The sequence below is a fragment of the Klebsiella sp. 18074 genome (assembly GCF_902705905.1).
Lineage (GTDB): Bacteria > Pseudomonadota > Gammaproteobacteria > Enterobacterales > Enterobacteriaceae > Klebsiella > Klebsiella terrigena.
The window spans coordinates 109125-165447 of record NZ_CACSIS010000004.1 but is presented as its reverse complement, the minus strand read 5'-3'; the positions used below and the strand labels follow the sequence as shown (position 1 = coordinate 165447).

Here is a 56323-nt window from a genome sequence, read left to right as displayed (position 1 = left end):
ACCCGCCGTTTGCTTGTGGCTTGCGGTATACAGCAGCGCCCGCTCAAGCGAGATCTCCCGCGGCTGGGCGAACAAACTCTCTTTTAAGCGTTGAGTACGATTCGTCATGACAAACTCCATGTTAGTCCGGCGGAGCGCCAGGGCGCTCCGCTCTGTTCAGGCTTTCTGTGCAAGATGGCCGTCGATTTTTTGCATGATGGCCTCCGCGCGTTTCACCGCATCGCTGATATTGACGCGGACGATGGTTTTGCCGGAAAAACGCTCTTCAAACTTGATGCCGATATCCCTGGTCAGGATCACGATATCGGCGCGGGCGACATCCTCCGCCGTCAGTTCGTTTTCGATCCCGATAGAGCCCTGGGTCTCGACTTTGATCTGCCAGCCTTTAGCTTTGGCGGCGCCCTCCAGCGATTCGGCGGCCATATAGGTATGCGCGACTCCCGACGGGCAGGCGGTGACGGCAATAATGTGGGTCATAGACTTATCCTCTCTGCTTCTCAGTTAATTTCGAAATCAAGATCCAGCTCGTCATCGGCTTTAGCGGCCGGCGTTTTCTTTTTTGTCAGCGCCTTAAGAGTGATGACGCAGGCGGCGGTGACGCATGCGCCGACCAGCAGGCCAGCGATAAATCCGCCCTTACCCTGCACGACCGGCAGCACGATTAGCCCGCCCCAGCCGGCATAGCACTGCGCGCCGAGCAGGGCGGTAGTGACGCAACCGCTGGCGGCGCCAATCATAATTGAGGGGATCACCCGCAGCGGGTCGGCGGCGGCAAAGGGGATGGCGCCTTCGGAGACGCCAACGCAGCCCATTACCAGCGCGGCTTTGCCGGTTTCACGCTCTTCGGCGCTGAAATATTTGCGGCCGACAAGCGTTGCCAGCCCCATGCCCAGCGGCGGAATGGCGATACCGACGGCGGCGATGGCCACGACGCTGTAAATGCCCTGGGAGACGCAAATCAGCATAAAGGCATAAGCCACTTTATTCACCGGGCCGCCCATGTCGAAGGCCAGCATCAGGCCCATGATGATGGCGAGCAGGACAATACTGCCCTCGCGCATTCCCTGGAGCCATCCGGTCAGGCTGGCGGTCAGCGCGCCGACCGGCTCGCCTAAACCCCACATCATGATCCCAGCGGTTATAAAGGTGCCGACGATCGGGATGACAAAAATGGGCATCACCGAGCGCAGCACTTTGTGGACCGGGATCTTCTTGAGGTAATAGACCACCAGACCGCCGATCATCCCGGCGATCAGCGCGCCAAAGAAGCCGGCACCAAAGCTGTTGCCTACCCACGCCCCGATGGCGCAGGGCGCCAGCGCCGCGCGGTCGGCAATGGAGTAGCCGATATAGGCCGCCAGAAAGGGCACCATCAGCGTTAAACCGGCGACGCCAATATCAAACAGCTTTTTCAGATTCGGATCGGTTGCGACGTCCGGGACCGCACCCTTGCCGTACAGCATCACGGAAATGGCGAGCAGGATGCCGCCGGAGACCACGAAGGGGATCATATGTGAAACGCCGGTCATGAGATGCTGGCGTGTATTTTTTAGTATTTGCACCAGTTCGTTCATTGCTTGCTCCTGAGCGTGCTCTTCGCTCGTGACGGTATGGATGTTTCAACAGTAGGAAAATGGCGGTACAGAAAATAGAAGAGAAAAAGTGCATTTACTGGATATTTGTAAGGTGAGAATAAAATTGCGATCCACCTCAAATCTTAGCGTTGGCGGGTATGGATCCATTTTAAACGCCGCATTTGTGACCGCGAGCATGAAAAAGAATGCTGTGTACAATAGTCCAGTAATTAAGAGTTATTTCGCGTAGTGCCGTCGGGGTTCTTTCTTTACCTTTTGGGTAACTAACGTATTGCTCAGGAGAGAGGCGATGGCTCAGGTCCTTAAATTCATATGCGATTTGTCGAATGGCGTTCACGCCCGCCCGGCCAGTCTGGTCGAAACGCGCTGTAATACCTTTTCGTCCACCGTTGAGTGGCTGAATACGCGCAGCACAAGGCGCGGGAATGCGAAAAGCGCGCTGGCGATCATCGGTACCGATACCATTAAGGGGGATGAGTGTCAGTTAATCATCAGCGGCGATGACGAGCAGCAGGCGCTTGCCGCGCTGTCGACGTTTATTGTGGAGGAGTTTCCGCACTGCGATGCGCCGCTGGTAATGGTAAACCGCGTGGACGTGCAGCCGATTCCTGAATCGCTTTCCCGTCTGAATCCGACGCTATTTCGCGGCCAGCCCGTCTGTGGAGGGAGTGCGGGAGGTCGGCTCAGTCATCTGAAGTCCCTTGAGCTTAGCGACCTCGGCCCGCTGCCCGCTGCCGGCAGTATCGAAGAGGAGCAGGCGCTGCTGGATAAGGGATTGCTGCTGCTGGTCAGGAATATCGAACTCCGCCTGCAGGACAACGACGGTACCGCCGGCGCCATCCTTGAAGCGCATCGTTCTCTGGCGACCGATGCTTCCTTGCGCCAGCATCTGCTCGACGGGCTGCTTGGCGGATTGAGCTGCGCGCAGGCGGTTGTCGCCAGCGGCGAGCACTTTTGCTCCCGTTTTCGCGAATCCGCGAATAGCTACCTGCAGGAACGGGTGCTCGACGTCCGCGATATCTGCTTTCAGCTGCTGCAGCATATCTACGGCGAGGCCCGTTTTTCGGCACCGGGTCAGCTGAACGCGCCGTCTGTTTGTCTGGCAGAAGAGCTAACGCCCGGCCAGTTTCTTGAACTGGACAAGACCCTGCTCAAAGGCCTGCTGCTGCGCAGCGGTGGGACCACTTCGCATACCGTGATTCTGGCGCGTTCGTTTAATATTCCCACGCTGGTTGGCGTCGATATGGACGCGCTGCTCCCCTGGGTCGGTCAGGTGGTGCATATCGACGGCAACGCCGGGCTGGTGGTGGTCAATCCCGATGAGGCGGTGGCGCGCTATTATCAGCAGGAGGCCTGGGTTCAGGCGCAGGTGCATAGCCAGCAGCAGGCGTGGCTGAATAAGGAAGGGCAGACCAAAGACGGCCTGCGTCTGGAGGTGGCGGCAAATATCGCCCACTCCGTTGAAGCCGCTGCGGCATTCAATAACGGGGCGCAATCGGTAGGTTTGTTCCGCACCGAAATGCTGTATATGGACCGGCCCGGCGCGCCGTCCGAGTCCGAGCTCTATAATATTTTCTGCCAGGCGCTGGAACCGGCCGGTGGGCGCAGCATTATCATCCGCACGATGGATATCGGCGGCGATAAGCCGGTGCCCTATCTGAATATTCCGGCTGAAAACAATCCGTTCCTCGGCTACCGCGCGGTGCGGATTTATGAAGAGTATCAGGCGCTGTTTCATACCCAGCTCAGGGCCATTCTGCGCGCCTCCGCGCACGGTTCGCTGAAAATCATGATCCCGATGATTTCGTCGATGGAGGAGATTCTGTGGGTGAAAGATCGGCTGGCGGAAGCCAGGCAATCGCTGCGCGACGAGCATATCCCGTTTGATGAGAAGATCCCGCTCGGCATCATGCTGGAAGTGCCGTCGGTGATGTTTATCATCGATCAGTGCTGCGAAGAGGTCGATTTCTTTAGTATCGGGAGTAATGACCTGACGCAATATTTGCTGGCGGTAGACCGCGATAACGCGAAAGTGACGCGCCACTATAACAGCCTCAACCCCGCTTTTTTACGCGCGCTGGACTATGCGGTTCAGGCCGTGCATCGCCAGGGAAAATGGATTGGTCTTTGCGGCGAGCTGGGCGCGAAGGGCTCCGTTTTGCCGCTGCTGGTCGGCCTCGGAATGGATGAGCTGAGCATGAGCTCGCCGTCAATTCCGGCAGCTAAATCGCGCCTGGCGCAGCTCGACAGCCGGGCGTGTCGCCAGCTGCTGAACCAGGCGATGCAGTGCCGAACCTCGCTGGAAGTGGAGCATCTGCTGGCCCAGTTCCGTATGACCCAGCAGGACGCCCCGCTGATCGCCAGCCAATGCATCACCCTGAACAGCGACTGGCGCAGCAAAGAGGAGGTGATTAAAGGCATGACTGACAACCTTCTGCTGGCGGGCCGCTGCCGCTATCCGCGCAAGCTGGAGGCCGATCTCTGGGCGCGGGAGGCGGTGTTCTCCACCGGGTTGGGCTTCAGTTTCGCCATTCCGCACAGCAAGTCGGAACATATCGAACAATCCACCATCAGCGTTGCCCGCCTGGCTGAGCCGGTGGCGTGGGGAGAGGACGAGGTACAGTTTGTCATTATGCTGACGCTGAATAAGCACGCCGCCGGCGACCAGCATATGCGAATTTTCTCCCGTCTGGCGCGGCGCATTATGCATGAAGCGTTCAGAAACTCGCTGGTCACGGCGCAGAGCAGCGAAGCGATTGCTGAACTGCTACATCGCGAACTCGAACTGTAAAGCGCTACTGACTCTGCGGACCTGAGTAGGGAGCGGAAAAAAGCAGATACCAGAGCCCGGCGTTTTCGAGAGTCAGGCCGCGTCAGCGACGCGGCATCTATTCGATCTGCGGCCCTCAGCGCAGAATGGCCTGACAAATCGCCTCGCTGACCTGCTGAGTTGAGGCCGCGCCCTGCATGTCCGGCGTTTTCGGCCCGCTGGCAATCACCTGCTCGATGGCTGCCAGAATACCGCTGTGCGCCGCTTCGTAGCGCGCGTCGCCGGCGCCGAGGAAATCAAGCATCATCGCCCCGGCCCAGATGGTCGCTATCGGGTTGGCGATATTTTTACCGTAAATATCCGGCGCCGAGCCGTGGACCGGTTCAAACAGCGACGGGAAGGTGCGCTCGGGGTTGAGGTTTGCCGAAGGGGCGATACCGATGGTGCCGGTACAGGCCGGGCCGAGATCGGAGAGAATATCGCCGAACAGGTTCGAGGCCACCACCACGTCAAAGCGCTCGGGCTGCAGCACGAAGCGGGCGCAGAGAATATCGATATGCTGCTTGTCCCAGCGGATCTCCGGGTAGCCCTGCGCCATCGCCTCAACCCGCTCGTCCCAGTAAGGCATGCTGATGGCCAGACCGTTGGACTTGGTCGCCGAGGTCAGGGTTCTGCGCGGCCGGCTCTGCGCCAGCTCAAAGGCGTAGCGCAGAATGCGATCGACGCCGCGGCGGGTGAACACCGACTCCTGGATCACCACCTCGTGCTCGGTGCCCGGGTTCACGCGTCCGCCGAGGGACGAATACTCGCCTTCGGTATTCTCACGCACCACGTAGAAGTCGATATCACCGGCCTTTTTCCCCGCCAGCGGGCAGGGGACGCCGGCGAACAGGCGCACCGGGCGCAGGTTAACGTACTGATCGAACTCGCGGCGAAACTTCAGCAGCGATCCCCACAGGGAGACGTGGTCCGGCACGGCGTCGGGCCAGCCGACGGCGCCGAAATAGATGGCGTCGAATTTTTTGAGTTGAGCATGCCAGTCGTCCGGCATCATTTTGCCGTGGCGGGCGTAGTAGTCGCAGCTCGCCCAGTCAATCTGCTCAAAGGTGAGCGCCAGGTCCCAGCGCTCGGCCGCGGCCTGCAAGACGCGAATACCTTCGGGCAGAACTTCTTTACCAATACCGTCGCCGGGGATGGCGGCAATGCGCCAGGTTTTCTTCATACGGGTTCTCATTTGTTGGCCTGCGAAATTGACTTCCCCTCTATCCTATAATTGACTGGTTCATAATTAATCATGCCAACTGGTGAAACATAAAACACACTTTATGAATAATCTGCCGCTGCTTAACGATCTCCGGGTGTTTATGCTGGTCGCCCGCCGCGCCGGTTTTGCCGCCGCCGCCGAAGAGCTGGGTGTCTCACCGGCCTACGTCAGCAAGCGGATCGCCCTGCTTGAGCAGGCCCTGAACGTGGTGCTTTTGCATCGCACCACCCGGCGCGTCGCCATTACCGAAGAGGGCGAGCGCATCTACGAATGGGCGCAGCGCATTTTGCAGGATGTGGATCAGATGCTGGACGAGCTCTCCGACGTCCGTCAGGTCCCGCAGGGGACGCTACGGATTATCAGCAGCTTTGGTTTCGGCCGGCGGGTGGTGGCGCCCGCGCTGTCGGCGCTGGCTTCGCAGTACCCCCAGCTGGAGCTGCGCTTCGATGTTGAGGACCGGCTGGTGGATCTGGTCAGCGAAGGGGTGGATTTAGATATTCGCGTCGGGGACGATATTGCCCCGAACCTGATTGCCCGCAAGCTGGCGACCAATCAGCGCATTCTCTGCGCCTCGCCGGCCTTCCTCGCGCGCTATCCGCAGCCTAAGCAGCTTAGCGATCTGGCGACCCTGCCGTGCCTGGTGATTAAAGAGCGCGATCGGCCCTTCGGCGTATGGCAGCTGCAGGGCAAAGAGGGCGAGAGGGCGATTAAGGTCGGCGGGCCGCTGTCGTCGAACCACGGCGAAATTGTGCATCAGTGGTGTCTTGACGGTCAGGGGATTGCTTTACGCTCCCGGTGGGACGTCAGTGAAAATATCGCCAGCGGCCATCTGGTTCACGTGCTGCCGGACTATTACCAGCCCGCCAACGTCTGGGCGGTATACGTGTCGCGGCTGGCGACCTCAGCTAAAATTCGCGCTACCGTGGAGTTTTTGCGCCACTATTTTCAGCAGCACTATCCCCAGCATTATCTGCAGCAGAGCGTGGTCAGCGGCGAGGTGAAATAGCCGGCGGCGCTGGCCGCCGGCCGAGGGCGGAGGCTTACACCCCGAGGCGATCGCGCAGGCTGTAGTAGGCGGCGCCCATCGCGGTGAACGGAATGCGCAGGCTGCGCCCGCCGGGGAACGGATAGTGCGGCAGTTTGGCAAAGGCGTCGAAGCGCTCGGCGTCGCCGCGCAGGAGCTCGGAAATCAGCCTGCCGGCGAGGTGCGTACAGGTCACGCCGTGGCCGCTGTAGCCCTGCATGTAGTAAATGTTCTTATCGAGACGGCCGAACTGCGGCATCCGCGACAGGGTCAGCAGGAAGTTGCCGGTCCAGCGATAGTCGATCTTCACGCCCTTCAACTGGGGGAAGGTTTTCAGCAGCTTGGGCATAATCAGGCGCTCGACGTCGTCCGGATCCCGGGCGCCGTAGACCACGCCGCCGCCGTAGAGCAGGCGGTTATCGCCGGTTAAGCGGTAGTAATCCAGCAGGTAGTTGCAGTCCTCCACGCAGTAGTTCTGCGGGATCAGCGAACGCGCGACCTCATCAGAGAGCGGCTCGGTGGTGACCACCTGGGTGCCGCAGGGCATGCTGCGCTTCGCCAGCTCCGGCTCGACCTTATCGCCAAGATAGGCGTTACCGGCGACGATAACGTAGCGCGCGGTGACCTGGCCGCGGGCGGTGCTGACCACCGCCGGGCTGGTGTGCTGAATCTGCGTGACCGGCGACCGTTCGTACACCCGGCCGCCGTTGAGGCGGATGGCATCCGCTTCGCCGATAGCCAGATTCAGGGGATGAATATGGCCACCGCTGCGGTCGAGCAGCGCGCCGGTGTAGCGATCGCTGTTGACTTCGCGACGGATAGCGCTGGCGTCCAGCAGCTCCAGCTGGCTATTGCCGTAGCGCTCCCAGTTCTCTTTTTGCTCTTCCAGCGTCTCCATCTGCTTAGGGTTCATCGCCACAAACAGGCCGCCAGGACGGTAGTCGCAGGCAATCTGATAGCGCTTGATGCGCTCGCGGATAATTTCCCCGCCCTCAAACATCATGCTGCCCAGCATTTTTGCCGCATCCGGGCCGTAGGTGCGTTCAATCACGTCGATATCGCGGCTGTAGGAATTAACCAGCTGGCCGCCGTTGCGCCCGCTGGCGCCGAAGCCGATGCGCGCGCCTTCCAGCAGCACCACGTCATAGCCCATCTCCGCAAGATGCAGGGCCGAAGAGAGGCCGGTATAGCCGCCACCGACGACGCAGACGTCGCAGCTGATGGATTCATCCAGCGTCGGGAACGGCTCATAGGCGTTGGCGCTGGCGGCGTAATAGCTGGTGGTATGTTCGGTCATGATTAGGACTCCAGAGCAATCCAGATGGTTTTCAGTTCGGTGAATTTTTCCAGCGCATGCAGGGACTTATCGCGTCCGTTTCCGCTCTGCTTGTAGCCGCCGAAAGGTACGGTCATATCACCATCGTTATAGTTGTTGACGAAGACCGAGCCGGCCTTCAGGCGGCGGCTCAGGCGGTGGGCGCGGGAGAGATCGCGGGTCCACACCGCGGCGCCGAGGCCGTAGCGGCTGTCGTTGGCCAGCTGCAGCGCCTGTTCCTCCGTTTTGAAGCGGGTCACCACCAGCACCGGGCCGAAGATCTCTTCCTGGCTGATGGTTGAGGTGGGATCGACGTCGACAAAAATGGTCGGCCCAATCGCCGCCGGCCACGGGTTTTTGCGTCCGTCGAGCAGTAGGGTGCTTTTGCTCTCTCCGGCGCGAATAAAGCTGTGAACGCTATCGGCGTGGGTGTTGTCGATAAGCATCCCCATGGTGGTGTTCGGATCGAGCGGATTGCCCGGCTGCCAGAGGCTCGCCTGCTCCTGCAGACGCGCGAGAAACTCGTCGGCGATACTCTCTTCCACCAGCAGGCGGGTGCCGGCAATGCACACCTGGCCCTGGTTATAGAAGATGCCGCCGGCGGTGGCGTTCACCGCTTTTTGCAGATCGGGGCAGTCGGCGAAGACGATGTTGGCGCTTTTGCCGCCGGCCTCCAGCCACACGCGCTTCATATTGCTGTCGCCGGCATCTTTTAGCAGCTGCTTGCCGGTGCGGGTCGAGCCGGTAAAGGTGATGACTTCAACGTCCGGGTGCAGGGAGAGGGCCTGGCCCGCTTCGTGGCCGAAGCCGCTGATGACGTTGAGCACGCCGTCCGGCAGCCCGGCCTCTTTTGCCAGCCCGGCAAGGCGCAGCGCGCTGAGCGGCGATTTTTCTGACGGCTTAAGGATCACGCTATTGCCGGCCGCCAGCGCCGGGCCCAGCTTCCAGCAGGCCAGCAGCAGGGGGAAGTTCCACGGCACTACCGCGGCGACGACGCCAATCGGCTCGCGGACGATCATTGCCAGCTCGTTCACGCCGGTCGGGGCAACTTCGCCATAGACTTTATCGATAGCCTCGGCGTACCAGCGGATCGCGCGGGCCGCGCCGGGAATATCATCGCGCAGGCTGTGGCGAATCGGTTTGCCGGTGTCGAGAGTTTCCAGCAGGGCCAGCTCTTCGCGATGGGATTCCATCAGGTCGGCAAATTTATGCAGCACCGCTTTACGTCGGGTCGGCGAGGCCTGGGACCAGTCGCCGCGATCGAAGACGCTGCGCGCTGCCTGAACGGCAAGCTCGACGTCGGCTTTTTTACCGCGCGCCACGTGGGCCAGCGTTTGCTGAGCGGCGGGGTCGATGGTTTCAAAGGTGCTATTATCGGCGGCGGCGCAATATTCACCATTAATAAATAAACGGGTTTCCGGTTGCAGGCTGTTTGCTTTTTCCTGCCAGTAGTTTAGATGCTGAAAATCCATATATAGACTCCATCATAATATAAGCGGGTAAGAGTATTCATAAAGTAATCGGATAATAATGTTCGGTATTTCCAGACAGCGCGGGGCGGCTTCGGCCAGAGCGCAAGCCGATGCGTTGGGATACGGATGTTCCCCGGAGTCAGATACCGTTCAGCGCTATTTATTGGCGCATTTTATTGAGGCCGGCGGAGAGTGATATTACCGCGCTGCGCAAATAGATTATTTGCGTACTCTTCGCGCCGGCGGAAATATTTCATCCGCCGGCGCGGGCCTGAAGAAAACCTGAAACCAGCTCAGGCTAAAAATTAGAACGTGGTGGGGGTATGGGCACTGATAATTCGGCAAATACCGGCCGAAGTGTTGCTGAAGCTGTGCGGTATGCCGGTATTAATGGCATAGCTTTGCCCGGCAACCAGGTGATACGACTGACCGTTAACAATCAGCACGACTTCACCTTCCAGTACGGTGCCTATCTCCTCACCCTGATGTTTGATCCTCTCCCCGGTAGTGGTTCCAGGCTGGTAAGTTTCAAAAATCATCGCCAGCGTACGGTTCGGATTTCCGTTGTGAACCAGCTTCATCGAAACGCCCTGACTGCCCATTTCGATAAGGTCATCCTGATTAATAACCACCTGCGGTTCATCAGGTTTTTCTGGTTCAGAAAAGAATTCCGAGAGCGACAGCCCATAGACTTTCAGCAGCTTTTGCAGCGTGCTGATGGCAGGACTGACTTTATCCTGCTCTATGGTACTGATGGCACTATGTGTTAACCCAGACAGTTCGGCGGCACGGCGTTGTGAGAGACCCAGCTGTTGCCGGATCGCTGACAGACGTTTCCCTGGCGCCAGTCCGTCATCGCTCATATTTGCATTTCCTTAACTGTAGTGGTCAGAGCCGCTGCTTTTCAGCAACGTGGTTCTGACAGGCGGTGATAAAACCTTCAAACAACATACGCGACAGGGCGTATTCGCTACTGTTCCATTCAGGATGCCACTGTACGCCCAGCGCGAAAGGGTGGTCGTTAACGCTGACCGCTTCCGCCAGCCCGTCCGAAGAGCGGGCCTCCACGCGCAGACGTGGGCCTAATGTTTTTGCTCCCTGCCCGTGTAGCGAGTTTACCCAAAACGTGTTGCAGCCCGGTATTAACTGAGAAAGTAATCCTCCTTCCTGCACCTGAACCTCGTGAGAGGGAGCGTACTGCTCCTCTACCGGAAGCTCGGGGTCTTCGCGATGTTCAAGCAGTTCCGGCTGCTCGAAAAGACGACGATACAGAGTCCCGCCGGTGGCGACAACCAGTTCCTGCAACCCACGGCAGATGGCGAAAATGGGGATGCGCCTTTCGAGTGCGGCGGCAATTAATGCCATGCTCAGAAGATCACGCCCGGGATCGGCGTCAGGCTCATCGCCGTTTTCACCATAAAGGTGCGGCTGGACGTTGCTGGGGCTGCCTGGCAGGTAGATTCCGTCCAGCCTGGGTAACAGAGCGGCAAGCATTTCCGGTTCGGCCAGGGCGTGCGGCAGGGCAATCGGCAGCCCGCCGGCGTGAATAATCGCATTCAGGTACTTCTCCTGCAGGGTCTGGGTCTGGTGACCCTTAAGCCTGTTCCTGCACATCACGACGCCAATAACTGGCTTGTACATTATATTTTCCATGATCGCCCTCACAAAGTGGACTAAATTATGACCATTTAGGGTGTTAAAAGGCCATATCGTTCAATATTTTCTCAATCTAGCAGCGCAAATAGCCGTTTGCAAACTTAATTTAACATTTGACAAACATTTTGTTTGCATACACATTCGAATGGTGGACATTATATTTAACGGCAAGCAGGCCGAAGTCCGAAACCAACACAACGGCGGTGAATGATGGAAACCAATATCGTAGAAGTTGAGAATTTTGTTCAGCAGTCAGAAGAGAGACGGGGCAGCGCATTTACTTCTGAAGTAAAGCGCTACCTTGAACGCTACCCTGATACCCAGTACGTCGACGTGCTGTTAACCGACCTGAACGGCTGCTTCCGCGGCAAGCGCATCCCGGTTTCCAGCCTCAGCAAGCTGGAGAAAGGCTGCTACTTCCCGGCTTCGGTTTTTGCGATGGATATTTTGGGTAACGTGGTTGAAGAGGCGGGCCTTGGCCAGGATATGGGCGAGCCGGACTGCACCTGCGTCCCGGTGCCGGGCACCTTAACGCCTTCCGCCGCCGATCCGCAGTACGTCGGCCAGGTGCTGCTGACCATGATTGATGAAGATGGCGCTCCCTTTGACGTTGAGCCGCGGAACGTACTTAACCGCCTCTGGCAGCAGCTGCGCCAGCGCGGGCTGTTCCCCGTGGTAGCGGTAGAGCTGGAGTTCTATTTACTCGATCGCAAGCGCGATGCCGAAGGCTATCTCCAGCCGCCCTGCGCGCCGGGCACCGACGTGCGCAACACCCAAAGCCAGGTTTACTCCGTGGATAACCTCAACCACTTCGCCGACGTGCTGAATGATATCGACGAGCTGGCCCAGCTGCAGCTGATCCCGGCCGACGGCGCGGTAGCGGAAGCCTCGCCGGGGCAGTTTGAAATCAACCTTTACCACACCGATAACGTGCTCGACGCCTGCGATGATGCGCTGGCGTTAAAACGCCTCGTGCGTTTAATGGCGGAGAAGCATAAGATGCACGCCACTTTTATGGCCAAGCCTTATGAAGAGCACGCCGGTAGCGGGATGCACATCCATATCAGCATGCAGAACAATAAGGGTGAAAACGTGCTGGCGGACGCGCAGGGCGAAGACTCCGCGCTGCTCAAGCGCGCGCTGGCCGGAATGATTGACCTGATGCCGGCGTCGATGGCGCTGCTGGCGCCGAACGTGAACTCGTACCGTCGCTTCCAGCCGGGAATGTACGTCCCGACCCAGGCATCGTGGGGACACAACAACCGCACCGTGGCGCTGCGCATTCCCTGCGGCGATCGCCATAACCACCGCGTCGAGTATCGGGTGGCGGGAGCGGATGCCAACCCGTATCTGGTGATGGCGGCCATCTTCGCCGGGATTTTACACGGTCTGGACAATACGCTGCCGCTGCAGGAAGAGGTGGAGGGTAACGGGCTCGAGCAGGAGGGGCTGCCATTCCCGATTCGCCAAAGCGATGCGCTGTGGGAGTTTATGCAAAACGACTCCCTGAGAGAGCTGCTCGGCGAGCGCTTCTGCCACGTTTACCATGCCTGTAAGCATGATGAGCTGCTGCAGTTTGAGCGCCTGATCACCGAAACAGAGATTGAGTGGATGTTGAAAAACGCCTGATCGCCGCCCCGCAAGGGGCCAACGGGTGAGAGCTATCGGTAGCATCATACGGCCTGAGCGGAGCCTGGCCGAATATTTTTGCTGGGGATCCAGCCGTTTCCCGGATGTCGCGTTAAGGAGCGCAGGCGACAGCGGGGCTTCAGTTAACGACACAGTGTGTGACGAGGTAGGAGATGATGCAGATGTTCAAATATCCGCAGGGAGAAGGGGGCCATGAGGGCCGCTATGAATGTGAACCCGCCGCCGTTCGCCGGTACGTTTTGCCCAGCTATTTACGATTAACCCCCTTGCTAAGCAGGTTTGTAACCCGGTCGATGTACCCACAAACCCGTGCCTGCCTGGGGGAGAGCGTCTATGGCTGCTAATACTTCTCTTAACCTCCCGGCCGAGGCGGCAAAGCCCCGGCTGCGCAAGTCGCTCAAGCTCTGGCAGGTGGTGATGATGGGCCTCGCCTACCTGACGCCGATGACGGTGTTTGATACCTTCGGTATTGTCTCCGGTATCAGCAACGGCCACGTCCCCGCCTCCTACCTGCTGGCGCTGGCGGGGGTGCTGTTTACCGCCATCAGCTACGGGAAGCTGGTGCGTCAGTTCCCGGAAGCGGGGTCGGCGTATACCTACGCGCAAAAATCAATCAGCCCCCACGTCGGCTTTATGGTCGGCTGGTCGTCGCTGCTGGACTATCTGTTCCTGCCGATGATCAACGTTCTGCTGGCTAAAATCTATCTCTCCGCCCTGTTCCCTGAGGTTCCGCCGTGGGTGTGGGTGGTGTCGTTTGTGGCGATCCTCACCGCTGCCAACCTGAAGAGCGTGAGCCTGGTCGCCAACTTCAACACCCTGTTTGTGCTGGTGCAGATTTCGATCATAGTGGTCTTTATCGTGCTGGTGGTGCAGGGGCTGCATAAAGGTGAAGGCGTGGGGACCGTCTGGTCGCTGCAGCCGTTTATCAGCCAGAACGCGCATCTGATCCCGATAATTACCGGGGCGACGATCGTCTGCTTCTCGTTCCTCGGCTTCGATGCGGTGACCACGCTGTCGGAGGAGACGCCGGACGCCGCGCGGGTGATCCCGAAGGCCATCTTCCTCACCGCCATGTACGGTGGCGTTATCTTTATCGCCGCCTCGTTCTTTATGCAGCTCTTTTTCCCCGATATCAGCCGCTTTAAGGACCCTGACGCGGCGCTGCCGGAGATTGCGCTTTACGTTGGCGGCAAGCTGTTCCAGTCAATTTTCCTCTGCACCACCTTCGTCAATACCCTGGCGTCGGGGCTGGCTTCGCACGCCAGCGTCTCGCGTCTGCTGTACGTGATGGGGCGCGACAACGTCTTCCCGGAGCGCGTTTTCGGCTATATCCACCCGAAATGGCGGACGCCGGCGCTGAACGTGATTATGGTCGGCATTGTCGCCCTGTCGGCGCTGTTCTTTGACCTGGTCACCGCCACGGCGCTGATCAACTTCGGTGCGCTGGTGGCCTTTACCTTTGTCAACCTGTCGGTGTTCAACCACTTCTGGCGGCGCAAGGGCTATAACAAAACCTGGAAGGATCGCTTTCACTATCTGCTGCTGCCGCTGATTGGCGCGGTGACGGTAGGCGTGCTGTGGGTGAACCTGGAGGCGACGTCCCTGACGCTGGGCCTGGTGTGGGCCGCGGTCGGTCTGCTGTACCTGACCTGGCTGACCCGGCGCTTTCGCAAGCCGCCGCCGCAGTTTGACGGCGCCAGGACGGAGCAGGCCTGGGAGTCGTAGCGCAAAGGTGGACGCTGAATAAAGAAAAGCAGGCATAGCCTGCTTTTCTTTTGTCGCTATCGCGGAACGGGGGTTATTTTTTCTTCTTGTGGAAAGGCAGCTGGCTGGCGCGACGCTCTTTGACGTATGACACCAGACTGTAAAGCGCAACCCCCAGCAAAATGACCGCGGCGAGAAGGAGAATAATACCGGACATACACAATCCTGGGTCCTGGTTGAAAACGATGCACTCTATAAATACGCGGCCAGGATAGCATCGGGATATGTCTGAAATATGACTCTTCCATCGGTAAAACCTAACAACCGCCGCAGAGTAAACCTGTTGTTTTGTCGGGCGGGGTAACACTCCGTTAAGCGATTTTACAGACGCGCGGTCTTCAGGCTGCTACTCTGCACGCGAGTACGAATTGTCTGAGAATAATATTGAATGCGTAATAAACATGCCGTCAGCCTGTCAGGGGTGGCACTTATCCTGGTCTCGTTTGCTTCACAGGCGGAGACCGAACGTCAGCAAACCCGGGAACGGATCGTCGATCAGGTGCTCAAGCCCTGTGAAGGCAAGAAGGCCGGAGACAAAGTGGTGATGGTCGATCGCCGCGGCGGAGAGCATGAGGCTATCTGCACCCTGACGGCGGTGCCGCTGCCGGAGTAGCCTCTACCGCCGCCGGGGAGATTAGAGATTTCCCGTGCCGCCATCCACCAGCAGCTCGCTTCCCACCACGTAGCTGGACTCGTCCGAGGCGAGATACAGCGCGGCCTTCGCCAGCTCCTGCGGCGTGCCCATTCGTCCGAGCGGGACCAGATTTTTAATCTCCTCCTGCAGGGCGCCGAGCGCCTGCGCGCTGAGGCCGAGCTTATCTAACGCCGGCGTGCGCACCGGGCCCGGGCTCAGGCCGTTAACGCGAACGCCGCGCGGCAGCAGCTCCGCCGACAGGGTGCGGGCCAGCGACAGCAGTCCGGCCTTGCTGGCGGCGTAGGCGCTGCTGGTCGGCAGGCCAATATGGGCGCTCACCGAGCCGCAGAGGATCACCGACGCCGGGTTCGCCAACAGCGGCAGCAGAGCCTGTAGCAGAAAGAACGGTCCTTTGAGATTGGTATTCATCAACCGATCCCAGCTCTCTTCACGCCAGTCGCCAATATTCGCGTGGCTGACGTCGCCGGCGTTAATGAACACCGCATCGAGGCGCTCCCAGCGGCCAGCAAGAGTTTGCGCGAGCCGGCGCTGGTCTGCGACGTCGCCCGCATCGGCGGCGATAGCCCATCCCCGATCCCCCAATAGCGCCTGCGCCCGTTCCAGCGCCTCAGGGCTGCGGCCGGTGACCGCAACCTGGGCGCCCTCGGCGATAAACTCCTGCGCCGTCGCGAGGCCGATACCGCTGGTTCCTCCGGTAATTAAGGTCAATTTTCCTGCTAAACGTCCCATCGTGGTGCTCCCGTTCGCTTACTGGAAATCCCACTATAAAAGCATTAGTATCCAAAAGGTACCAGGTACCAATTGGATACTAATGAGGGAAGAGGTGTGCTATGGCGAAAACAGCGGCGCAGGCTGCGGAAAATAATTTTGTCCCCCCGGTTTGCCCGATGACCAGCTTCGTTAACCTGATCGCCGGGAAGTGGGCGATCCCGGTGCTCTATCGGCTGATTGTGCTGAATGCGCCGCTGCGCTTCGGCGAACTGCTGCGCGCCATCGCCCCGATTACGCAAAAAGAGCTGACCCGTCAGCTGCGGCTGTTTGAGCAGCGCGGGCTGGTGTCGCGCCGCGTCTATCCGGAGATCCCGCCGCGGGTTGAGTACCAGATAACCGAGCTCGGGCTGTCGATGCGCGAAGCGCTGCAGCCGCTGGCGGAGTGGATGAACCACAACAGCCATCGTCTTAAGCGCTAAAAGAATGCCCGCGGCCTCAGTTTGCGCGCTGTCGTCTGGCAAAATGTCATAAATTTGTCACAATCAGGACGATGCTAATCACTGACTGAGGGTTAAGGGATGAGAAAAAGTCTACTCGCCGGTGCGATTGCCGCTGGCGTTTTGCTGTCCGCGGGCGTCCAGGCGCAGGATCAAGCGGCCCCGCAGGGCTATCAGCTCCAGCAGGTGCTGATCATGAGCCGCCACAACCTGCGCGCGCCGCTGGCGAATAACGGCAGCGTGCTGGAGCAGTCAACGCCGAAATCCTGGCCGGAGTGGGACGTTCCGGGCGGACAGCTGACCACCAAGGGCGGGGTGCTGGAAGTCTATATGGGGCACTATATGCGGGAGTGGCTGGCGCAGCAGAAGCTGGTGACCAGCGGCGAGTGCCCGTCGGACAACGCGGTGTATGCCTATGCTAATAGCCTGCAGCGCACCGTCGCTACCGCCCAATTCTTTATCACCGGCGCCTTTCCCGGCTGCGGCGTAACCGTCCATCACCAGCCGCAAATGGGCACCATGGACCCGACCTTTAACCCGGTTATCACCGATGACTCCGCGGCGTTTGGCGAGAAGGCGGTGCAGGCAATGGAGGCAGAGCGGAAAAAAATGCAGCTCACCGAGAGCTACAAACTGCTCGAAGAGATGACCGACTATCGCAATTCGCCCTCCTGTAAAGAGAAGCAGCAGTGCTCGCTGAGCGACGGGAAAGACACCTTTAGTGCCAAATATCAACAGGAGCCGGGCGTATCCGGGCCGCTGAAGGTCGGTAATTCGTTGGTGGACGCGTTCACCCTGCAGTATTACGAAGGCTTCCCGCAGGACCAGGTGGCGTGGGGCGAAATCAAAACCGATAAGCAGTGGCAGGTGCTGTCGAAGCTGAAAAACGGCTATCAGGATAGCCTGTTTACCTCAACGGAAGTGGCGCGCAACGTCGCGAAGCCGCTGGTGAAGTATATCGACAAGGCGCTGGTGGGCGACGCGGCGCAGGCGGCGAAGGTGACGCTGCTGGTGGGGCATGATTCCAATATCGCTTCGCTGCTGACGGCGCTGGATTTTAAACCCTATCAGCTGCACGATCAGAACGAACGCACGCCGATTGGCGGCAAAATTGTCTTCCAGCGCTGGCACGACAGCGGCAGCAACCGCGAGCTGATGAAGATTGAGTACGTCTATCAAAGCACCGCACAGCTGCGCAATGCCGACGCCCTGACGCTGCAGTCCCCGCCGCAGCGGGTGACCCTGGCGCTGAACGGCTGTCCGGTGGACGCCGACGGGTTCTGCCCGATGGAGACCTTTAAAACGGTGATGAACCAGGCGGCAAAATAAAACAAAAAACCCGGAAAATTCCGGGTTTTTTTATTCTGCTGCACCGTGGTTATACGTTTTTACGTTCGATGGTTTGCTCGCCCCAGAACAGCGAGTCTTGATCGGTTTTCGCAAAGGCCAGCGGCAGCACTTCATCGCTGCCTTCTTCCCAGATTTTTTCCGCTAACTTTTCATCATATTTAGCTAATTCGAAAATCGCTTCGGCGATCTCCACCGAGGTATTGCGTAAACTTGCCCATTCACCGACGTGGTGAGCTTTTGCTTCTTGAGTTGGCATGCAAATCCTCCTGCTAAGGGTTAACCGTGTAATTTAACCGCCAGGCCGGCGACGTGTTCGCCCTGGTAGCGGGCGATCGCCAGCTCTTCCTCGCTCGGCTGGCGAGAACCGTCGCCGCCAGCAATAGTGGTGGCGCCGTACGGCGTACCGCCGCGCACCACCGAGACGTCAAACAGTTCCTGCGCGCCGTAGCCAATCGGCACGATCACCATCCCGTGATGGGCGAGGGTGGTCCAGGTCGAGGTAATGGTCTGCTCCTGTCCACCGCCGGTGCCGGTGGAGCAGAATACGCTGGCCAGCTTGCCGTACAGCGCGCCGGATGCCCACAGACCGCCCGTCTGATCGAGGAAGGTGCGCATCTGTCCGGACATGTTGCCGAAACGAGTTGGGGTACCAAAGATGATGGCGTCATACTCTGCCAGCTCCTGCGGCGTGGCGACGGGCGCATTTTGCGTTTTCCCGCCTGCTTTGGCGAATGCCTCAGCATGCATAGTTTCCGGCACGCGCTTCACTACCACTTCCACGCCGTCTACTCTGTTCGCCCCTTCGGCGACGGCATGAGCCATGGTTTCGATGTGTCCATACATTGAATAATAAAGCACCAGAATTTTAGCCATTTGCATCACTCCTCGGTTGCGTTATAGGCCAGCCAAACGACTGACTACCTTTAAAGATAAGGCGTCTGGCGGAGAGTGCAAATCTAACAATCATTTATTTGATTTATAACAAAATTGCAAAGATTGCCTCTGTCGCAAAAAGATACATTTTCCGCTGCGCTGTTTTCGTCTGCCATAAGAGTAGCTTAGCGCACTGCCGGTGCGGGAATATCCCGGCAGAGCCGAAAGCTGTTGCAGGATGTTACTATTTACCGGATGAATGAGTTTCATTCACTACGCTTAAAGGCACGCGATACGCTAATGCTCATGCCATAGGCCGCAGACGCTGCGGCTGCGTATTGCGCGTAATGCAGCATGATGTCTAACCAAGCGGAGGTCAGTGATGGCAAACCATCGTGGCGGTTCCGGCAACTTCGCCGAGGATCGTGAAAGAGCATCAGAAGCAGGTCGTAAAGGTGGACAGCACAGCGGGGGGAACTTTAAAAACGATCCTCAGCGCGCCTCGGATGCGGGCAAAAAAGGGGGCAAAAACAGCCACGGCAATCGTCATAGCTGATTTATCGCCAATGACGTAGGTCGGGCGTTTTATGATGCGGGGTTAATCTCCCTGGCACCCTGCGCATCGCCCTCGCCGCCGGCAGCTGCCGGCGGTTTTTTTATTGCCAACGGTTGCGCTCCCGGCGGGCTAATTGCACACTATCCGGCTATCATTCGCTACCGGCCGCGCTGTGTCTTCGTTCAAATTCTCCATCAAACCCCAGGAAGCGCTCCTTATCGTTATCACCATGTTCTGGGGCGGTACCTTCCTCGCCGTACAGTACGCCGTGACGCTCAGCGGGCCGTTCTTTTTTGTCGGCGTGCGTTTCGCGACCGCGGCGCTGGCGGTGGCCCTGCTATCGCTTCGCGTCCTGCGCGGGCTGACGTGGCTTGAGCTGAAGGCTGGGGCGGCGATTGGCGTCTCGATAGCGCTGGGGTACAGCCTGCAAACCTGGGGCCTGCAGTCGATCTCCAGCAGCAAGTCGGCTTTTATTACCGCCATGTACGTTCCGCTGGTGCCGCTGCTGCAGTGGCTGTGCCTTGGCAAAATGCCGGGAGTGATGTCCTGCCTGGGTGTGGTGCTGGCCTTTACGGGCCTGATCCTGCTGGCCGGGCCGGAAAATAATCTGCTGGCGCTCGGCGTCGGCGAAGCGATCACCCTCGCCAGCGCGCTGGCGATCGCCGCGGAGATTATCTTAATTAGCGCCTGGGCCGGAAAGGTGGACGTTCGGCGGGTGACGGTGGTGCAGCTGGCCACCGCGTCGCTGGTGGGCTGCACCTTTATTCTGGCCGGCGTTCTGGTGAGCGAGCTGAAGCTGAAGCGGAAAAAGGCCCCCGCTACGCAGGAGGCCCCGGCGGAGGCCGGGGCGCTGTCCGAGCTTGCGGAGCGCCCTAACCCCTAGTCCCGGTCGGCCTGGCGCGACCGGGAAGCACCGTTTATACCGTGGCGTTAGGCTCTTCTGCTACCCGCGCGCGGCGGCTAAGCAGGGCGTGCAGGAGAATGGCGCCAAAGGTCGCGGTGCCGATCCCGCCGAGGGTGAAGCCGCCCAGCGAGAGGGCAAAATCACCGGCGCCGAGCACCAGGGTTACCGCCACCATAATCAGGTTTCCGTTCTGGCTCAGATCGACCCGGTTTTGCACCCAGATCCGCGCCCCGGCCACCGCAATCAGCCCAAATACCACAATCGAGGCCCCGCCGATGACCGGCCCGGGAATGGTGTGGATCAGCGCGCCAAACTTGGGCGAAAACCCGAGCAGGACGGCAATCAGCGCGGCGGCAACGAACACCAGCGTCGAGTAGACTTTGGTGACCGCCATCACCCCGATATTCTCCGCATAGGTGGTGACGCCGCTGCCGCCGACGGCGCCGGAAAGCATCGTCGCCAGCCCGTCGCCGACGAACGCCCGGCCCATATACGGGTCCATATTACGCCCGGTCATTCCGGCCACGGCCTTCAGGTGGCCGAGGTTTTCAGCAACAAGAATCACCGCCACGGGCGCAATCAGCATCATCGCCTGACCGTTAAAGGTCGGGGAGGTGAAGTGGGGAAGACCAAACCACGCGGCCTGTTCCAGCAGGGAAAAGTCGAGCGGCTTGCCCAGCCCGAGGCCGTTTGCCAGCAGCGCGTAGAGCACGCAGGCGGCGATCAGGCCGACGAGGATCAGCAGCCGCTGCAGCATGCCGCTGGTGAAGACCGCCACGAGGCCGATGCACAGCACGGTCAGCACCGCCATCCAGCCGTCAAACGGCGTCGCTGAAACGCTGCGCACCGCAATCGGCGCGAGGTTCAGGCCAATCGCCATCACCACCGCGCCGGTGACCACCGGTGGCATCAGGCGCTCAATCCAGCGGGTGCCGGCTTTCATCACCACCAGACCAATCAGGGTATAGAGCAGGCCGCAGACGATAATTCCGCCGAGGGCGACGTCCAGATGCGGGTTCAGCCCCTGGCCGTTAAAGCCGGTGACGGCAATGACCACGCCAACAAAGGCCGCGCTGGAACCCAGATAGCTCGGCACCCGGCCGCCGGTCACCAGAAAGAACAGCAGAGTGCCAATGCCCGACATCAGGATCGACAGGTTGGGGTCGAGCCCCATCAGTATCGGCATCAGCACGGTGGCGCCGAACATCGCGACCGCGTGCTGCACGCCCATAACCACCGTTTGCCCGACGGAAAGACGTTCATCGGGGGCCACCACGCCGGAAGCGGCGGAGGGGGAGGTCAACTGCCAGCGAGGAAAATCGAAAAGTGCCATGATGATATCCCGGGTTCAAGGTTAACAGGCTGGGCGCATAAGCGTGTGATAGCCGCGGTCGAACCACATCAGCCCGCGCGGCTGCGGATGCTTAACGATGGCGGCGACCTCGCAAAACAGAATGTCGTGACTGCCGATGCTGACGACCTGGCTGATGCGGCAGTCGAAGCTCGCCAGCGCATCGTTCAGGCGCGGGCAGCCGGTGACGCCGGGCTGCCATTCGGCAGCGGCGAAGCGCTCCGCCATTGGCGTTTTACCGCCAAACAGATTGGAGAGCGGCTCCTGTCCCGCCGCCAGGGTATTGACGCACAGCGCCTGATGCTGGCTAAAGGTCGGCCAGACCGAGGCGGAGCGGTTCAGGCAGACCAGCAGCGTCGGCGGCTCGTCGGTCACGCTGCACACCGCGCTGGCGGTAAAGCCGGCCCGGCCCGCCGGACCGTCGGTGGTAATGATGTTCACCGCGGCGCCGACCTGGGCCATGGCGTCGCGAAAGCTTTGTTTATCCGCAATAGGCATGGAGGCTCCTTATGCCAGCCGGCAGGCATCGTCAAAGGAGAGACGCGGCAGACGATCGTAGAGCTTTGTCTCATCGCCATAGCCGATGTTAATCAACAGGTTGCTTTTCCAGCCGCTCTCGGCAAAGAAGGCCGCGTCGACCTTTTCCCGATCGAATCCCGACATCGGCCCGGTATCCAGGCCGAGGGCGCGGCAGGCAAAAATCAGATAGGCCGCCTGTAGGGAGCTATTGCGAAACGCGGTCTCCTCGGCGAGCTGGGGGCTGGAGGTAAACCAGCTGCGGGCGTCGCCGTGGGGGAACAGCGCCGGCAGGCGATCGTAAAAGGCGCTGTCCCAGGCCACGATGGCGGTGACCGGCGCGCGGAGGGTTTTGTCCACGTTGCCGCTGGAGAGCGTCGGGCGCAGCTTCTCTTTGCCCTCCGGGGTGCGGACAAAAACGATCCGCGCCGGCGAGCAGTTGGCCGAGGTCGGGCCCATTTTCATCAGCGCGTAAATCTCCTGGAGCAGGCCGTCGGGCACCGGCTTATCCAGCCAGTTGCCGTGGGTTCTGGCGTGGCTGAACAGCGTTTCGCACGCGCTTTGGCTAATACTCTCACTCATAAACTCTCCTGGCCGGCGGGCAGCATTGCGGCCAGCCCGTCGCATAAAATGGGGTTGAAGGTCTCGGTATCGGTGACGTTACAAGCATGGCCGCCCCAGGCCATCTCCACCAGCTGGCTGCCCGGGATCGCGGCCTGCAGCGAGCGCGAGCAGGAGGCGGGCACCAGCAGATCGTCACGGGCGCTGATCACCAGGGTCGGACAGGTCACCGCCGCCGCCTGACGAGAGAAATCGGCCTGCTTCAGCGCCTGTAGCCGCTTCAGCAGGTTGTCCTTACCCTGAAAATGGCTGAGCGCGAGGGCGTCCTCCGCCTCCATGCGCGGCGCACGCGCGGCCATCCACTCCGCCGGATAGAGGAACAGCGGCTGCGCTTCCACCCACGCCTGGGCGCCGCCGGTATGCAGCAGGCGCTCGCGCACCTGGAAGCAGCGGCGAGTGTGGGTTGACAGCGTCAGCCAGGCGTTAACCAGCACCAGGGCGCTGACCGACCGGGGTTTGTCGAGCGCCAGCTGCAGGCCGATCAGCCCGCCCAGCGCATGGCCCACCAGCGCGAAGCGCGTGATTCCGGCCTTCTCCAGCGCCTGCCACAGCTCCTGGGCCATGGTTGCCATGCTGTAGGCGGCGGGCAGCGGGCCGGCGTTCTTGCCGGTGCCGTTCTGGTCATAGGTTACCAGCTGGTATTGCTCTGCCAGCGACGCGCGCTGCGCGGTCCAGTAGCTGCCGGCGCCGCCCAGCCCGGCGCTCAGCACCACCACCGGGGCGCCGACATAAGGCGCAGGGGCGATATCGAGCTTCATAGCGCCGGCTTCCCGATATGCGCCACCGTAGCGATCTCCACCAGCGCCTCTGGCTTCACCAGGCCGCACTGAATGCAAAACCGAGCCGGCTTATCGCCGGGGAAGAACTCGGCGTAAACTTCGTTAATCGCGGCGTAGTTTTTCCAGTCGGTGATAAAGATGCTGTTGAAGGTCACATCCTCCATACTGCCCCCCGCCGTTTCGATAACGCTGCGGATGGTCTGCAGAACGTGACGGGTTTGCGCCTTTGGGTCGCCGATATAGACCACGTTGTTTTGCTTATCGAACGGCAGCGTACCTGAGACGTACACCACGCCATCGGCCAGCGTGCCGGGAACGAAAGGGGCGATCGGCGTGGTGGTGCCGGCTGGAATAATGACCTGTTTAGGCATAACGTTTTTCCTCCGGGAACGGAATGGGGCTGGCGGGCTGCAGGGCATCGCAGAAGCTGGCGACGTCGCTGACCCAGCCAAAGAAGGTCTCAATATTGAACAGCGCCGCCTGCTGAGCGAAGGCCGGTCCGGCCTGATGGGTGGCGTCCTCCAGCACGATGCCGAAATATTCGAGGAAGAAGCCGTCGCGCAGGGTGGACTCCACGCAGACGTTGGTGGCGATACCGGTGAACACCAGGTGGCGAACGCCGCGGCTGCGCAAAATGCTGTCCAGCTGGGTGTTGTAGAAGCCGCTGTAGCGCGGTTTCGGCAGCACCACGTCGCCCGGCTGCGGTCTGAGCTCATCGACCAGCTGGTAGTCCCAGCCGCCTTTAGCCAGCAGCTTGCCCTGCAGCTCGGGACGGCGGCGCATGGTCTTGAGGGCGTTGGATTTATGGTAATTGGGCGAGCCGGGGCCGCCGGCCTCTATGTACTGGTCGTCCCAGCCGTTCTGGAACCAGATAATCAGCATTCCGGCGGCGCGGGCGGCGGCGACGGCGGTGTTGATGTTGTCGATAACCGGCCGGGTGGCGGAGACGTCAAATCCGGCAAGATCGAGGTAGCCGCCCTGGCTTGCGTAGGCGTTTTGCATATCCACCACGATCAGCGCGCTGTTTTGCGCTGCAAAGGTTAAGGATTCCGGGCGAGCGGGAAGGGTAATCATCAGGCAACCTCGCGAGTAGCGGTGGCAATATGGTCGCGGCAGCGCATCAGCGGCTGAATGCGCTCGCCGAAGGCGTCAATGCCGCCGAGGAAATCATCAAAGGTCAGCAGCACGCCGTCGGTACCGGGGACCGCGGAGACTTCATCGAGCATGCGGGCGACGCTGGCGTAGGAGCCGACGAGGGTGCCCATGTTGATATTGACCGCCGAGGTGGGGTCGGCCATCTGGCGGACGTTGGTGTCGCTGCCGGAGCGGGTATCCTTCTGGCTCTGCTCGGTGAGCCACGCCAGCGCCTCTTCGTCGGCGCCGGCCTTGTAGTGCTCCCATTTGGCGCGGGCGGCTTCATCCGTTTCGTCGGCGATAACCATAAACAGCACGTACGACCCGACGTCGCGGCCGGTTTTTTCCGCCGCCTGCATCATGCGCGCGGCGGTCGGGGCGAAGGCGGCCGGGGTGTTGACCCCTTTGCCGAAGCAGAAGTTATAGTCGGCGTACTGGGCGGAGAAGGCCATGCCGGCATCGCTTTGCCCGGCGCAGATCACCTTCATCGGCTGCGACGGCTGCGGGCTGACGCGGCAGTCGTTCATCGTGAAGTAGTCGCCCTTAAAGTCGCTCTTCCCGGTACCCCACAGATCGCGCAGCACCTGGACATATTCGCTGAGATAGTCGTAGCGGCTGGCGAAATAGTCGTCACCCGGCCAGATCCCCATCTGCTCGTACTCCGGCTTTTGCCAGCCGGTGACCAGGTTAACGCCGAAGCGGCCGCCGGAAATAGAGTCGATGGTGGAGGCCATCCGGGCGACGATGGCCGGAGGCAGGGTCAGGGTGGCAGCGGTGGCGTAGATCTGGATCCGCGACGTCACCGCCGCGAGGCCCGCCATCAGGGTGAAGGATTCGAGATTATGATCCCAGAATTCGGTTTTACCGCCAAAGCCGCGCAGCTTGATCATCGACAGCGCGAAGTCAAAGTTGTAATGCTCGGCTTTCTGCACAATCGCTTTATTCAGCTCAAACGTCGGCATGTACTGCGGGGCATGGGTGGAAATGAGCCAGCCGTTATTGCCGATCGGAACGAAGACACCAATTTTCATATGCACCTCTTTGCGGTCGTTAAACAAGAAGGCGTGCGGCGCTGCATCCTGCATCTTCCTGAGCCACCTCGCTAATCTGATAAAGCAAAGACGATGCCAGTTTTACAAAAGCCTATGTTATTAATGTGTTGCTTAATGGTTGCCGGATGTGAGCTTTGAAAAAGTAGACTAAATGGTCAAAATCGGTGCACGAAAAAACGGCAGTCATGCGCAATTGGGGTGCAGGAGGTCGTGTCGGCGATGGGCTTTTGCTATGCTGATGGCGGTGAAACAAGGAGATAACAAATGGCACAGGGCGCCGAGAAAAAAAGCGGCAAGCGTTCGCTGGCGGTGAGCGCAAAGAAAGAGGCTATCCTCGCCGCCGCGCTGGACGCGTTTTCGCAATTTGGCATTCACGGCACGCGGCTCGAGCAGGTTGCGGAGCTGTCCGGAGTATCGAAAACCAATTTGCTTTACTACTACCCGTCGAAAGAGGCGCTGTACGTTGCCGTTTTGCAGCAGATCCTCACCATCTGGCTGGCGCCGCTGAAGGCCTTTCGCGAAGATATCAGCCCGCTGGTGGCGATCCGCGAGTACATTCGCCTTAAACTGGAGGTCTCCCGCGACCATCCGCAGGCGTCAAAGCTGTTCTGCCTCGAGATGCTGCAGGGCGCGCCGCTGCTGATGGGGGAGCTGACCGGCGATCTGAAAGCGCTGGTGGATGAAAAGTCGGCGATCGTTTCCGGCTGGGTTGAAAGCGGCAAGCTGGCGCCGGTCGACCCCCAGCACCTGATCTTTATGATCTGGGCCACCACGCAGCATTACGCCGATTTTGCCACCCAGATTGAGGCGGTGACCGGCGCAACGCTGCGCGATGAAGCGTTCTTTCAGCAGACCGTGGAAAACGTTCAGCGGATGATCGTCGAAGGGATCCGGGTGCGCTAGTTGGCTGGCGGAAGCGGACAGCTCTGATCGCCATCTTCGCACTGCAGCAGCGAGGAGAGGTACGATTCGCGCTCCACGGTTTTGTCCGCCATGCACTGGTTGATCAGCATCGGCTGGACGCTGCCGCCTTCGGCCCCGGAGGTTAAAAACGCGCAGTCGGCGTCGCGCAGCGCGATCCACGCCAGCTGGGATTTCTTCAGCAGCGCCTGCTGGCTGGCGGAGGCACGCTTCAGGGCCTGCTGGTAGGTCTGGTTGAGCTTGCCGTCGGCCGCCTGATACTGCGCCGCCGTGCACTGATTCATCTCCATCTGATTGTTGGCGTTGGCGCATTCGTCCGCCAGCGCCTGGCCGCTTGCTAACAGGGCGGCAAGCGCGAGTAAAGTGCGTTTCATTGTTCCACTCCCATACATAAAAAAGGCCCCCGTCCGGGAGCCTTAATTAACCACAGCTTTGGCCTGCTGTCATCTGGTCTGCGATCCCCCGGCGGCGGGCTACGGTTTTGCCCGACGCCGCCTGCGGGAATCGGCCTTAGCCGATGGTCATCAGGCTGGCATTTCCGCCCGCCGCCGCGGTATTGACGCTGAGCGAGCGCTCGATATAGAGGCGCTCCAGCAGCAGGTTGGTTTCGCCGCGAGCGAATCCCTGAACCGAAACGATCGCCCCGTCCCGCGCCGCCACCTGTTCGCACAGCGCGCGCAGCTGATCGGAGTCGCCGTGGTAAATCACCGCGTCGAAGGCCTGGGCGGTGAGCTCGGCCTCTTTGGCGAAGTGGATGCGCTCGCTGACTTCGCGCGGCAGCTTCTTCGCCAGTTCGCGATGCAGGGCGTTGTCCGGCCACAGGATCTCGCAGCCGACGGCGGCAACCGCCGCCAGCTGGGTCAGCGCATCCTGTTCATTATCCGCCACGCACAGCACGCGGTCGCGGGGGATAAAGGTCAGGGTGTTGCGCTCGCCGGTCGGCCCCGGCAGCAGACGCTGGGTACCGGCCTGCGCCTGTTCGCTATACTGCTGGCACAGCGCCTGCAGCTCCGGCCGGCCTGTGGCCCACTGCTGCAGGGCAACCAGCGGTTTTTCCAGCAGGCTTTTCAGCTGGGCGTCCAGCGGACGCTCAGCGTCCTGGCGGGCGAGGGTTGCGCCGACGGCGTTCTGCGGACGGCTTGAGAGCAGGCGGTACAGATACAGCGGACCGCCCGCTTTCGGGCCGGTGCCCGACAGGCCTTCGCCGCCAAACGGCTGAACGCCAACCACCGCGCCGACCATATTACGGTTGACGTACAGGTTGCCGACTTTTGCGCTGCCGGTGACCTGGGCGATGGTTTCGTCGATGCGGGTATGGACCCCGAGCGTCAGGCCGTAGCCGGAAGCGTTGATCTGCTCAACCAGCCGATCCAGCGCGTTGCGGTTATAGCGCACCACGTGCAGGACCGGGCCAAAGACCTCTTTTTTCAGTTCGTCAAAGCTGTCGAGCTCGATAAGCGTCGGCGGAACGAAGGTCCCACTCTGCCATTCGCGCGCGTCGTCGCTGTTCTCACGCACCGCCTGGAAGACATTGCGGCCCTTGGCGCGCAAGGTCTGAATATGACGCTCGATATTCTCTTTGGCTTCGGCATCAATCACCGGCCCGATATCGGTGGTCAGGCGGCCAGGGTTGCCCATCCGGCATTCGCCCATCGCGCCGCGCAGCATGGTCAGCGTATGGTCGGCAATCTCCTCCTGCAGGCACAGCACCCGCAGCGCGGAGCAGCGCTGGCCGGCGCTGTCGAAGGCGGAGGCCAGCACGTCGACCACCACCTGCTCGGTCAGCGCCGACGAGTCGACGATCATCGCGTTCATGCCGCCGGTTTCAGCGATCAGCGGCGTCGGACGCCCCTGGGCATCAAGGCGGCTGGCGATGTTGCGCTGCAGCAGCGTCGCGACCTCGGTGGAGCCGGTAAACATCACCCCGCGCACGCGGTGGTCGCCGGTGAGCGCGGCGCCGACGGTTTCCCCGCGGCCCGGCAGCAGCTGGATAACGCCCGGCGGGACGCCGGCTTCCAGCAGAATCGCCACGCCCTGAGCGGCGATCAGCGGCGTCTGCTCGGCGGGTTTCGCCAACACGCTGTTGCCCGCGGCCAGCGCGGCGGCAATCTGACCGGTGAAGATCGCCAGCGGGAAGTTCCACGGGCTGATGCATACCACCGGACCCAGCGGACGGTGGGTTTCGTTATCAAAGTCGTCGCGAACCTGGCCGGCGTAGTAGTGCAGGAAGTCGACCGCTTCGCGAACTTCGGCGATGGCGTTGCTGAAGGTTTTACCCGCTTCGCGCACCAGAATCCCGATCAGCGTCTGCGTTTGGCCTTCCATCAGGATCGCCGCGCGCTCGAGGATCGCCGCACGCTCCTGCGGCGGGGTGGCGAACCAGATCGGCGCGCAGTTGACCGCGCTGGTCAGCGCCTGCTGTACCTCTTCGTCGCTGGCTTCTCGTGCGTGGCCGACGATATCCTTCGGCTCGGCAGGGTTAACGATCGCCTGCAGCTCGCCTTCGGCAGCCGGATGCTCCAGCATCGGCAAGGCCTGCCACTTGTGCAGGGCGCTGTTGAGTAAAGAGGAGGAGAGGGAGGCGAGGCGGTGCTCGTTCGCCAGATCCAGCCCCGCGGAGTTGCTGCGGCCCTGACCATAGAGATCGCGCGGCAGCGGAATTTTCGGATGCGGCAGGCCGGCCTGGCCCTCCTGTTGGGCCAGCTTCTCGACCGCGCTGACCGGGTCAGCGACCAGTTCGTCAAGCGGCAGGCTGGTATCGGCGATACGGTTGACGAAGGAGGTGTTGGCGCCGTTCTCCAGCAGGCGGCGTACCAGGTAGGCCAGCAGGGTTTCGTGGGTGCCGACCGGGGCATAGATTCGGCACGGTCGGTTGAGCTTGCCGTCGGCCACTTTGCCTACCACCTGCTCGTACAGCGGCTCGCCCATGCCGTGCAGGCACTGGAACTCGTACTGACCCGGGTAATAGTTCTGCCCCGCCAGCTGGTAAATGGCCGCCAGGGTGTGGGCGTTATGGGTGGCGAACTGCGGGTAAATCAGGCTCGGCACCGTCAGCAGCTTTTTCGCGCAGGCGAGATAGGAGACGTCGGTGTAAACCTTGCGGGTATAAACCGGATAGCCTTCCAGGCCGTCCATCTGCGCGCGCTTGATTTCGCTATCCCAGTAAGCGCCCTTGACCAGGCGGATCATCAGACGACGGCGGCTGCGGGTGGCGAGATCGATCAGCGAGTCGATCACGAACGGGCAGCGTTTCTGATAGGCCTGAATAACGAAGCCGATCCCGTTCCAGCCCGCCAGCTCTGGCTCAAAGCACAGCTTCTCCAGCAGGTCGAGAGAGATCTCCAGGCGATCGGCCTCTTCGGCGTCGATATTAATGCCGATATCGTACTGACGCGCGAGCAGGGTCAGCGACTTCAGGCGCGGATAGAGCTCATCCATCACCCGATCGTACTGCGCGCGGCTGTAGCGCGGATGCAGGGCGGAGAGCTTGATGGAGATCCCCGGACCCTCATAGATGCCGCGGCCGTTGGAGGCTTTGCCGATCGCGTGAATGGCCTGCTGATAGGAGACCATATAGGCTTGGGCGTCGGCGGCGGTCAGCGCCGCTTCCCCGAGCATATCGTAGGAGTAGCGGAAGCCTTTCTCTTCCAGCTTGCGGGCGTTGGCCAGCGCTTCGGCGATGGTTTCGCCGGTGACGAACTGCTCGCCCATCAGGCGCATCGCCATATCGACGCCTTTGCGAATCAGCGGTTCGCCGCTTTTGCCAATGATGCGGTTCAGCGAGCTCGACAGGCTGGTTTCATTGTGGGTGGAGACCAGCTTGCCGGTAAACAGCAGCCCCCAGGTGGCGGCGTTAACGAACAGCGACGGGCTGCGGCCGATGTGCGACTGCCAGTTACCGTTGCTGATCTTGTCGCGGATCAGGGCGTCGCGGGTGGCTTTATCCGGAATACGCAGCAGCGCCTCCGCGAGGCACATCAGCGCCACGCCCTCCTGCGAGGAGAGGGAGAACTCCTGCAGCAGGCTCTGCACCATCCCGGCGCGCCCGCTGGCGTTTTTTTGATTGCGCAGCTTTTCCGCCAGCGTCCAGGCGAGCTTGTGCGCCTGTTCGCCCAGCGCCTGCGGCAGGCGGGCCTGCTCGAGGAGCATCGGCACGGCGTCGGTTTCGGCGCGGCGATAAGCGGCGGTAATGTCTGCCCGCGCCACCGACTGCGGCAGGATCTGCTCGGCAAATTCAAGGAACGGCTGGTACGGCTCTTCGCTCAGCGGAGCAGCTTCGTCGCTTTCGTTGGCCGCGCCGGAGAGCAGCGCCGGAAGCTCGGGCAGCGATTCGTCATTCTCCAGCTTTTCCAGATAGTTGAAAATCGCCTGCTTAATCAGCCAGTGCGGCGTGCGGTCGATACGGCTGGCGGCGGACTTGATGCGCTCGCGGGTAGCTTCGTCAAGTTTAACGCCCATGGTGGTGGTGCCCATGTCATGAACTCCTGTTATTGGTCATTCGCTTCATCCATGACCCGACCCGTATTGTGGCGGCATGATTCGGCGAGCTGAGCTTCTGTGCGGTTATGCGGTTGCGTAGGAATATCTACTATGTTGCAACTTTGTGCAACCTTGTTAATTGCAACTTGTGGGTCAGACTGAAAAATGGTTTTGTTGTTAAATTTAATAATAGGATTAGCGGTAATTTAACCTTTATTTAAAGGCGTATTTACCTGCGTCAGTTAACAGTTTTACCAGGTGCAACCGATGAAAACGTGAGGAAGTGCAACCTATAACAAAATGAGGTTTGGTCATCGGCGGAATTAGTGTAAATGCTGTGTTAAATCGTTTGTGAAAAACCGCAGCTTCCGTCAGGATACGGTCGCCCAATACAACCATTGTGCCATTACCCCGTTCCGGTAGTGGCATAAAACGACAAATCTGGACGCTGTCGACAAAAAATCTGGAGATTTGCATGGCTATTAGCACCCCGATGTTGGTGACTTTTACTATTTATATATTTGGCATGATACTGATCGGGTTTATTGCCTGGCGATCGACGAAGAATTTCGATGATTATATTCTCGGTGGGCGTAGCCTTGGTCCGTTCGTGACCGCGCTGTCTGCCGGAGCTTCAGATATGAGCGGCTGGCTGCTGATGGGGCTGCCGGGGGCTATATTTCTTTCCGGTATTTCCGAGAGCTGGATTGCCATCGGCCTGACGCTGGGGGCATGGGTTAACTGGAGGTTGGTGGCCGGTCGCCTGCGCGTTCATACCGAGATGAATAATAATGCCCTGACCCTGCCGGACTATTTCACCGGCCGTTTTGAAGATAAAAGTCGGGTGCTGCGTATTATTTCCGCGCTGGTTATTTTGCTGTTCTTCACTATTTATTGTGCCTCCGGCATTGTTGCCGGCGCGCGTCTGTTTGAAAGCACCTTCGGCATGAGCTATGAAACGGCCCTGTGGGCCGGAGCCGCCGCGACGATTATTTATACCTTTATCGGCGGATTCCTCGCGGTAAGCTGGACCGATACCGTCCAGGCCAGCCTGATGATCTTCGCGCTGATCCTGACCCCGGTGATGGTGATTATTTCCGTCGGCGGCTTCGGCGATTCGCTGGAGGTGATCAAGCAAAAGAGCATTGAAAACGTCGATATGCTGAAAGGGCTTAATTTCGTCGCCATCATCTCGCTGATGGGCTGGGGGCTGGGCTACTTTGGTCAACCGCATATTCTGGCGCGCTTTATGGCCGCGGACTCCCACCACAGTATCGTTCATGCGCGCCGTATCAGCATGACCTGGATGATTTTCTGCCTGGCGGGCGCCGTGGCGGTTGGCTTCTTCGGCATCGCGTGGTTTAACAACAACCCGGCGCTGGCCGGGGCGGTGAATCAGAACTCCGAGCGCGTGTTTATTGAACTGACGCAAATCCTGTTTAACCCGTGGATTGCCGGGATTCTGCTGTCGGCGATTCTGGCGGCGGTAATGTCAACCCTGAGCTGCCAGCTGCTGGTCTGTTCCAGCGCGATTACCGAGGATCTGTATAAAGCCTTCCTGCGTAAGAGCGCCGGGCAGAAAGAGCTGGTATGGGTAGGTCGGATGATGGTGCTGGTGGTGGCGCTGATTGCTATCGCGCTGGCGGCAAATCCGGACAACCGCGTGCTGGGCCTGGTGAGCTACGCGTGGGCGGGCTTCGGCGCGGCCTTCGGTCCGGTGGTGCTGTTCTCCGTTATGTGGTCACGCATGACCCGCAACGGTGCGCTGGCCGGCATGGTTATCGGCGCGCTGACCGTTATCATCTGGAAACAGTTTGGCTGGCTGGGCCTGTACGAAATCATCCCTGGCTTTATCTTTGGTAGCCTCGGGATCGTGGTCTTCAGCCTGCTGAGCAAAGCGCCTTCGGCATCCATGCAGCAGCGTTTTGCCGAGGCCAACGCCCACTATCACTCTGCGCCGCCGGTCCGCGCGACCGTAGAGTAAGCGTAGGCTTACTGCTAAAGCCCGCTTCCGGCGGGTTTTTTTGTGCCCGCGGCTCGCCGCAGCCGGCCCGAGAGCGACGGGAACCCTCTTGCTAATTCTCTGAAAATACGCTGATATCTGAGCACAAATAACAATGAGGATAGCAATATGAGTTTCAGACAGGGTGCAATGGCGCTGGTGCTGGCAGGGCTGCTTGGCGGCTGCGTGGCGCCGGCCAAAACGACCGTTTCAGCACCGGCTGCCGGCGCCTGCCCGGCGGAAAATTCCATGGAGCAGACCACGCTGTACTTCGGCCTCAGCCGTCCGGCGGGCAAAGATATCACCCCCGCGGAGTGGCTGCAGTTTGTTGACCGCGACGTCACCCCGCGCTTTCGCGACGGCCTGACGGTGTTTGACGCCCGAGGCCAGTGGCTGGGTAACGACGGCACCGTGGCGCGTGAGCAGAGCAAGGCGCTGATGCTGATCCACGGGAAAGATGTGAAGAGCGAAGAGGGGATTGAAGCGCTGCGCACGATCTATAAGTCGCGCTTCGCCCAGGAGTCAGTGATGCGCGTCGATCGCCAGGTTTGCGTTCATTTCTAAATAACCTGCACTGCTAAATTAAGGTATTGCTAAAGAAAAGGCGGGGCGATGCCCCGCCTTAATTGTGGCGATATTCGTGGCGCATGCTCGCGCTTACAGCACCAGACCGGCGAAGCTGGCGGAGAGCAGGCTGACCAGCGTCGCGCCGTAGACCAGGCGCAGGCCGAAGCGGGAAACAATGTTGCCCTGCGGCTCGTTAAGCCCCTTAATGGCGCCAGCGATGATGCCAATCGAGGCAAAGTTAGCAAAAGAGACCAGGAAGACCGACAGAATGCCCAGCCCGCGCGGCGTCATGCCGGCGGCAATTTTCTGCAGCTCGATCATGGCGACAAATTCGTTGGCCACCAGCTTGGTCGCCATAATACTCCCGGCGTTCAGCGCATCGCTGAGCGGAATACCAATCAGCCACGCCAGCGGGTAAAAGACGTAGCCCAGAATCTGCTGGAAGCTGAGGCCAAATAGGGTAGCGAAGAGGGCGTTAACGGCGCTGATTAAGGCAATAAAGCCCATCAGCATCGCCAGAATAATCATCGCGACCTTGAAGCCAGCCAGAATATATTCGCCGAGCATTTCAAAGAAGCTCTGCGACTCATGCAGTTTCTCCAGCTTAATCTCTTCTTCGCTGCCCGGTCGCGTCGGGTTAATAATGGACAGCACAATAAAGGTGCTGAACATATTGAGGATCAGCGCCGCGACGACGTATTTCGCGTCCAGCATGCTCATATAGGCGCCGACAATCGACAGCGACACCGTCGACATCGCGGTGGCGGCCATGGTGAACAGCCGGCGAGAGGAGATATCGCCGAGCACGCCCTTATAGGCAATGAAGTTTTCCGACTGTCCGAGGATCAGCGAGCTGACGGCGTTAAAGGACTCGAGCTTGCCCATGCCGTTGACCTTTGACAGCAGGGTGCCGATGACGCGAATAAAAATGGGCAGAATGCGCCAGTGCTGGAGAATGCCAATTAGCGCGGAGATAAAGACAATCGGGCACAGCACGCCGAGGAAAATAAAGGCCAGGCCTTTTTCACTCATGCCGCCAAATACAAAGTTGGTGCCCTCAGCGGCAAAGCCGAGTAATGAGGTGAAAAAGCCGGAGATATTTTTAACTATCCACAGGCCGCTTTCGGCGTGGAGAAAAAAGAAAGCCAGGGCAATTTCAATAATAATTAACTGGATAATATAGCGAACGCGGATTTTTTGTCGGTCATAGCTGGCAAGCCAGGCAAGGCCGAGGATAACCACCAGTGCCAGCAGGAAGTGTAAAAACTGAGTCATATTATTCTTTTTGCAGGTAAATAAGGCCGCTATTTAGCCACAGCCGCTACGCCCGGTAAATATCTGCTGTGAAAAAACCGTCGATCCTATTCGCTGCCGCCGGCGCAGGCGAATAATTGCCTAAGTAATTATTTTTCAGCGATTAATTTACAACTCGTCATCATTCTCTACACATTTCACTTGTGTTTCTGATTATTGTAATGATAATCACTATCAGAAATATTTACCTATCTTTGCATCCGTTGACTGCGGCTCACATTTAAGGATGTCGGCATGTTTGTTCCATTTCTCATCATGTTACGTGAAGGCCTGGAAGCAGCGCTGATTGTCAGCCTGATCGCCAGCTATCTGAAACGCACTCAGCGCGGAAACTGGATTGGCGTAATGTGGATTGGGGTCATCCTCGCGGCGGCGCTGTGTCTCGGCCTGGGGATCTTTATCAACGAAACAACCGGCGAATTTCCGCAGCGTGAACAGGAGCTGTTTGAGGGCATCGTGGCGCTGGTCGCGGTCTTTATCCTGACCTGGATGGTGTTCTGGATGCGCAAGGTGTCGCGCAACGTGAAGCAGCAGCTGGAACAGGCGGTGGATAACGCCCTGCAGCGCGGTAACAACCACGGCTGGGCGCTGGTGATGATGGTCTTTTTTGCCGTGGCGCGCGAAGGGCTGGAGTCGGTATTTTTCCTGCTGGCGGCGTTCCAGCAGGATGTCGGTATCTGGCCGCCGCTGGGCGCGATACTTGGCCTCGCCACCGCAGTCGTCCTCGGTTTCCTGCTGTACTGGGGCGGCATCCGCCTTAATCTCGGCGCGTTCTTCAAGTGGACCAGCCTGTTCATCCTGCTGGTCGCCGCGGGCCTTGCCGCAGGCGCCATTCGCGCCTTCCACGAGGCCGGGCTGTGGAACCACTTCCAGGACGTGGCGTTCGATCTGAGCGGCGTGCTGTCGACGCACAGCCTGTTCGGTACGCTGCTTGAAGGCATCTTCGGCTATCAGGAAGCGCCGACCGTCAGCGAAGTGGCGGTGTACTTTATCTATTTGATTCCGGCGCTGGTGCTGTTTGCGCTGCCGCCGCGTAGCAATCCAGCAGCCTCGCGTTCCGCTCCGCTTAAGTAGGGCGCCGCAGGATATATCGTTACCACATACTTACCGAAAGGGATGATCATGATGATTCATTTTCGCCGTAATGCGCTGCAGCTTGCCGTCGCAGCGTTGTTCAGCTCCGCCTTTTGCGCCCAGGCTGCGGATATTCCGCAGGTAAAAGTGACCGTTAATGACAAGCAGTGTGAACCGATGAATGTGACCGTGAAAGCGGGTAAAACGCAGTTCATCATTCAGAACCACAGCCAGAAAGCGCTGGAGTGGGAGATCCTCAAGGGTGTGATGGTCGTGGAAGAGCGCGAAAACATTGCGCCGGGCTTTACGCAAAAGCTGACGGCTAACCTGCAGCCGGGCGAATATGATATGACCTGCGGCCTGCTGACCAACCCGAAAGGTAAGCTGATTGTCACCGGTTCGGCCACCAAAGACGCGGCGAAAGCCGACGCGCTGCTGAGCCTCGGCGATGCGATCACCGCCTATAAAGCCTACGTCACGGCGGAAACCGCCCAGCTGGTTACCGGCACGAAGGCCTTCACCGACGCGGTGAAAGCGGGCGATATCGAAAAAGCGAAAGCGCTGTATGCCCCGACGCGTCAGCACTACGAACGTATCGAACCGATTGCCGAGCTGTTCTCCGATCTTGACGGCAGTATTGATGCCCGTGAAGACGACTATGAGAAGAAAGCGGAAGATCCGAAATTCACCGGCTTCCACCGTCTGGAAAAAGCCCTGTTTGGCGACAACAGCACCAAGGGCATGGAGAGCTACGCCGACCGTCTGAATACCGACGTGCTGGAGCTGCAAAAACGCATCAGCGAGCTGGCGTTCCCGCCGTCTAAAGTGGTGGGCGGCGCCGCGGGCCTGATTGAAGAAGTGGCCGCCAGCAAAATCAGCGGTGAAGAAGATCGCTACAGCCATACCGATCTGTGGGACTTCCAGGCTAACGTTGACGGCGCGCAGAAAATTGTCGACCTGCTGCGTCCGCAGCTGCAAAAAGAGAACGCCGCGCTGTTGGCGAAAGTTGACGCTAACTTCAAGAAAGTTGACGCGATCCTCGCGAAATACCGTACCAAAGACGGCTATGAAACCTATGACAAGCTGACCGATGCGGATCGTAACGCGCTGAAAGGTCCGATCACCACCCTGGCGGAAGATCTGGCTCAGCTGCGCGGGATCCTGGGTCTGGACTAAAGCAATGGCAGAGCAGAAGCAATTCGAGGTGAATGAACCTTCTCGTCGGCGGTTATTAAAAGGGATCGGCGCGCTAGGCGGCGCGCTGGCCATCGCTGGTGGCTGTCCGGTTGCGCATGCGGCCAAAAGCACCAGCTCGCCGGGCACGTTATCGCCCAACGCGCGTATGGAGGAGCAGCCCTTTTATGGGCTGCACCAGGCGGGGATCCTCACCCCGCAGCAAACCGCGATGATGCTGGTGGCTTTCGACGTGTTGGCCGGCGATAAGGCCGACCTCGAGCGCCTGTTCCGCCTGCTGACCCAGCGTATTGCCTTCCTGACCAAGGGCGGGCCTGCGCCGGACACGCCGAATCCGCGCCTGCCGCCGATGGACTCGGGCATTCTCGGGCCGTGGATCGCCCCGGATAACCTGACGATGACTGTTTCGGTCGGCCATTCGCTATTCGACGAGCGCTATGGCTTAGCGAGTCTCGCGCCGAAGAAGCTGCAGAAGATGACGCGCTTTCCCAACGATTCGCTGGATGCCGCGCTCTGTCACGGCGATCTGCTGCTACAGATTTGCGCCAACACCCAGGATACGGTGATCCATGCGCTGCGCGATGTGATTAAGCATACGCCGGATCTGCTGAGCGTCCGCTGGAAGCGCGAAGGCTTTATCTCCGATAGCGCCGCGCGGAGCAAAGGCAAGGAGACGCCGGTTAACCTGCTGGGCTTTAAGGACGGTACGGCGAACCCGGTCAGCACCGACGGCGCGCTGATGGACGAGGTGGTATGGGTTACCGCCGGGCAGGGAGAACCGGCGTGGGCGACGGGCGGCAGCTACCAGGCGGCGCGTATTATCCAGTTCCACGTTGAGTTCTGGGATCGTACGCCGCTGAAAGAGCAGCAGACGATTTTCGGCCGCGACAAGCACAGCGGCGCGCCGCTGGGGATGCAGCACGAGCACGACGTGCCGGATTACGCTAAAGATCCCGATGGCGATATTATCGCGCTGGATAGCCACATTCGGCTGGCTAACCCGCGCACGCCGCAGACGCAGTCGAACCTGATGATGCGCCGCGGCTACAGCTATTCGCTGGGGGTGACCAACTCCGGACAGCTGGATATGGGGCTGCTGTTTGTCTGCTATCAACACGATCTGGAAAAAGGTTTCCTGACGGTGCAAAAGCGTCTCAACGGCGAAGCGCTGGAGGAGTACGTTAAGCCGATTGGCGGCGGCTACTTCTTTGCGCTGCCGGGCGTCAAGGATAGCCAGCACTACCTGGCGCAGTCCTTGCTTGAAGCCTGACGTTCCTGCCCGCAAGGGCAGGGCGTTTTCTGCTGTTTTTCCATTCTTTTTTTGTATTTCCTGCCTTGTGTTATTTTTCTGTAATCTAATTGTCGGAAACTCTCCAGAGCTGCGATGAGAATTATTTGTTGTCTGTATGTAAAAAATAAGTTGCATTAAGAATTATTTTTGATGTACTTATTACAGACGCGGTAGTTCCCGGCAGTGATGTCGTTCACTATGGAGATCGCGAATGCCCGATTGCTGTAACGGAAAATGTAAAACTTCTTACCGTACTCATCAGCACGGGGGCCACACTTCCGGCCGCGATTCCCACACCCCAAATCTTTCTCCCGTCACCACAGATAATCCGAACCCAGACCGGGTACGCGGTGCGCGTAGCCGCGACCCGTTGTCAATTCGACAGGCAAGCAATGGCTTACAAGGAAGCCAAACCTCAATCGTTCGTGCGCATAATCGCGTCGATATTGACGCGTGTGATGTAAACCAACAACGCAAGGTGCTATCCATGGGAAGACAAAAAGCAGTGACCAAAGCTCGTCGTGAGGCCAAACGTGTGCTGAGACAGGATTCGCGCAGCCATAAGCAGCGCGAAGAAGAATCGGTCACATCGCTTGTGCAAATGAGTGGCGTAGAAGCAATCGGCATGGCGCGGGACAGCCGCGATTTATCGCCGATTGAAGCGCGCAATGACGCTCAGGTGCATTATTTGAATGCCATTGACAATAAACAGCTGATCTTTGCCACCGGTGAAGCCGGGTGCGGGAAGACCTGGATCAGCGCGGCGAAAGCAGCTGAGGCTCTGATCCATAAGGATGTGGACAGAATTATTGTTACCCGTCCCGTTCTGCAGGCCGATGAAGACCTCGGCTTCTTACCGGGAGATATCGCCGAGAAATTTGCCCCCTATTTCCGCCCCGTTTATGACGTGCTGGTGAGACGGTTGGGCGCTTCCTTTATGCAATACTGCCTGCGGCCGGAAATCGGCAAGGTGGAAATCGCGCCGTTCGCCTATATGCGTGGACGTACATTTGAAAATGCGGTTGTGATTCTGGACGAGGCTCAGAACGTGACCGCTGCGCAAATGAAAATGTTTTTGACCCGCCTCGGGGAGAACGTGACGGTCATCGTCAACGGCGACATTACCCAGTGTGATTTACCCTCTGGCGTAAGGTCTGGCCTGGTTGATGCGCTGGCGCGTTTTGAAGAAGACGAGATGGTCGGTATTGTCCGCTTTACGACCGACGACTGCGTCCGCTCGATGCTCTGCCAGCGAGCGCTGAAAGCCTACTACTAGCGGTTATATTCAATGCAAAGTCCGGGAAATGGACTGACCCCATAAAGTTGGACAGTTCATGTTAAGCAGCTTTCAGGACCTGGGTTCGGTATTCTACCGGACTCAGGCCTTTTAATTTCAGGCTTATTCTTTCGTTGTTGTAGTAATGGATATATTCCTCTATCGCCTCCCTCAGTTCGCTGAGACTCCCGAACTGGCTCAGATAAAAACACTCCGATTTCAGCGTACCGAAGAAGTTCTCCATTACAGCATTATCCAGGCAGTTTCCTTTGCGCGACATACTTTGCGTTATGCCCTGTGCCTTTAAATTTGCATGATAGGCTGCCATTCGATACTGCCACCCCTGATCCGAGTGCAACAACAGGGCATCTTCTGGACTGAGCTTTGCGAACGCATCACGCAGCATGGTATTCACCATTTCCATCACCGGTCTTTCCGACAGGCTGTATGAGATGATTTCCCGGTTAAAAAGATCGAGAACCGGTGACAGGTACAGCGTTTTACCCTGTATCGAGAACTCTGTAACATCCGTTACCCACTTTTCGTTGGCTTTTGATGCACTGAAGTTCCGACTCAGGATGTTGGAGGCTGCCTTGCCCGCTTCCCCTTTCCAGGCGCGATATTTCTTCACCCTGATAAGCGACCGGAGTGACAACTCTGCCATCAGCCGTTGTACTGTTTTATGGTTCACCAGCAGCTCCTGCTTTCTCAGTGAGAGCGTGATCCTGCGGTAACCATAACGCCCTTTATGATGGTGGTGTATCTCTCTGATTTTGTCTTTCAGCCCGGCATACCTGTCCACTCGCTTCAGCGCGTTCATATTGTGATACCACGTACTGCGGGATATCCCCGCTGCACGCAGAAGGTCACTAAGCGCATACTTACGCCTTAGCTCACTGATTATTGCGGCTTTTTGCCGTTTTTCTCGCTTTGAACTAAGGCCTTCAGCTTTTTTAGGTAGGCATTCTCTGCACGCAGGTAACGGAGCTCAGCCCGCAGCTCTTCGGGAGATAACTTTTCCAGCGCCTCATCGGTAAGTGGGGATGCTTTTTTGGGTTTTGTCATGCCTTTGCTCCGGCCGGGTTTTATGCTCAGAAGTCCATTCTCACCAGCGTCTTTGTAGACATTAACCCAGTGCCGGACAACGGTCTCGTTTGAGATATTAAACCGTGCGGCAGCTTCGTGCATTGAACGTTCTTCACCGAGAACAGTCCGGACAACAGCAAGCCGGAATGCCGGAGAATGGCGGTCATTTTTCCATGTAATGCCATCAATACCGTGTCATTGCCAGGCTCTGACCCAGCGACGAACGGATGTTCTTTCGACACCAAAACGTTCTGCGGTCCGTTGTGTCCCGTCATTGCCGCAGAGGTAATGGCTGACCACAGCCATTCTGGTTTCGAGGGTGTATTTTGGCTTCGCCATAAAAAACTGCACCTTACTCAGTTGGGTGTCCAACTTTTGGGGTGCAGTCCACATTTGCGGGCTTTGTTTTTTCTGCGCGGGGCATATCCCGACACCGACGCGGTTCTTGGCTTAGCCAATCGCCCCCAGCGTATCTTCGCTGCCCTGCTTTTTCGGCAGCAGGTACAGGGTGGCGAAAATATCCAGCAGATAGAGCAGGGCCAGCAGGGTGATCGCCGCGGTAAACGACCAGTGGCTGACGAACAGGCCAATCACCAGCGGCCCAAATCCGCCGACGCCGCGCCCGAGATTAAACAGCACGTTCTGCGCGGTGGCGCGCACTTTCAGCGGGTAGGTATCGGAGATAAGCGCCCCGTAGCCGCCGATCATCCCGTTGACGAACATTCCCATCAGCGCCCCGGTAAACAGCATGACGATGGGGTCGCGCAGCTGGGCGTAGATAATCACCATCACCACCGCGCCGACCTGGTAAATAAGGAAGATTTTCCAGCGCGGGAAGCGATCCGCCAGCACGCCAAACAGCCAGATGCCGAAGGTCATCCCCACGACGGTGACCGCCGTCCACAGTCCGGATTTGGTCAGCGAAAAGCCAAAGCTGGAGGAGAGATAGCTGGGCATCCAGATCATCAGGCCGTAGTAGCCAAAATTCTGCACCGAACACAGGATCAGAATGCCGATACTGGCCTTCGAGGTGGCGCTGTCGGCAAACAGCATCTTGATCCGCGCCGTGAACGACATTTCCTCAGCGACGCGGCTATCTTTGGTAAACGCCTCGGGTTCGCCCATGCCGCGGCGTATGGCAAACGAGACCAGCGCCGGCAGCAGGCCGACCAGAAACATCCCGCGCCAGCCGATGATGTCCAGCAGGAGCGGCGTGATAAAGGCGGCAAGCAGGACCCCTAGCTGCCAGCCGATGCCGACCCATGCCGAGGCCCGGTTGCGCTTATGGGCGGGCCAGACTTCGGCAATCAGCGCCATGCCGATACCGAATTCGCCGCCGAGCCCCATACCCGCCAGGGTGCGATAGGCCAGCAGATCCCAATAGCCTTGGGCGACCGCGCAAAGACCGGTAAAAACGGAGAACATCAGGATCGTGAAGGTCAGGACGCGAATGCGCCCGAGGCGATCGCTGAGGTGACCAAATAGAATCCCGCCCAGCACCGCGCCGATGAGCGTCCAGGTGACGAGAGAACCCGCCTGAGAGGTGCTGAGCGCCAGAGAAGCGCTGATTGCCGGCAGCATGAAGCCGAGGATCAGCAGGTCGAAACCATCCATTGCGTAGCCGCTGATCGCCGCGACCATGGCTTTAGCCGGCGTCACGCCGCGTTTGTTTTGTGGGGAAGAGAAGGTCATGTCCAGGCCTTAGGATTAAATTGTGCGCCAAGTATAGATTTGTCAGCGATCGTAATCTACTGCAAAAAGGGGCCCAGGGTCAGGAGGCGCGAGCGAAGCCGGAGCATCGCCAGATGCCCCGGCGTATCGATAAACGAGACGAAATAGTGATGAATAGCGGGCACCGCCCCTGGGAGAGGAAAGCAGGGCTTTGTGATGTCGTTTTACAGCAGGTTTTGTAATGAGGGAGCGGTCATCGTGGCTTCAAAAGGGATGATATCGGCCCTGGCAACGCCTGATTGCTGGAAAGGATCCTTGCTGAGCGTGGCGTGCAGCGTTTCCATATCATCGCCCCAGGCGAGGGTCACGCCACCGGAACGCGGTATTTTGCGACCCGAGGCCAGAAACAAGCCGTCGGCATACCCCTTTTTAAGCCACTCCACGTGCGCGGGAAGCGGGACGTCAACTTCATCCAGCGGTTCAACGTAAGTCAGAACCACAACGACAATCGTGCTCATTTTTATATCCGTATTTTTGTTGGGTATATAAAAAAAGTAGCATAGGGAGACCAGGGCCGGTAGCCGGATGAGTGCGGTTTCGTCTCGGGGGGGCGCTCCCTGCGAATGGGGGAGGCAACATGCGAAAAAAAAGCCCGTACTTGCGTACGAGCTCTTCTTCAAATATGGCGGTGAGAGAGGGGTTCGAACCCTCGATACGTTGCCGTATACACACTTTCCAGGCGTGCTCCTTCAGCCACTCGGACACCTCACCATATTGTTTCGCTGCACACCTTGGGTGGGCAACGGGGCGGTACTATAGGGAGTTGCGCTAAAACGGTCAAGCAGTATTTATTCTTTCCTTACCGTTCGCTCAAGCAATGAACACCGCCCCGGCAAAAAACGCCGGGGCGGTGGCTTTAGCGCTGTGAAGCAAGCTGTTCGCTAACGCTTATCGCTTCCTGAGTGCGCCGACATCACCGGAAGGGAATCGCTAACTTTGGCAAGAGCAAGCATATTATCCCCCTCCATCGCCTCAGATTTGGCCAAAGCGGCCGCTATTAAAATCACGCACCGCTTCGGCGATTTGCGTTTTGCTGTTCATGACAAATGGGCCATAGCCGACGATAGGCTCACCCAGCGGTTCGCCGGCCAGCAGCAGGACTTTGGCATCAGAGGCCGCGCTGAGATGCAGTGTTTCACCCTGCTGGCTCAATACCACCAGCTGTCCTTCGCGCGCATTTTCAGCGCCGTTAACGCTAATCTCACCTTCAAGAACAACCAGCGCGGTGCTCCAGCCGGCAGGCTGGCGTAACGAGACGTCGTGCCCCTGCGTCAGCTGCATATCCCAGACGTTCAGCGGGGAGAAGGTGCGTGCCGGTCCGGAAACGTCGGCGTAATCACCGGCGATGACCCGAACGTGGCCTGCATTATCCGGCAGCGCGACGCGGGGAATGAGGTCAGCGGTGATGCTCTGGTAGCCGGGCGCGGCCATTTTGTCTTTGGCCGGCAGGTTGACCCACAGCTGGATCATCTTCAGCTCGCCGCCGGTACGGGTAAATTCCGCCGAGTGGAACTCTTCGTGCAGGATCCCGGCGCCCGCCGTCATCCACTGCACATCGCCGGGGCCAATCACGCCGCCTCTGCCGGTTGAGTCGCGGTGCTCAACTTCACCCGAATACACGACGGTTACGGTTTCAAACCCGCGATGCGGATGCTCGCCGACGCCGCGTTTGCCGCTTCCCGCCGGGAAGCTGTGCGGACCGGCATAGTCCAGCAGCAGAAAGGGGCTCAGCCGTTCGCCGTGCGTGGTGTAGGAAAACAGCGAGCGAACCGGGAAACCATCGCCCACCCAGTGCTGCGCAGGCGCGGTGTAGACGCCGGTAATCTGTTTCATTGCTCTCTCCTGGCTACGTGTTTCGATATCGATAAGCTTAGATGCGTGGCTAATGCCCCGGTAGATAGCAAAAATGACCTATACTGTTCTGAAAATGGAACAACGGGGGAAGGATGCAGGATCTCAACGACTTAGCCTGGTTTGTCCAGGTGGTGGATCATGGCGGATTCGCCGCTGCGGGTAGGGCGCTCGATCAGCCGAAATCGAAACTAAGCCGCCGCATTGCCCAGCTGGAAGAGCGTCTCGGCGTGCGCTTGATTCATCGCACCACCCGGCAGTTCGCAGTCACCGAGATCGGCCAGGCCTTCTATCAGCACTGCAAAGCAATGCTGATCGAGGCGGAAGCGGCGCAGCAGACGGTTGAAACGCTGCGGGCCGAACCCTGCGGAAGCATCAGATTGACCTGTCCTGTCACCTTGTTGCATGCCCACGTCGGGCCGATGCTGGCGCGGTTTATGCTGCGCTACCCGAGCGTCAATATCCTGCTGGAGGCCACCAACCGGCGGGTCGATGTGGTCGGCGAGGGGATCGATGTCGCGATCCGCGTGCGGCCGCGGCCCTTCGATGATAGCGATCTGGTGATGCGCGTGCTGGCCGATCGCGGGCACCGGCTGTTTGCCAGCCCGGCGCTGGTGGCGCGCATGGGGCAGCCGCAGGCACCGTCTGAACTGAGCGAGTGGCCGGGGCTGAGCCTGGGCGCCGGAAAACATCAGCATAAATGGCAGCTGACCGGTCCGCGGGGGGCGCGCGCGGAGGTCTATTTTACGCCGCGAATGGTGACCACCGACATGCTGGCGCTGCGGGAAGCGGCGATCGCCGGCATTGGCATTGTTCAGCTGCCGCTATTAATGGTGCGCGATCGGCTGGCGGCGGGTGAGCTGGTGGTGGTACTCGACGAGTGGCAGCCGCGCCGGGAGGTGATTCATGCGGTTTTTGCCTCACGCCGCGGTCTATTGCCGTCGGTGCGCGCGCTGGTGGATTTCCTCAGCGAAGAGTATCAGCGTATGGAGGAGGATTAGCGCAGGGGCGTGGCGTTTGCTGGCGGTAATTAATGCCGGAATGATGCGTTGAAAGGTCGGTATGTTATCGGTCATCGGCAGAGCGCCGCTCAGGCTGCGGAGGCTGCACAATGGACGAAAAAAAAGCCCGTACTTGCGTACGAGCTCTTCTTCAAATATGGCGGTGAGGGAGGGGTTCGAACCCTCGATACGTTGCCGTATACACACTTTCCAGGCGTGCTCCTTCAGCCACTCGGACACCTCACCATATTGTTGTTCCCGTTGCTGCCGGGACGGGCGCTAATTTAGGGAAATACGTATCTCTCGTCAATCAACTTTTTTAAAAAAGCGCGTGTTTAGCCAAACTTCACGCAACTTGCTGGCGAAATGCACGACAATCGTTTTTTTTGCCACCACTCTCTTTTTACCCGCCGGCCAGTCGAAATTTGCTATGCTGGCAAACCAATAGAAAACAACAAGTAAAATACGGCGCTAACGCAAACCTGCTTAAGACATTAGCTATCAGGAGTCACAATGGAGATTATCTTTTACCACCCGACGTTTGATATCCCGTACTGGATTGCCGAGCTGGAAAAGCAGCTCCCCGGTTCGCGCGTACGCGAGTGGAAGCCTGGCGACGATCGGCCCGCCGATTATGCGCTGGTCTGGCACCCGCCGGTGGAAATGCTCCAGGGCCGCGACCTAAAAGCTGTCTTTGCGCTCGGCGCGGGGGTGGACTCGATCCTCAGCAAACTGCGCGAACATCCGCAGATGCTGCCGCTATCGATTCCGCTGTTCCGCCTGGAAGATACCGGTATGGGGCTGCAGATGCAGGAGTATGCGGTCAGCCAGGTGCTGCACTGGTTCCGCCGGTTTGACGATTATCAGGCGCTGAAGCAGCAGGCGCGCTGGCAGCCGCTCGATGAATATCGGCGCGAAGATTTTACCATCGGCATCATGGGGGCCGGCGTGCTCGGCGCGAAGGTTGCGCAAGGGCTGCAGGCATGGGGCTTCCCGCTGCGCAGCTGGAGCCGCAGCCGCAAGTCGTGGCCGCAGGTGCAAAGCTTTGCCGGGGCTGATGAGCTGAATGAATTCTTGCGCGAAACCCGGGTCCTGATCAACCTGCTGCCCAACACGGCGGAGACCGTCGGCATTATTAATCAGCAGCTACTGGCGCAGCTTCCGGACGGCAGCTATGTTCTCAACCTGGCGCGCGGCGTTCATGTCGTTGAAGACGATCTGCTGGCGGCGCTGGAAAGCGGTAAACTTAAAGGCGCCATGCTCGATGTCTTCAGCCGCGAGCCGCTCCCGGCAGCAAGCCTGCTGTGGGCGCATCCGCGAGTAGCAATGACGCCGCATATCGCCGCGGTGACGCGGCCGCAGGAAGCGATTGCCTATATAGCCGGTACGATTAGCCAGCTCGAACGAGGGGAAACGGTCAGCGGGCAGGTCGATCGCCAGCGCGGTTATTAAAAGAGAACCCCGCTGCGGCGGGGTTTTGCTAATCATGCGTCCTGATTCCTGCTATTCTTGCCACAAACAGAGAAGGAGATTGTGATGTATCCTGTTGACCTGCACATGCATACCGTCGCCAGTACCCACGCCTACAGCACCCTGCACGATTACATTGCCGAAGCAAAGCGCAAGGGGATCAAACTCTTTGCGATCACCGACCATGGCCCGGATATGGCCGATGCGCCGCACTACTGGCACTTCGTCAATATGCGCATCTGGCCGCGGCTGGTGGACGGCGTTGGCATTTTGCGCGGTATTGAAGCCAACATTAAAAATATTCACGGTGAAATTGACTGCTCCGGTCCGATGCTCACCTCCCTGGACCTGTTCATTGCGGGCTTCCATGAGCCGGTCTTTCCACCGCAGGACAAAGCAACCCATACCGAGGCGATGATCGCCGCGATGGCAAGCGGCGCGGTGCACATTATCAGCCACCCTGGCAACCCTAAATTCCCGGTCGATATCCCGGCCATCGCCGAAGCGGCGGCAAAATACCAGGTGGCGCTGGAAATCAACAACTCCTCATTTATCTCTTCACGCGTAGGCAGTGAAGATAACTGCCGGGCCATCGCCGCCGCGGTGCGCGATGCCGGAGGCTGGGTGGCCCTCGGCTCTGATTCGCATACTGCCTTTACGCTGGGCGAATTTGGGGAGTGTCGCAAGATCCTCGATGAGGTGAATTTCCCCGAGGAGAGGATCCTTAACGTTTCTCCGCGCCGGCTGCTGAACTTCCTTGAGTCTCGCGGGATGCCGGCGATCGCTGAGTTTGCCGATCTTTAATTTGTCTAACTGGAATAAATGAATGAACGAGTTTTCAATCCTCTGCCGCGTGCTGGGCTCCCTGTACTATCGTCAGCCACAGGACCCGCTGCTGGTGCCGCTGTTTACCCTTATTCGTGAAGGCAAGCTGGCGGCAAGCTGGCCGTTGGAGCAGGATGAGCAGCTGGAGCGCCTGCAAAAAAGCTGCGACGTGCAGCCGCTGGCCGCCGATTACAACGCGCTGTTTGTCGGCGAAGAGTGCGGCGTCCCGCCGTATCGTAGCGCCTGGGTTGAGGGTGCAACGGAGGCCGAAGTTCGCGGTTTTCTGAGCGAGCACGGGATCCCAACCGGAGAGGGGCGAGCTGACCATATTGGTTCCCTGCTGCTGGCCGCTTCGTGGCTTGAGGATCATGCGACGGAAGATGAAAGCGAGACCCTGGAAACGCTGTTTGCCGACTATATTCTGCCGTGGTGCGGGATCTTCCTCGGCAAGGTCGAGGCCCATGCGGTGACGCCTTTCTGGCGGACCATGGCGCCGCTGACGCGCGAGGCGCTCTCCGCCATGTGGGATGAGCTGCAGGAAGAGAACGAAGAATAAGTGTGATTCATATCACAATTAAAATGCAACGCGGAGTGCATAATTTCAGATAGCGTGCTCAGGATCGCATTTGAAGGGTGCCTATCTGCTATGATACGCGCCATGAACATACTTCTCGCAATTGCAATAACGACGGGCATTCTCTCCGGGATCTGGGGATGGGTGGCGGTTGCGCTCGGTCTGCTGAGCTGGGCTGGCTTTCTCGGCTGCACGGCCTATTTTGCCTGCCCGCAGGGCGGCCTGAAAGGGCTGCTGATCTCTGCCTGTACGGTGATGAGCGGCGTGATATGGGCCCAGGCGATCGTCTACGGCAGCGCGCTGGCGCCGCATCTGGAAATCCTCGGCTATATGATAACCGGCATCGTGGCGTTTCTGATGTGCATTCAGGCGCGTCAGGTGCTGCTCTCCTTCGTGCCCGGAACCTTTATCGGCGCCTGCGCAACCTTTGCCGGCGGCGGCGACTGGCGTCTGATTGTACCTTCTCTGGCGCTGGGGCTGGTTTTTGGCTATGCGATGAAAAACAGCGGACTCTGGCTGGCGGCGCGGGCGGAAAAGAGTAAATCGTTGGCCCACGAAACCCCCGACGAAGCCTAAGCGACATTATGCCGTACTGATAAACAGGATCACAGGTCCTGTTTTGCTTTTCTGTCAATCACCTTTTCCTGCTTGCGCAGCGCTCCTTTGCGCCACGGCGGGCGTAACCCCCCCGGACTTTACTCTCGAAGCCATTTTATTCGATGGCTAATCATATTGTTACGCCCTGATCCGGGTGAAAAATTGAACGGATTGCCGGTCGGCAGCCCGCAAAACGGAGCCTGGATGTTGAAAACGGCGAATCAGTACAATTAAAGTATATTAATCCGCAACATACCCTTGCTATTCTGGCAACCGAATATCGCGCATTGCCGGGCCTCGGGGTTTCGTCCTTGGGGCCGTCATGCGATATTACCGCTAAGCTTTACTTAAGACGTTTGCCGACAGGAGGCGAAATGGCTGTTAAACCTGAGGTTATTCTCGGAGACATCACGACGCTGGCGGTCGATGTTATCGTCAACGCTGCTAACCCTTCACTGCTCGGCGGCGGCGGGGTTGACGGCGCTATTCATCGAGCCGCCGGGCCGGAGCTGCTGGCCGCGTGCAAAATAGTGCGTCAGCAGCAGGGCGAGTGCGCTCCCGGTCATGCGGTGATCACCACCGCCGGCCAGCTCCCGGCCAGCGCGGTGATTCACGCCGTTGGGCCGGTCTGGCACGGCGGCGATCGCCAGGAGGCTGAACTGCTGGCCGATGCCTATAAAAACAGCCTGCAGCTGGCGGCGGCGAATAGCTACCGTTCTATTGCCTTCCCGGCGATCAGCACCGGTGTATACGGCTACCCTAAGCAGGCTGCGGCGGAGATCGCCGTGCGGACGGTGAACGCCTTCCTCACGCGCTACAATCCGCTGGAACGCGTCTGCTTTGTCTGTTTTGATGCCGAAACGGCTGAGATTTATCACCGCCTGCTGCAGGCACAATAGGCGCAGCGCAGCCGACGCTGCTGGCCAGGCAGGCGTCGGCAATTATCAATGAAGGAGATCTGTTGGTGGCTGAGGGAAAGGTAGCGCAAAAGCAGCTCGTTCGTCGGGCGGAGATTGTTTCTGCGGCACAAGCATGTTTTGCCGCAAAAGGGCTCCACGGCGCATCCGTTGCCGATATTGCCCGCGAGGCCGGGCTTAGCGTAGGGCAGCTGTACCGCATTTTTGCGAGCAAAGAGGAGATCATCGAGGCGATAGTCAGCGAAATTGTTCACGCCAGGGTGGAGGAGATAATTCGCGGCAATCACGACCTTGAGCGGATGGCATCGCTGCTGGCTGGCGTTATACCGCCGTCGGCCGCCACGATAACCGACAATTATCTGCTGATGGAGATTAACGCCGAAGCCTCGAGAAACCCGCGCCTGCGCGAAATTTTACAGCAGGCCGACCGGCGCCTGAAAGAGGAGGGCGGTCGGCTTACCCGTCACTCTCATCCCGAGATGTCGGCGGAGCAGATCGATGCCGCCAGTGAACTGATTGCGATATTAACCGAGGGCGCGGCGTACCGTCGCGAGCTGACCACCGCAGCGGAGGCCAATAAGCCGGCGATGGCCGCGCTCTATCGCGACCTGTTCCAGCTTCTGTTTGACAAAAAATAATCTTCGCTGGCCTGCCCCGGGGCCGCGCGCCTGGCGCAGCCCCGACGGGGCTATCCGTTGGCCGAAACCTGCGGCTTCGGCGTTTTAGTCTGGAATTTCCCCGAAAAGAGGAAGCGCAGCAGCGGGATCCGCAGATGAATTTCGTAGAGGATCACCGCAATGCCCACCACAAAAATCAGCCCGGCAATAAACCCTAAGGCGTTTGATTGGATGGCAGGAGCAATCCACGCGCCGTACAGCAGGGTGAGCGGGTGGTGCACCAGATAAATAAACAGCGAGGCATTGACAAAATAGGTCACCCGCGCCGACTGGAAGTTCAGCAGGCGGTGCCCAAGGGAAAATACCACGTTAACCATCCACAGTCCGAGCACCATGGTAATGACGTACTCGGTCTCAAACATCCACGCGTCCCCGGAGCCGTACTGCTGGTTCAGGCGGTAGGCGATAAAGCCCAGCAGGGCCCCGACGTAGCACCACGGCGACGGCCGGGTGAAGAGCGCTTTCAGGCGCGGGTTGATAAAGGTCTGCGCGCCGAGAATGAAGAACGGCAGGTAGAACAGGGTCTGCATGACGATAAAATTAAACAGGCCGTTGCTGAGAATCGGCGGGTAGAGAATAAACAGCGTGCGGCGGATCAGTGCGTAGAGCACGCCGAGCGCGAGGAAAATCATCGACAGCTGAGACAATGTGACAGTGTCACCAAAACTCGGGCCGCCTTCCGTGCGGCGCCCGGTGAGCCATTTGAACAGCACCACCCCGAGGGTGGTCAGAACGACCAGCACCAGTAAAAACCACAGATGCGAGATCAGCTCCCAGGCGAGGGTGTTGAATTTGTCGTACCCTGAGAGCGCGTGCCAGCTATCGGCTTTCCCGTTGACGTACTGCAGCATAATAAACTGCGGCAGGGTTAGAAGCGGAATGGCGGTTAACAGGGGAATGCCCACGCGCTCGACCCGCACTTTCCACCATTTTTTTAGCGGATAGCGAAGAAAAAGCATGTAGGAGAAGTAGCCGGAGATGACAAAGAAAACCTGCATGCGAAAGGCATGAATAAAATCGTTGAACAGCGTCAGCCACCACGAGGGTTCGGCGCTGTTAACATGCCAGCTGTGGCTGGAATAGATAAGCGATATGTGAAAGGGTATCCCCAGCAACATTAACCATGCGCGGATGCTATCGAAGAAATATTCACGTTCTACTGGCGCGTTATTCATACAGTTTCACTACTTTCTCAGACAATTCGTCTTATCACTCAAGGTGATAACGTTTAAATTCTCAGCAACCCTACATCAACTCTGGATACCTGTCTCCAGGATAAGCACGCAAAGTGCAAAAGTGACAGAGAACTGTCCATTACCTGTACTGCTAAGCTGAACAATGCAGGGATTATGTTGTCGGAATGCCTGAATTTCCATTAAAATAGATCGGATCGATTTAAGCACACAAAGGGGGAAGTGCTTACTTATATGAAACATAAACCACAGATGATGAAAATGCGCTGGTTAAGCGCAGCCGTAATGTTGTCCCTGTGTACTTCATCTGCATGGGCGTTTAGCATTGATGACGTTGCAAAAGAGGCAAAATCGTTAGCCGGGAAGGGCTATGAGGCGCCGAAGAGCAACCTGCCCTCCGTTTTCCGTGACATGAAATACGCGGACTACCAGCAAATCCAGTTTAACCACGATAAAGCATACTGGAACAACCAGAAGACCCCGTTCAAACTTGAGTTTTATCATCAGGGCATGTACTTCGACACGCCGGTCACTATCAACGAAGTGACTGTAAGTAGCGTGCATAAGATCAAATATAACCCGGACTACTTCAATTTTGGCAGCGTCCAGCATGACAAAGACACGGTCAAAGACCTTGGCTTTGCCGGGTTTAAAGTGCTGTACCCGATCAACAGCAAAGATAAGAATGACGAAATTGTCAGCATGCTCGGAGCCAGCTATTTCCGCGTACTGGGTCAGGGCCAGGTTTACGGGCTCTCCGCTCGCGGCCTTGCTATCGATACCGCACTGCCTTCAGGCGAAGAGTTCCCGCGTTTTCGCGAGTTCTGGATCGAGCGACCAAAAGCGACCGACAAGCGTCTGACGATTTATGCTCTGCTCGATTCCCCGCGCGCAACCGGAGCGTATCGTTTTGTCATTATGCCGGGTCGCGATACCGTCGTTGACGTGCAGTCCAAGGTTTACCTGCGTGACAAGGTCGGTAAGCTGGGCGTTGCACCGCTGACCAGCATGTTCCTGTTTGGGCCGAATCAGCCCTCTCCGGCGACAAACTACCGTCCGGCGCTGCACGACTCTAACGGTCTCTCTATTCTCGCCGGCAACGGGGAGTGGATCTGGCGTCCGCTGAACAATCCGAAGCATCTGGCCGTCAGCAGCTACGCGATGGAAAATCCGCAAGGCTTTGGCCTGCTGCAGCGCGGACGTCAGTTCTCGCGCTTTGAAGATCTCGACGACCGCTACGATCTGCGCCCGAGCGCATGGATCACGCCGAAAGGCGACTGGGGTAAAGGTAAAATCGAACTGGTTGAGATTCCAACCAACGATGAAACTAACGATAACATCGTGACCTACTGGACGCCGGATCAGCTGCCGGAGCCGGGTAAAGAGATGAACTTCAAATACTCTATTACCTTCAGCCGCGATGAAGACAAGCTGCACGCGCCGGATAACGCCTACGTGATGCAGACCCGTCGTTCCACCGGCGATGTGAAGCAGTCGAACCTGATTCGTCAGCCGGATGGCACTATCGCCTTCATCGTTGATTTCACCGGTGCTGAGATGAAAAAACTGCCGTCAGATACGCCGGTAACGGCGCAGGCGAGCATTGGCGATAACGCGGAGATCGTTGAGAACGCGGTGCGTTATAACCCGATCACCAAGGGCTGGCGTATGATTCTGCGCGTGAAAGTGAAAGATCCGAAGAAAACCACGGAAATGCGCGCTGCGCTGGTCAATGCCGACCAGACGCTGAGTGAAACCTGGAGCTATCAGCTGCCTGCTAATGAATAACATAACCAAGTACATTGACGCCTTACCGCTGTCGGGTGCAGAGAAGTCTGCACTTCCTGATACCAGCCTGAAGGCGGTACATGAAGCGCTGGACGCCGATCGTCACGATTTTCCCCGCGAAGACGATTCTCCTCTGGGGTCGGTGAAAGCGCGGCTGGAGCATAGCTGGCCGGACGCGCTGGCGGGCGATCAGCTCATCAAAGATGATGAAGGTCGCACCCAGCTGCACGCCATGCCGAAGGCGAAGCGCTCCTCTATGTTCCCGGATCCGTGGCGGACCAACCCGGTCGGCCGCTTCTGGGATCGGCTGCGTGGACGCGATGTCACCCCGCGCTATCTTTCTCGTCTGACCAAAGAAGAGCAGGAAAACGAACAGAAATGGCGTACCGCCGGTACCATTCGTCGCTACACGCTGCTGCTGCTAACGCTGGCGCAGACCGTCGTTGCGACCTGGTACATGAAAACCATTCTGCCGTATCAGGGCTGGGCGTTAATCAACCCCGCCGACATGGTAGGGCAGAACCTGTGGGTTTCATTTATGCAGCTGCTGCCGTATATGCTGCAAACCGGCATTCTGATCCTCTTTGCGGTCCTCTTCTGCTGGGTATCAGCGGGGTTCTGGACGGCGCTGATGGGCTTCCTGCAGCTGCTGATGGGGCGCGATAAGTACAGTATTTCCGCCTCCACCGTCGGCGACGAGCCGCTGAATCCGGCGCATCGGACGGCGCTTATCATGCCTATCTGTAACGAGGACGTCGATCGCGTATTCGCCGGTCTGCGCGCCACCTGGGAATCGGTGAAGGCGACGGGCCAGCAGCAGCACTTCGACGTTTACATCCTCAGCGACAGCTACAACCCGGATATCTGCGTAGCGGAGCAAAAAGCGTGGATGGAGCTGATTGCTGAAGTCCAGGGGGAAGGGCAGATTTTCTATCGCCGCCGCCGTCGTCGCGTGAAGCGTAAAAGCGGCAACATCGATGACTTCTGCCGTCGCTGGGGCAGCCAGTATAGCTACATGGTGGTGCTGGACGCCGACTCGGTGATGTCCGGCGAGTGCCTGACCGGCCTGGTGCGCCTGATGGAAGCGAACCCGAACGCCGGGATCATCCAGTCCTCGCCGCGCGCCTCCGGAATGGACACCCTCTACGCCCGCTGCCAGCAGTTCGCTACCCGCGTATACGGACCGCTGTTTACCGCCGGTCTGCACTTCTGGCAGCTTGGTGAGTCGCACTACTGGGGTCATAACGCCATTATCCGCGTAAAACCGTTCATTGAGCACTGCGCGCTGGCGCCGCTGCCGGGTGAAGGCTCTTTCGCCGGATCGATTCTGTCGCACGACTTCGTGGAAGCCGCGCTGATGCGTCGCGCCGGCTGGGGCGTGTGGATTGCCTATGACCTGCCGGGCTCCTATGAGGAGCTGCCGCCGAACCTGCTGGATGAACTGAAGCGTGACCGTCGCTGGTGCCACGGTAACCTGATGAACTTCCGCCTGTTCCTGGTTAAAGGTATGCACCCGGTGCACCGGGCTGTGTTCCTGACCGGCGTCATGTCCTATCTCTCCGCGCCGCTGTGGTTTATGTTCCTTGCCCTGTCGACCGCTCTGCAGGTAGTGCACGCGCTCACCGAGCCGCAGTACTTCCTGCAACCGCGTCAGCTGTTCCCGGTCTGGCCGCAGTGGCGTCCGGAGCTGGCGATAGCCCTGTTTGCCTCAACCATGGTGCTGCTGTTCCTGCCGAAGCTGCTGAGCATCATTCTGGTGTGGTGTAAAGGGTCGAAAGAGTACGGCGGGTTTATCCGCGTGACCCTCTCTCTGCTGCTGGAGGTGCTGTTCTCCGTGCTGCTGGCGCCGGTACGTATGCTGTTCCACACCGTATTTGTGGTCAGCGCGTTCCTCGGCTGGGAAGTGGTCTGGAACTCGCCGCAGCGTGATGACGACTCCACCCCCTGGGGTGAAGCGTTTATGCGCCACGGTTCACAGCTGCTGCTGGGCCTGGTTTGGGCCATCGGCATGGCGTGGCTGGATCTGCGCTTCCTGTTCTGGCTGGCGCCGATCGTCTTCTCGCTGATTCTGTCGCCGTTTGTGTCGGTGATCTCCAGCCGGGCGACCATTGGTCTGCGTACCAAACGCTGGAAGCTGTTCCTGATCCCGGAAGAGTACTCCCCGCCGCAGGTGCTGAAGGATACCGACGCCTACCTGACCCTGAACCGTCAGCGTTCGCTGGATGATGGCTTTATGCACGCCGTGTTTAACCCGTCGTTTAACGCGCTGGCTACGGCAATGGCTACCGCTCGTCACCGCCACGGTCGGATCCTCGATATCGCCCGTGAACGTCACGTTGAGCAGGCGCTGAACGAGACGCCGGATAAACTTAACCGCGACCGTCGTCTGGTGCTGTTAAGCGACCCGGTGACCCTGTCGCGCCTGCACTATCGCGTATGGGCCGCGCCGGAGAAATACTCTTCGTGGGTGGATGCCTATGACAAGCTAGCGCTGAATCCGCTGGCGTTAAAAACGAAGTAAGCCGCACGTTAAGAAAAATACCGGCAATTTTGCCGGTATTTTTTTCTCCAGGAATTGAGGTTACAGATGAGAATTTTGCTGGTCATCGTCATGACCGTGGTACTCAGCGGCTGCGGCAGCATTATTAGCCGCACGGTGCCGGGGCAGGGGCACGGCAATCAGTATTACCCCGGCGTCCAGTGGGACGTTCGCGACTCTCCGTGGCGCTATATCACCATCCTCGACCTGCCTTTTTCGCTGGTGTTCGACACGCTGCTGCTGCCGCTTGATGCGAGCCACGGCCCCTACAATTAGCTAGCGCTCGTCCCACTCATCGGCCGCCGTCTGACCCTCTTCCGTATCCAGAGAGGGTTCAAGCTGAAACTCACCTTCGTCCCATTCATGGAGCGTATTCTCTTCCAGCCACTCCTGGCGGAGCTCTATCTCGTCGTAGTCGCCGTCAAAAACGCTCTGCGCCGCTTCGCC

53 protein-coding genes, 2 tRNA genes and 1 pseudogene (2 of these 56 only partly in view) are annotated in these 56323 nt (G+C 58.9%); 26 read left to right on the top strand and 30 right to left on the bottom strand.

The window, feature by feature from the left end:
• The 3 genes in view from GVK32_RS05725 to GVK32_RS05715 are tightly spaced (at most 48 nt apart) and all read right to left on the bottom strand, a layout consistent with a single transcriptional unit that may run on beyond the window.
• On the bottom strand, positions 1–108 hold the 5' end (the start) of the coding sequence (locus GVK32_RS05725) for a formate C-acetyltransferase (protein ID WP_159866981.1). Its footprint begins 2190 nt before the window's first position; only the first 108 of its 2298 coding nucleotides appear in the window; its start codon is at positions 106–108; its stop codon lies off the left edge, out of view.
• Between the two features lie 48 nt (positions 109–156).
• The gene (locus GVK32_RS05720; protein ID WP_159866978.1) at positions 157–477 is read right to left on the bottom strand and encodes a PTS fructose-like transporter subunit IIB; all 321 of its coding nucleotides are present in this window, start codon (positions 475–477) and stop codon (positions 157–159) included.
• 20 nt (positions 478–497) lie between these two features.
• Positions 498–1574 carry a PTS fructose transporter subunit EIIC gene (locus GVK32_RS05715; protein ID WP_123707376.1) on the bottom strand — a complete coding sequence of 359 codons (1077 nt, stop codon included), beginning with the start codon at positions 1572–1574 and terminating at the stop codon, positions 498–500.
• Positions 1575–1884: 310 nt separating this feature from the next.
• Between GVK32_RS05715 and ptsP the strand changes: the two genes are divergently transcribed.
• Positions 1885–4386, top strand: a complete 2502-nt coding sequence (gene ptsP, locus GVK32_RS05710; RefSeq protein ID WP_159866975.1) for a phosphoenolpyruvate--protein phosphotransferase — start codon at positions 1885–1887, stop codon at positions 4384–4386.
• Positions 4387–4501: 115 nt separating this feature from the next.
• Here ptsP and GVK32_RS05705 read toward each other — a convergent pair whose 3' ends face one another.
• Positions 4502–5587: a tartrate dehydrogenase gene (locus GVK32_RS05705; protein ID WP_159866972.1), complete on the bottom strand. Its 1086-nt coding sequence runs from the start codon at positions 5585–5587 to the stop codon at positions 4502–4504.
• Positions 5588–5669: 82 nt separating this feature from the next.
• Here GVK32_RS05705 and GVK32_RS05700 point away from each other — a divergent pair, with 82 nt between their 5' ends.
• Positions 5670–6635, top strand: a complete 966-nt coding sequence (locus tag GVK32_RS05700; RefSeq protein WP_200842836.1) for a LysR family transcriptional regulator — start codon at positions 5670–5672, stop codon at positions 6633–6635.
• A gap of 34 nt (positions 6636–6669) precedes the next feature.
• On the opposite strand, the gene GVK32_RS05695 is transcribed toward GVK32_RS05700, so the two are convergent.
• The 4 genes from GVK32_RS05695 to puuD all read right to left on the bottom strand — a co-directional run bounded on the left by GVK32_RS05695 (position 6670) and on the right by puuD (position 11081).
• On the bottom strand, positions 6670–7950 hold the full coding sequence (locus GVK32_RS05695; protein ID WP_159866969.1) for an FAD-binding oxidoreductase: 1281 nt from the start codon (positions 7948–7950) through the stop codon (positions 6670–6672).
• A 2-nt stretch (positions 7951–7952) separates the two neighbouring features.
• Positions 7953–9440, bottom strand: coding sequence for an aldehyde dehydrogenase PuuC (puuC, locus tag GVK32_RS05690; protein ID WP_159866966.1), 1488 nt, complete (start codon positions 9438–9440; stop codon positions 7953–7955).
• Between the two features lie 305 nt (positions 9441–9745).
• The gene (gene puuR / locus GVK32_RS05685) at positions 9746–10303 is read right to left on the bottom strand and encodes an HTH-type transcriptional regulator PuuR (RefSeq protein ID WP_041144904.1); all 558 of its coding nucleotides are present in this window, start codon (positions 10301–10303) and stop codon (positions 9746–9748) included.
• Positions 10304–10328: 25 nt separating this feature from the next.
• Entirely contained in the window at positions 10329–11081 is a 753-nt protein-coding gene (puuD, locus tag GVK32_RS05680) for a gamma-glutamyl-gamma-aminobutyrate hydrolase (protein WP_200842835.1), read from the bottom strand.
• 225 nt (positions 11082–11306) lie between these two features.
• On the opposite strand from puuD, the gene GVK32_RS05675 reads away from it, so the two are divergent.
• Positions 11307–12725, top strand: a complete 1419-nt coding sequence (locus GVK32_RS05675) for a glutamine synthetase family protein (protein ID WP_159866963.1) — start codon at positions 11307–11309, stop codon at positions 12723–12725.
• Positions 12726–13079: 354 nt separating this feature from the next.
• Positions 13080–14471 carry an APC family permease gene (locus tag GVK32_RS05670; protein ID WP_159866960.1) on the top strand — a complete coding sequence of 464 codons (1392 nt, stop codon included), beginning with the start codon at positions 13080–13082 and terminating at the stop codon, positions 14469–14471.
• A 73-nt stretch (positions 14472–14544) separates the two neighbouring features.
• On the opposite strand, the gene GVK32_RS05665 is transcribed toward GVK32_RS05670, so the two are convergent.
• Positions 14545–14667 (bottom strand): small membrane protein, encoded by a 123-nt coding sequence (locus GVK32_RS05665; RefSeq protein ID WP_095096195.1) that lies wholly within the window; start codon positions 14665–14667, stop codon positions 14545–14547.
• 231 nt (positions 14668–14898) lie between these two features.
• Between GVK32_RS05665 and GVK32_RS05660 the strand changes: the two genes are divergently transcribed.
• The gene (locus GVK32_RS05660) at positions 14899–15123 is read left to right on the top strand and encodes a hypothetical protein (protein WP_159866957.1); all 225 of its coding nucleotides are present in this window, start codon (positions 14899–14901) and stop codon (positions 15121–15123) included.
• Positions 15124–15144: 21 nt separating this feature from the next.
• Here the strand turns inward: GVK32_RS05660 and GVK32_RS05655 are convergent, their stop codons facing one another.
• Entirely contained in the window at positions 15145–15894 is a 750-nt protein-coding gene (locus tag GVK32_RS05655) for an SDR family oxidoreductase (RefSeq protein WP_159866954.1), read from the bottom strand.
• A gap of 101 nt (positions 15895–15995) precedes the next feature.
• On the opposite strand from GVK32_RS05655, the gene GVK32_RS05650 reads away from it, so the two are divergent.
• Both GVK32_RS05650 and agp read left to right on the top strand, forming a co-directional pair.
• A complete protein-coding gene (locus GVK32_RS05650) occupies positions 15996–16355 on the top strand; it encodes a helix-turn-helix domain-containing protein (RefSeq protein WP_159866951.1) in 360 nt (119 codons plus the stop codon).
• 99 nt (positions 16356–16454) lie between these two features.
• Complete coding sequence (agp, locus tag GVK32_RS05645; RefSeq protein ID WP_159866948.1) at positions 16455–17702, top strand: bifunctional glucose-1-phosphatase/inositol phosphatase; 1248 nt, start codon at positions 16455–16457, stop codon at positions 17700–17702.
• Between the two features lie 49 nt (positions 17703–17751).
• Here the strand turns inward: agp and GVK32_RS05640 are convergent, their stop codons facing one another.
• Together GVK32_RS05640 and wrbA are read right to left on the bottom strand one after the other, a co-directional pair.
• Positions 17752–17979 (bottom strand): YccJ family protein, encoded by a 228-nt coding sequence (locus GVK32_RS05640; RefSeq protein ID WP_045854787.1) that lies wholly within the window; start codon positions 17977–17979, stop codon positions 17752–17754.
• Between the two features lie 20 nt (positions 17980–17999).
• Positions 18000–18596 (bottom strand): NAD(P)H:quinone oxidoreductase, encoded by a 597-nt coding sequence (wrbA, locus tag GVK32_RS05635; RefSeq protein ID WP_159866945.1) that lies wholly within the window; start codon positions 18594–18596, stop codon positions 18000–18002.
• Positions 18597–18978: 382 nt separating this feature from the next.
• On the opposite strand from wrbA, the gene GVK32_RS05630 reads away from it, so the two are divergent.
• A complete protein-coding gene (locus tag GVK32_RS05630; RefSeq protein ID WP_041144912.1) occupies positions 18979–19152 on the top strand; it encodes a general stress protein in 174 nt (57 codons plus the stop codon).
• A 172-nt stretch (positions 19153–19324) separates the two neighbouring features.
• On the top strand, positions 19325–20035 hold the full coding sequence (locus GVK32_RS05625) for a DMT family transporter (RefSeq protein ID WP_159866942.1): 711 nt from the start codon (positions 19325–19327) through the stop codon (positions 20033–20035).
• Positions 20036–20069: 34 nt separating this feature from the next.
• Here GVK32_RS05625 and rutG read toward each other — a convergent pair whose 3' ends face one another.
• The 7 genes from rutG to rutA are packed head-to-tail and all read right to left on the bottom strand — an operon-like array spanning position 20070 to position 25488.
• Entirely contained in the window at positions 20070–21389 is a 1320-nt protein-coding gene (rutG, locus tag GVK32_RS05620) for a pyrimidine utilization transport protein G (protein WP_095096219.1), read from the bottom strand.
• A 21-nt stretch (positions 21390–21410) separates the two neighbouring features.
• Positions 21411–21905 carry an NADH-dependent FMN reductase RutF gene (rutF, locus tag GVK32_RS05615; protein WP_159866939.1) on the bottom strand — a complete coding sequence of 165 codons (495 nt, stop codon included), beginning with the start codon at positions 21903–21905 and terminating at the stop codon, positions 21411–21413.
• 9 nt (positions 21906–21914) lie between these two features.
• Complete coding sequence (locus GVK32_RS05610) at positions 21915–22505, bottom strand: malonic semialdehyde reductase (protein WP_159866936.1); 591 nt, start codon at positions 22503–22505, stop codon at positions 21915–21917.
• On the bottom strand, positions 22502–23302 hold the full coding sequence (rutD, locus tag GVK32_RS05605) for a pyrimidine utilization protein D (protein ID WP_159866933.1): 801 nt from the start codon (positions 23300–23302) through the stop codon (positions 22502–22504). The genes GVK32_RS05610 and rutD overlap by 4 nt, the downstream gene beginning before the upstream one ends.
• On the bottom strand, positions 23299–23694 hold the full coding sequence (rutC, locus tag GVK32_RS05600) for a pyrimidine utilization protein C (RefSeq protein ID WP_159866930.1): 396 nt from the start codon (positions 23692–23694) through the stop codon (positions 23299–23301). The genes rutD and rutC overlap by 4 nt, the downstream gene beginning before the upstream one ends.
• Complete coding sequence (gene rutB, locus GVK32_RS05595; protein ID WP_159866927.1) at positions 23687–24397, bottom strand: pyrimidine utilization protein B; 711 nt, start codon at positions 24395–24397, stop codon at positions 23687–23689. The genes rutC and rutB overlap by 8 nt, the downstream gene beginning before the upstream one ends.
• Positions 24397–25488, bottom strand: coding sequence for a pyrimidine utilization protein A (gene rutA / locus GVK32_RS05590; protein WP_159867347.1), 1092 nt, complete (start codon positions 25486–25488; stop codon positions 24397–24399). Before rutA ends, rutB begins: the two co-directional genes overlap by 1 nt.
• Before the next feature lie 285 nt (positions 25489–25773).
• Between rutA and rutR the strand changes: the two genes are divergently transcribed.
• The gene (gene rutR / locus GVK32_RS05585) at positions 25774–26412 is read left to right on the top strand and encodes an HTH-type transcriptional regulator RutR (protein ID WP_041144920.1); all 639 of its coding nucleotides are present in this window, start codon (positions 25774–25776) and stop codon (positions 26410–26412) included.
• Here rutR and GVK32_RS05580 read toward each other — a convergent pair.
• The gene (locus GVK32_RS05580) at positions 26409–26804 is read right to left on the bottom strand and encodes a lysozyme inhibitor LprI family protein (protein ID WP_041144921.1); all 396 of its coding nucleotides are present in this window, start codon (positions 26802–26804) and stop codon (positions 26409–26411) included. The genes rutR and GVK32_RS05580 overlap by 4 nt on opposite strands.
• A gap of 136 nt (positions 26805–26940) precedes the next feature.
• Positions 26941–30903 carry a trifunctional transcriptional regulator/proline dehydrogenase/L-glutamate gamma-semialdehyde dehydrogenase gene (gene putA, locus GVK32_RS05575; protein WP_159866924.1) on the bottom strand — a complete coding sequence of 1321 codons (3963 nt, stop codon included), beginning with the start codon at positions 30901–30903 and terminating at the stop codon, positions 26941–26943.
• A gap of 481 nt (positions 30904–31384) precedes the next feature.
• Here putA and putP point away from each other — a divergent pair, with 481 nt between their 5' ends.
• Together putP and GVK32_RS05565 are read left to right on the top strand one after the other, a co-directional pair.
• Positions 31385–32893 (top strand): sodium/proline symporter PutP, encoded by a 1509-nt coding sequence (putP, locus tag GVK32_RS05570; protein ID WP_159866921.1) that lies wholly within the window; start codon positions 31385–31387, stop codon positions 32891–32893.
• A 147-nt stretch (positions 32894–33040) separates the two neighbouring features.
• Entirely contained in the window at positions 33041–33475 is a 435-nt protein-coding gene (locus tag GVK32_RS05565) for a DUF3574 domain-containing protein (RefSeq protein WP_159866918.1), read from the top strand.
• Between the two features lie 93 nt (positions 33476–33568).
• On the opposite strand, the gene GVK32_RS05560 is transcribed toward GVK32_RS05565, so the two are convergent.
• Positions 33569–34753, bottom strand: coding sequence for a NupC/NupG family nucleoside CNT transporter (locus tag GVK32_RS05560; RefSeq protein ID WP_159866915.1), 1185 nt, complete (start codon positions 34751–34753; stop codon positions 33569–33571).
• A 273-nt stretch (positions 34754–35026) separates the two neighbouring features.
• Between GVK32_RS05560 and efeU the strand changes: the two genes are divergently transcribed.
• The 4 genes from efeU to phoH all read left to right on the top strand — a co-directional run bounded on the left by efeU (position 35027) and on the right by phoH (position 39627).
• Entirely contained in the window at positions 35027–35866 is an 840-nt protein-coding gene (gene efeU / locus GVK32_RS05555) for an iron uptake transporter permease EfeU (protein ID WP_159866912.1), read from the top strand.
• Between the two features lie 48 nt (positions 35867–35914).
• On the top strand, positions 35915–37042 hold the full coding sequence (gene efeO / locus GVK32_RS05550; protein WP_159866909.1) for an iron uptake system protein EfeO: 1128 nt from the start codon (positions 35915–35917) through the stop codon (positions 37040–37042).
• A 4-nt stretch (positions 37043–37046) separates the two neighbouring features.
• On the top strand, positions 37047–38330 hold the full coding sequence (gene efeB / locus GVK32_RS05545; RefSeq protein WP_159866906.1) for an iron uptake transporter deferrochelatase/peroxidase subunit: 1284 nt from the start codon (positions 37047–37049) through the stop codon (positions 38328–38330).
• Between the two features lie 508 nt (positions 38331–38838).
• On the top strand, positions 38839–39627 hold the full coding sequence (gene phoH, locus GVK32_RS05540) for a phosphate starvation-inducible protein PhoH (RefSeq protein ID WP_041144929.1): 789 nt from the start codon (positions 38839–38841) through the stop codon (positions 39625–39627).
• Positions 39628–39688: 61 nt separating this feature from the next.
• On the opposite strand, the pseudogene GVK32_RS05535 reads toward phoH, so the two are convergent.
• The 5 genes and pseudogenes from GVK32_RS05535 to GVK32_RS05515 all read right to left on the bottom strand — a co-directional run bounded on the left by GVK32_RS05535 (position 39689) and on the right by GVK32_RS05515 (position 44277).
• A pseudogene (locus GVK32_RS05535) lies at positions 39689–41052 on the bottom strand (IS3 family transposase).
• A gap of 111 nt (positions 41053–41163) precedes the next feature.
• On the bottom strand, positions 41164–42405 hold the full coding sequence (locus GVK32_RS05530) for an MFS transporter (RefSeq protein WP_159866900.1): 1242 nt from the start codon (positions 42403–42405) through the stop codon (positions 41164–41166).
• A 203-nt stretch (positions 42406–42608) separates the two neighbouring features.
• Positions 42609–42902: a YciI family protein gene (locus GVK32_RS05525; RefSeq protein ID WP_159866897.1), complete on the bottom strand. Its 294-nt coding sequence runs from the start codon at positions 42900–42902 to the stop codon at positions 42609–42611.
• A gap of 165 nt (positions 42903–43067) precedes the next feature.
• A tRNA-Ser gene (locus GVK32_RS05520) sits at positions 43068–43155 on the bottom strand.
• Between the two features lie 261 nt (positions 43156–43416).
• Positions 43417–44277, bottom strand: coding sequence for a pirin family protein (locus GVK32_RS05515; protein WP_159866894.1), 861 nt, complete (start codon positions 44275–44277; stop codon positions 43417–43419).
• A gap of 113 nt (positions 44278–44390) precedes the next feature.
• Here GVK32_RS05515 and GVK32_RS05510 point away from each other — a divergent pair, with 113 nt between their 5' ends.
• On the top strand, positions 44391–45296 hold the full coding sequence (locus GVK32_RS05510; RefSeq protein WP_159866891.1) for a LysR family transcriptional regulator: 906 nt from the start codon (positions 44391–44393) through the stop codon (positions 45294–45296).
• 158 nt (positions 45297–45454) lie between these two features.
• On the opposite strand, the gene GVK32_RS05505 is transcribed toward GVK32_RS05510, so the two are convergent.
• Positions 45455–45542, bottom strand: a tRNA-Ser gene (locus tag GVK32_RS05505).
• A 267-nt stretch (positions 45543–45809) separates the two neighbouring features.
• Here GVK32_RS05505 and ghrA point away from each other — a divergent pair.
• From ghrA to GVK32_RS05475, 6 genes are all read left to right on the top strand, one after another.
• A complete protein-coding gene (gene ghrA / locus GVK32_RS05500) occupies positions 45810–46748 on the top strand; it encodes a glyoxylate/hydroxypyruvate reductase GhrA (protein WP_159866888.1) in 939 nt (312 codons plus the stop codon).
• An 84-nt stretch (positions 46749–46832) separates the two neighbouring features.
• The gene (locus GVK32_RS05495; protein WP_123707418.1) at positions 46833–47570 is read left to right on the top strand and encodes a phosphatase; all 738 of its coding nucleotides are present in this window, start codon (positions 46833–46835) and stop codon (positions 47568–47570) included.
• Positions 47571–47592: 22 nt separating this feature from the next.
• Positions 47593–48147, top strand: a complete 555-nt coding sequence (locus tag GVK32_RS05490) for a molecular chaperone (RefSeq protein WP_041144937.1) — start codon at positions 47593–47595, stop codon at positions 48145–48147.
• Between the two features lie 102 nt (positions 48148–48249).
• Positions 48250–48741, top strand: coding sequence for a DUF1097 domain-containing protein (locus tag GVK32_RS05485; protein WP_123708387.1), 492 nt, complete (start codon positions 48250–48252; stop codon positions 48739–48741).
• A gap of 395 nt (positions 48742–49136) precedes the next feature.
• Positions 49137–49661 (top strand): O-acetyl-ADP-ribose deacetylase, encoded by a 525-nt coding sequence (gene ymdB / locus GVK32_RS05480; protein ID WP_041144939.1) that lies wholly within the window; start codon positions 49137–49139, stop codon positions 49659–49661.
• 65 nt (positions 49662–49726) lie between these two features.
• On the top strand, positions 49727–50317 hold the full coding sequence (locus GVK32_RS05475; protein WP_159866885.1) for a TetR/AcrR family transcriptional regulator: 591 nt from the start codon (positions 49727–49729) through the stop codon (positions 50315–50317).
• Positions 50318–50367: 50 nt separating this feature from the next.
• Here GVK32_RS05475 and mdoC read toward each other — a convergent pair whose 3' ends face one another.
• Positions 50368–51531, bottom strand: a complete 1164-nt coding sequence (gene mdoC / locus GVK32_RS05470) for a glucans biosynthesis protein MdoC (RefSeq protein ID WP_159866882.1) — start codon at positions 51529–51531, stop codon at positions 50368–50370.
• Positions 51532–51783: 252 nt separating this feature from the next.
• Here mdoC and mdoG point away from each other — a divergent pair, with 252 nt between their 5' ends.
• From mdoG to GVK32_RS05455, 3 genes are all read left to right on the top strand, one after another.
• Entirely contained in the window at positions 51784–53337 is a 1554-nt protein-coding gene (gene mdoG / locus GVK32_RS05465; RefSeq protein ID WP_200842834.1) for a glucans biosynthesis protein MdoG, read from the top strand.
• Positions 53330–55858 carry a glucans biosynthesis glucosyltransferase MdoH gene (gene mdoH / locus GVK32_RS05460; RefSeq protein WP_159866879.1) on the top strand — a complete coding sequence of 843 codons (2529 nt, stop codon included), beginning with the start codon at positions 53330–53332 and terminating at the stop codon, positions 55856–55858. Before mdoG ends, mdoH begins: the two co-directional genes overlap by 8 nt.
• Before the next feature lie 66 nt (positions 55859–55924).
• On the top strand, positions 55925–56152 hold the full coding sequence (locus GVK32_RS05455) for a YceK/YidQ family lipoprotein (RefSeq protein ID WP_041144943.1): 228 nt from the start codon (positions 55925–55927) through the stop codon (positions 56150–56152).
• Here the strand turns inward: GVK32_RS05455 and GVK32_RS05450 are convergent, their stop codons facing one another.
• A protein-coding gene (locus GVK32_RS05450; RefSeq protein WP_045854824.1) for a MysB family protein crosses the window boundary here: on the bottom strand, positions 56153–56323 show its 3' end. It continues 216 nt past the right edge of the window; only the last 171 of its 387 coding nucleotides appear in the window; its start codon lies off the right edge, out of view; it ends in the stop codon at positions 56153–56155.

Bases quoted from the DNA above. Each gene is read 5' to 3' on its own strand.
- GVK32_RS05720 (WP_159866978.1), bottom strand. From the start codon at position 477: ATGACCCACATTATTGCCGTCACCGCCTGCCCGTCGGGAGTCGCGCAT.
- GVK32_RS05715 (WP_123707376.1), bottom strand. From the start codon at position 1,574: ATGAACGAACTGGTGCAAATACTAAAAAATACACGCCAGCATCTCATG.
- ptsP (WP_159866975.1), top strand. From the start codon at position 1,885: ATGGCTCAGGTCCTTAAATTCATATGCGATTTGTCGAATGGCGTTCAC.
- GVK32_RS05705 (WP_159866972.1), bottom strand. From the start codon at position 5,587: ATGAAGAAAACCTGGCGCATTGCCGCCATCCCCGGCGACGGTATTGGT.
- GVK32_RS05695 (WP_159866969.1), bottom strand. From the start codon at position 7,950: ATGACCGAACATACCACCAGCTATTACGCCGCCAGCGCCAACGCCTAT.
- puuC (WP_159866966.1), bottom strand. From the start codon at position 9,440: ATGGATTTTCAGCATCTAAACTACTGGCAGGAAAAAGCAAACAGCCTG.
- puuR (WP_041144904.1), bottom strand. From the start codon at position 10,303: ATGAGCGATGACGGACTGGCGCCAGGGAAACGTCTGTCAGCGATCCGG.
- puuD (WP_200842835.1), bottom strand. From the start codon at position 11,081: ATGTACAAGCCAGTTATTGGCGTCGTGATGTGCAGGAACAGGCTTAAG.
- GVK32_RS05675 (WP_159866963.1), top strand. From the start codon at position 11,307: ATGGAAACCAATATCGTAGAAGTTGAGAATTTTGTTCAGCAGTCAGAA.
- GVK32_RS05670 (WP_159866960.1), top strand. From the start codon at position 13,080: ATGGCTGCTAATACTTCTCTTAACCTCCCGGCCGAGGCGGCAAAGCCC.
- GVK32_RS05665 (WP_095096195.1), bottom strand. From the start codon at position 14,667: ATGTCCGGTATTATTCTCCTTCTCGCCGCGGTCATTTTGCTGGGGGTT.
- GVK32_RS05660 (WP_159866957.1), top strand. From the start codon at position 14,899: ATGCGTAATAAACATGCCGTCAGCCTGTCAGGGGTGGCACTTATCCTG.
- GVK32_RS05655 (WP_159866954.1), bottom strand. From the start codon at position 15,894: ATGGGACGTTTAGCAGGAAAATTGACCTTAATTACCGGAGGAACCAGC.
- GVK32_RS05650 (WP_159866951.1), top strand. From the start codon at position 15,996: ATGGCGAAAACAGCGGCGCAGGCTGCGGAAAATAATTTTGTCCCCCCG.
- agp (WP_159866948.1), top strand. From the start codon at position 16,455: ATGAGAAAAAGTCTACTCGCCGGTGCGATTGCCGCTGGCGTTTTGCTG.
- GVK32_RS05640 (WP_045854787.1), bottom strand. From the start codon at position 17,979: ATGCCAACTCAAGAAGCAAAAGCTCACCACGTCGGTGAATGGGCAAGT.
- wrbA (WP_159866945.1), bottom strand. From the start codon at position 18,596: ATGGCTAAAATTCTGGTGCTTTATTATTCAATGTATGGACACATCGAA.
- GVK32_RS05630 (WP_041144912.1), top strand. From the start codon at position 18,979: ATGGCAAACCATCGTGGCGGTTCCGGCAACTTCGCCGAGGATCGTGAA.
- rutG (WP_095096219.1), bottom strand. From the start codon at position 21,389: ATGGCACTTTTCGATTTTCCTCGCTGGCAGTTGACCTCCCCCTCCGCC.
- rutF (WP_159866939.1), bottom strand. From the start codon at position 21,905: ATGCCTATTGCGGATAAACAAAGCTTTCGCGACGCCATGGCCCAGGTC.
- GVK32_RS05610 (WP_159866936.1), bottom strand. From the start codon at position 22,505: ATGAGTGAGAGTATTAGCCAAAGCGCGTGCGAAACGCTGTTCAGCCAC.
- rutD (WP_159866933.1), bottom strand. From the start codon at position 23,302: ATGAAGCTCGATATCGCCCCTGCGCCTTATGTCGGCGCCCCGGTGGTG.
- rutC (WP_159866930.1), bottom strand. From the start codon at position 23,694: ATGCCTAAACAGGTCATTATTCCAGCCGGCACCACCACGCCGATCGCC.
- rutB (WP_159866927.1), bottom strand. From the start codon at position 24,397: ATGATTACCCTTCCCGCTCGCCCGGAATCCTTAACCTTTGCAGCGCAA.
- rutA (WP_159867347.1), bottom strand. From the start codon at position 25,488: ATGAAAATTGGTGTCTTCGTTCCGATCGGCAATAACGGCTGGCTCATT.
- rutR (WP_041144920.1), top strand. From the start codon at position 25,774: ATGGCACAGGGCGCCGAGAAAAAAAGCGGCAAGCGTTCGCTGGCGGTG.
- GVK32_RS05580 (WP_041144921.1), bottom strand. From the start codon at position 26,804: ATGAAACGCACTTTACTCGCGCTTGCCGCCCTGTTAGCAAGCGGCCAG.
- putA (WP_159866924.1), bottom strand. From the start codon at position 30,903: ATGGGCACCACCACCATGGGCGTTAAACTTGACGAAGCTACCCGCGAG.
- putP (WP_159866921.1), top strand. From the start codon at position 31,385: ATGGCTATTAGCACCCCGATGTTGGTGACTTTTACTATTTATATATTT.
- GVK32_RS05565 (WP_159866918.1), top strand. From the start codon at position 33,041: ATGAGTTTCAGACAGGGTGCAATGGCGCTGGTGCTGGCAGGGCTGCTT.
- GVK32_RS05560 (WP_159866915.1), bottom strand. From the start codon at position 34,753: ATGACTCAGTTTTTACACTTCCTGCTGGCACTGGTGGTTATCCTCGGC.
- efeU (WP_159866912.1), top strand. From the start codon at position 35,027: ATGTTTGTTCCATTTCTCATCATGTTACGTGAAGGCCTGGAAGCAGCG.
- efeO (WP_159866909.1), top strand. From the start codon at position 35,915: ATGATGATTCATTTTCGCCGTAATGCGCTGCAGCTTGCCGTCGCAGCG.
- efeB (WP_159866906.1), top strand. From the start codon at position 37,047: ATGGCAGAGCAGAAGCAATTCGAGGTGAATGAACCTTCTCGTCGGCGG.
- phoH (WP_041144929.1), top strand. From the start codon at position 38,839: ATGGGAAGACAAAAAGCAGTGACCAAAGCTCGTCGTGAGGCCAAACGT.
- GVK32_RS05530 (WP_159866900.1), bottom strand. From the start codon at position 42,405: ATGACCTTCTCTTCCCCACAAAACAAACGCGGCGTGACGCCGGCTAAA.
- GVK32_RS05525 (WP_159866897.1), bottom strand. From the start codon at position 42,902: ATGAGCACGATTGTCGTTGTGGTTCTGACTTACGTTGAACCGCTGGAT.
- GVK32_RS05515 (WP_159866894.1), bottom strand. From the start codon at position 44,277: ATGAAACAGATTACCGGCGTCTACACCGCGCCTGCGCAGCACTGGGTG.
- GVK32_RS05510 (WP_159866891.1), top strand. From the start codon at position 44,391: ATGCAGGATCTCAACGACTTAGCCTGGTTTGTCCAGGTGGTGGATCAT.
- ghrA (WP_159866888.1), top strand. From the start codon at position 45,810: ATGGAGATTATCTTTTACCACCCGACGTTTGATATCCCGTACTGGATT.
- GVK32_RS05495 (WP_123707418.1), top strand. From the start codon at position 46,833: ATGTATCCTGTTGACCTGCACATGCATACCGTCGCCAGTACCCACGCC.
- GVK32_RS05490 (WP_041144937.1), top strand. From the start codon at position 47,593: ATGAACGAGTTTTCAATCCTCTGCCGCGTGCTGGGCTCCCTGTACTAT.
- GVK32_RS05485 (WP_123708387.1), top strand. From the start codon at position 48,250: ATGAACATACTTCTCGCAATTGCAATAACGACGGGCATTCTCTCCGGG.
- ymdB (WP_041144939.1), top strand. From the start codon at position 49,137: ATGGCTGTTAAACCTGAGGTTATTCTCGGAGACATCACGACGCTGGCG.
- mdoC (WP_159866882.1), bottom strand. From the start codon at position 51,531: ATGAATAACGCGCCAGTAGAACGTGAATATTTCTTCGATAGCATCCGC.
- mdoG (WP_200842834.1), top strand. From the start codon at position 51,784: ATGAAACATAAACCACAGATGATGAAAATGCGCTGGTTAAGCGCAGCC.
- mdoH (WP_159866879.1), top strand. From the start codon at position 53,330: ATGAATAACATAACCAAGTACATTGACGCCTTACCGCTGTCGGGTGCA.
- GVK32_RS05455 (WP_041144943.1), top strand. From the start codon at position 55,925: ATGAGAATTTTGCTGGTCATCGTCATGACCGTGGTACTCAGCGGCTGC.